This is a genomic window from Micromonospora rifamycinica (assembly GCF_900090265.1).
Classification (GTDB): Bacteria; Actinomycetota; Actinomycetes; order Mycobacteriales; family Micromonosporaceae; genus Micromonospora; species Micromonospora rifamycinica.
In genome coordinates, this window is the sequence record NZ_LT607752.1 from 4,029,186 (window position 1) to 4,085,329 (window position 56,144).

General features: G+C 72.7%; 53 protein-coding genes and 1 pseudogene (2 of these 54 cut by a window edge). 22 read left to right on the forward strand and 32 right to left on the reverse strand.

Annotated features, from left to right (window positions below; genetic code table 11):
- The 4 genes in view from paaD to paaA are tightly spaced (at most 55 nt apart) and all read right to left on the reverse strand, a layout consistent with a single transcriptional unit that may run on beyond the window.
- A protein-coding gene (gene paaD, locus GA0070623_RS16560; RefSeq protein ID WP_067300557.1) for a 1,2-phenylacetyl-CoA epoxidase subunit PaaD crosses the window boundary here: on the reverse strand, positions 1-343 show its 5' portion. It extends 134 nt beyond the left edge of the window; only the first 343 of its 477 coding nucleotides appear in the window; its start codon is at positions 341-343; its stop codon lies off the left edge, out of view.
- A gap of 13 nt (positions 344-356) precedes the next feature.
- Positions 357-1,082, reverse strand: a complete 726-nt coding sequence (paaC, locus tag GA0070623_RS16565; protein ID WP_084260972.1) for a 1,2-phenylacetyl-CoA epoxidase subunit PaaC — start codon at positions 1,080-1,082, stop codon at positions 357-359.
- A 55-nt stretch (positions 1,083-1,137) separates the two neighbouring features.
- Entirely contained in the window at positions 1,138-1,449 is a 312-nt protein-coding gene (paaB, locus tag GA0070623_RS16570) for a 1,2-phenylacetyl-CoA epoxidase subunit PaaB (RefSeq protein WP_067300561.1), read from the reverse strand.
- The gene (paaA, locus tag GA0070623_RS16575; RefSeq protein WP_067300563.1) at positions 1,446-2,519 is read right to left on the reverse strand and encodes a 1,2-phenylacetyl-CoA epoxidase subunit PaaA; all 1,074 of its coding nucleotides are present in this window, start codon (positions 2,517-2,519) and stop codon (positions 1,446-1,448) included. Before paaA ends, paaB begins: the two co-directional genes overlap by 4 nt.
- Before the next feature lie 386 nt (positions 2,520-2,905).
- Between paaA and GA0070623_RS16580 the strand changes: the two genes are divergently transcribed.
- The gene (locus tag GA0070623_RS16580) at positions 2,906-3,889 is read left to right on the forward strand and encodes a hypothetical protein (protein WP_067300565.1); all 984 of its coding nucleotides are present in this window, start codon (positions 2,906-2,908) and stop codon (positions 3,887-3,889) included.
- Positions 3,889-4,839, forward strand: a complete 951-nt coding sequence (locus tag GA0070623_RS16585; protein ID WP_067300567.1) for a serine hydrolase — start codon at positions 3,889-3,891, stop codon at positions 4,837-4,839. The genes GA0070623_RS16580 and GA0070623_RS16585 overlap by 1 nt, the downstream gene beginning before the upstream one ends.
- Positions 4,840-4,875: 36 nt before the next feature.
- Here GA0070623_RS16585 and GA0070623_RS16590 read toward each other — a convergent pair whose 3' ends face one another.
- On the reverse strand, positions 4,876-5,727 hold the full coding sequence (locus GA0070623_RS16590; RefSeq protein WP_067300569.1) for a menaquinone biosynthetic enzyme MqnA/MqnD family protein: 852 nt from the start codon (positions 5,725-5,727) through the stop codon (positions 4,876-4,878).
- A 246-nt stretch (positions 5,728-5,973) separates the two neighbouring features.
- Between GA0070623_RS16590 and GA0070623_RS16595 the strand changes: the two genes are divergently transcribed.
- From GA0070623_RS16595 to GA0070623_RS16620, 6 genes are all read left to right on the forward strand, one after another.
- Positions 5,974-8,049 (forward strand): HelD family protein, encoded by a 2,076-nt coding sequence (locus GA0070623_RS16595; RefSeq protein WP_067300571.1) that lies wholly within the window; start codon positions 5,974-5,976, stop codon positions 8,047-8,049.
- A 109-nt stretch (positions 8,050-8,158) separates the two neighbouring features.
- A complete protein-coding gene (locus GA0070623_RS16600; RefSeq protein ID WP_067300574.1) occupies positions 8,159-8,788 on the forward strand; it encodes a transporter in 630 nt (209 codons plus the stop codon).
- The gene (locus GA0070623_RS16605; protein WP_067300577.1) at positions 8,785-9,096 is read left to right on the forward strand and encodes a winged helix-turn-helix domain-containing protein; all 312 of its coding nucleotides are present in this window, start codon (positions 8,785-8,787) and stop codon (positions 9,094-9,096) included. Before GA0070623_RS16600 ends, GA0070623_RS16605 begins: the two co-directional genes overlap by 4 nt.
- Entirely contained in the window at positions 9,093-10,061 is a 969-nt protein-coding gene (locus GA0070623_RS31410) for an ABC transporter ATP-binding protein (protein ID WP_067300580.1), read from the forward strand. The genes GA0070623_RS16605 and GA0070623_RS31410 overlap by 4 nt, the downstream gene beginning before the upstream one ends.
- 12 nt (positions 10,062-10,073) lie before the next feature.
- Positions 10,074-10,811: an ABC transporter permease gene (locus tag GA0070623_RS16615; protein WP_067300583.1), complete on the forward strand. Its 738-nt coding sequence runs from the start codon at positions 10,074-10,076 to the stop codon at positions 10,809-10,811.
- A gap of 92 nt (positions 10,812-10,903) precedes the next feature.
- Positions 10,904-11,689 (forward strand): VOC family protein, encoded by a 786-nt coding sequence (locus GA0070623_RS16620; RefSeq protein WP_067300586.1) that lies wholly within the window; start codon positions 10,904-10,906, stop codon positions 11,687-11,689.
- Here the strand turns inward: GA0070623_RS16620 and GA0070623_RS16625 are convergent.
- The 4 genes and pseudogenes from GA0070623_RS16625 to GA0070623_RS16640 all read right to left on the reverse strand — a co-directional run.
- Positions 11,684-12,475, reverse strand: coding sequence for an ABC transporter ATP-binding protein (locus GA0070623_RS16625; protein WP_067300589.1), 792 nt, complete (start codon positions 12,473-12,475; stop codon positions 11,684-11,686). The genes GA0070623_RS16620 and GA0070623_RS16625 overlap by 6 nt on opposite strands.
- A complete protein-coding gene (locus GA0070623_RS16630; protein ID WP_407938002.1) occupies positions 12,472-13,506 on the reverse strand; it encodes a FecCD family ABC transporter permease in 1,035 nt (344 codons plus the stop codon). The genes GA0070623_RS16625 and GA0070623_RS16630 overlap by 4 nt, the downstream gene beginning before the upstream one ends.
- A 100-nt stretch (positions 13,507-13,606) precedes the next feature.
- On the reverse strand, positions 13,607-14,542 hold the full coding sequence (locus GA0070623_RS16635; RefSeq protein ID WP_067300592.1) for an ABC transporter substrate-binding protein: 936 nt from the start codon (positions 14,540-14,542) through the stop codon (positions 13,607-13,609).
- Positions 14,543-14,899: 357 nt separating this feature from the next.
- Positions 14,900-16,207: pseudogene (locus GA0070623_RS16640) on the reverse strand (M14 family zinc carboxypeptidase); the annotation flags it as partial.
- Positions 16,208-16,411: 204 nt separating this feature from the next.
- On the opposite strand from GA0070623_RS16640, the gene GA0070623_RS16645 reads away from it, so the two are divergent.
- A complete protein-coding gene (locus tag GA0070623_RS16645) occupies positions 16,412-17,785 on the forward strand; it encodes a peptidase C39 family protein (RefSeq protein WP_067300599.1) in 1,374 nt (457 codons plus the stop codon).
- A 44-nt stretch (positions 17,786-17,829) separates the two neighbouring features.
- Here the strand turns inward: GA0070623_RS16645 and GA0070623_RS16650 are convergent, their stop codons facing one another.
- From GA0070623_RS16650 to mqnE, 3 genes are all read right to left on the reverse strand, one after another.
- The gene (locus GA0070623_RS16650; protein ID WP_067300602.1) at positions 17,830-18,192 is read right to left on the reverse strand and encodes a DUF4229 domain-containing protein; all 363 of its coding nucleotides are present in this window, start codon (positions 18,190-18,192) and stop codon (positions 17,830-17,832) included.
- Positions 18,193-18,417: 225 nt separating this feature from the next.
- Positions 18,418-18,855: a hypothetical protein gene (locus tag GA0070623_RS16655; RefSeq protein ID WP_067315176.1), complete on the reverse strand. Its 438-nt coding sequence runs from the start codon at positions 18,853-18,855 to the stop codon at positions 18,418-18,420.
- Positions 18,856-18,878: 23 nt separating this feature from the next.
- A complete protein-coding gene (gene mqnE / locus GA0070623_RS16660) occupies positions 18,879-20,048 on the reverse strand; it encodes an aminofutalosine synthase MqnE (protein WP_067315178.1) in 1,170 nt (389 codons plus the stop codon).
- A 246-nt stretch (positions 20,049-20,294) separates the two neighbouring features.
- Between mqnE and GA0070623_RS16665 the strand changes: the two genes are divergently transcribed.
- Positions 20,295-21,857: a C40 family peptidase gene (locus GA0070623_RS16665; RefSeq protein WP_067315181.1), complete on the forward strand. Its 1,563-nt coding sequence runs from the start codon at positions 20,295-20,297 to the stop codon at positions 21,855-21,857.
- 315 nt (positions 21,858-22,172) lie between these two features.
- On the opposite strand, the gene GA0070623_RS30595 is transcribed toward GA0070623_RS16665, so the two are convergent.
- A complete protein-coding gene (locus GA0070623_RS30595; RefSeq protein WP_197699990.1) occupies positions 22,173-22,769 on the reverse strand; it encodes a hypothetical protein in 597 nt (198 codons plus the stop codon).
- A 415-nt stretch (positions 22,770-23,184) separates the two neighbouring features.
- On the opposite strand from GA0070623_RS30595, the gene GA0070623_RS31035 reads away from it, so the two are divergent.
- The 3 genes from GA0070623_RS31035 (at position 23,185) to GA0070623_RS16680 (ending at position 26,592) form a co-directional block, all read left to right on the forward strand.
- Positions 23,185-23,628 (forward strand): hypothetical protein, encoded by a 444-nt coding sequence (locus GA0070623_RS31035; protein WP_157517662.1) that lies wholly within the window; start codon positions 23,185-23,187, stop codon positions 23,626-23,628.
- A 252-nt stretch (positions 23,629-23,880) separates the two neighbouring features.
- On the forward strand, positions 23,881-25,878 hold the full coding sequence (locus GA0070623_RS16675; protein ID WP_407937936.1) for a DEAD/DEAH box helicase: 1,998 nt from the start codon (positions 23,881-23,883) through the stop codon (positions 25,876-25,878).
- A gap of 96 nt (positions 25,879-25,974) precedes the next feature.
- Positions 25,975-26,592 (forward strand): putative glycolipid-binding domain-containing protein, encoded by a 618-nt coding sequence (locus tag GA0070623_RS16680; RefSeq protein WP_067312293.1) that lies wholly within the window; start codon positions 25,975-25,977, stop codon positions 26,590-26,592.
- Positions 26,593-26,610: 18 nt separating this feature from the next.
- Here GA0070623_RS16680 and cds1 read toward each other — a convergent pair whose 3' ends face one another.
- On the reverse strand, positions 26,611-27,702 hold the full coding sequence (gene cds1 / locus GA0070623_RS16685; protein WP_067312290.1) for an L-cysteine desulfhydrase Cds1: 1,092 nt from the start codon (positions 27,700-27,702) through the stop codon (positions 26,611-26,613).
- Positions 27,703-27,872: 170 nt separating this feature from the next.
- Entirely contained in the window at positions 27,873-28,331 is a 459-nt protein-coding gene (locus GA0070623_RS16690; protein ID WP_067312287.1) for an Lrp/AsnC family transcriptional regulator, read from the reverse strand.
- A gap of 268 nt (positions 28,332-28,599) precedes the next feature.
- On the opposite strand from GA0070623_RS16690, the gene GA0070623_RS16695 reads away from it, so the two are divergent.
- The gene (locus GA0070623_RS16695) at positions 28,600-28,866 is read left to right on the forward strand and encodes a BldC family transcriptional regulator (RefSeq protein WP_084261470.1); all 267 of its coding nucleotides are present in this window, start codon (positions 28,600-28,602) and stop codon (positions 28,864-28,866) included.
- A gap of 148 nt (positions 28,867-29,014) precedes the next feature.
- Here GA0070623_RS16695 and GA0070623_RS16700 read toward each other — a convergent pair whose 3' ends face one another.
- Entirely contained in the window at positions 29,015-29,641 is a 627-nt protein-coding gene (locus tag GA0070623_RS16700; protein WP_067312284.1) for a UbiX family flavin prenyltransferase, read from the reverse strand.
- A gap of 302 nt (positions 29,642-29,943) precedes the next feature.
- On the opposite strand from GA0070623_RS16700, the gene GA0070623_RS16705 reads away from it, so the two are divergent.
- Positions 29,944-30,909, forward strand: coding sequence for a terpene synthase family protein (locus tag GA0070623_RS16705; protein ID WP_067312282.1), 966 nt, complete (start codon positions 29,944-29,946; stop codon positions 30,907-30,909).
- Positions 30,910-31,097: 188 nt separating this feature from the next.
- Here the strand turns inward: GA0070623_RS16705 and mqnP are convergent, their stop codons facing one another.
- Together mqnP and GA0070623_RS16715 are read right to left on the reverse strand one after the other, a co-directional pair.
- Positions 31,098-32,009, reverse strand: coding sequence for a menaquinone biosynthesis prenyltransferase MqnP (gene mqnP, locus GA0070623_RS16710; protein WP_067312279.1), 912 nt, complete (start codon positions 32,007-32,009; stop codon positions 31,098-31,100).
- Positions 32,009-33,469, reverse strand: a complete 1,461-nt coding sequence (locus tag GA0070623_RS16715) for a menaquinone biosynthesis decarboxylase (RefSeq protein ID WP_067312277.1) — start codon at positions 33,467-33,469, stop codon at positions 32,009-32,011. Before GA0070623_RS16715 ends, mqnP begins: the two co-directional genes overlap by 1 nt.
- Before the next feature lie 337 nt (positions 33,470-33,806).
- Here GA0070623_RS16715 and GA0070623_RS16720 point away from each other — a divergent pair, with 337 nt between their 5' ends.
- Complete coding sequence (locus GA0070623_RS16720; RefSeq protein WP_231932394.1) at positions 33,807-34,712, forward strand: alpha/beta fold hydrolase; 906 nt, start codon at positions 33,807-33,809, stop codon at positions 34,710-34,712.
- A gap of 132 nt (positions 34,713-34,844) precedes the next feature.
- Here GA0070623_RS16720 and GA0070623_RS16725 read toward each other — a convergent pair whose 3' ends face one another.
- The 3 genes from GA0070623_RS16725 to GA0070623_RS31045 all read right to left on the reverse strand — a co-directional run bounded on the left by GA0070623_RS16725 (position 34,845) and on the right by GA0070623_RS31045 (position 36,082).
- On the reverse strand, positions 34,845-35,201 hold the full coding sequence (locus GA0070623_RS16725; RefSeq protein ID WP_157517590.1) for a ribbon-helix-helix protein, CopG family: 357 nt from the start codon (positions 35,199-35,201) through the stop codon (positions 34,845-34,847).
- Positions 35,202-35,522: 321 nt separating this feature from the next.
- The gene (locus GA0070623_RS31040) at positions 35,523-35,873 is read right to left on the reverse strand and encodes a carboxymuconolactone decarboxylase family protein (RefSeq protein ID WP_231932406.1); all 351 of its coding nucleotides are present in this window, start codon (positions 35,871-35,873) and stop codon (positions 35,523-35,525) included.
- Entirely contained in the window at positions 35,870-36,082 is a 213-nt protein-coding gene (locus tag GA0070623_RS31045; protein ID WP_231932407.1) for a hypothetical protein, read from the reverse strand. The genes GA0070623_RS31040 and GA0070623_RS31045 overlap by 4 nt, the downstream gene beginning before the upstream one ends.
- A gap of 63 nt (positions 36,083-36,145) precedes the next feature.
- Between GA0070623_RS31045 and GA0070623_RS16735 the strand changes: the two genes are divergently transcribed.
- Both GA0070623_RS16735 and GA0070623_RS16740 read left to right on the forward strand, forming a co-directional pair.
- Complete coding sequence (locus GA0070623_RS16735) at positions 36,146-36,622, forward strand: MarR family winged helix-turn-helix transcriptional regulator (RefSeq protein WP_067312268.1); 477 nt, start codon at positions 36,146-36,148, stop codon at positions 36,620-36,622.
- Positions 36,623-36,816: 194 nt separating this feature from the next.
- Complete coding sequence (locus GA0070623_RS16740) at positions 36,817-37,644, forward strand: LLM class flavin-dependent oxidoreductase (RefSeq protein ID WP_089004088.1); 828 nt, start codon at positions 36,817-36,819, stop codon at positions 37,642-37,644.
- Between the two features lie 53 nt (positions 37,645-37,697).
- Here the strand turns inward: GA0070623_RS16740 and GA0070623_RS16745 are convergent, their stop codons facing one another.
- The gene (locus GA0070623_RS16745; RefSeq protein WP_067312261.1) at positions 37,698-39,185 is read right to left on the reverse strand and encodes an ATP-binding protein; all 1,488 of its coding nucleotides are present in this window, start codon (positions 39,183-39,185) and stop codon (positions 37,698-37,700) included.
- A 106-nt stretch (positions 39,186-39,291) separates the two neighbouring features.
- On the opposite strand from GA0070623_RS16745, the gene GA0070623_RS16750 reads away from it, so the two are divergent.
- Complete coding sequence (locus GA0070623_RS16750) at positions 39,292-39,513, forward strand: hypothetical protein (protein WP_067312258.1); 222 nt, start codon at positions 39,292-39,294, stop codon at positions 39,511-39,513.
- On the opposite strand, the gene ccsB is transcribed toward GA0070623_RS16750, so the two are convergent.
- From ccsB to hemL, 6 genes are all read right to left on the reverse strand, one after another.
- The gene (gene ccsB, locus GA0070623_RS16755; protein WP_067312255.1) at positions 39,479-40,474 is read right to left on the reverse strand and encodes a c-type cytochrome biogenesis protein CcsB; all 996 of its coding nucleotides are present in this window, start codon (positions 40,472-40,474) and stop codon (positions 39,479-39,481) included. The genes GA0070623_RS16750 and ccsB overlap by 35 nt on opposite strands.
- A complete protein-coding gene (resB, locus tag GA0070623_RS16760) occupies positions 40,474-42,093 on the reverse strand; it encodes a cytochrome c biogenesis protein ResB (protein WP_067312252.1) in 1,620 nt (539 codons plus the stop codon). The genes ccsB and resB overlap by 1 nt, the downstream gene beginning before the upstream one ends.
- Positions 42,093-42,968, reverse strand: coding sequence for a cytochrome c biogenesis CcdA family protein (locus GA0070623_RS16765; protein WP_067312249.1), 876 nt, complete (start codon positions 42,966-42,968; stop codon positions 42,093-42,095). Before GA0070623_RS16765 ends, resB begins: the two co-directional genes overlap by 1 nt.
- Entirely contained in the window at positions 42,968-43,543 is a 576-nt protein-coding gene (locus GA0070623_RS16770; RefSeq protein WP_067312246.1) for a TlpA family protein disulfide reductase, read from the reverse strand. The genes GA0070623_RS16765 and GA0070623_RS16770 overlap by 1 nt, the downstream gene beginning before the upstream one ends.
- Before the next feature lies 1 nt (position 43,544).
- A complete protein-coding gene (locus tag GA0070623_RS16775) occupies positions 43,545-44,192 on the reverse strand; it encodes a histidine phosphatase family protein (protein WP_067312243.1) in 648 nt (215 codons plus the stop codon).
- 365 nt (positions 44,193-44,557) lie between these two features.
- Positions 44,558-45,895: a glutamate-1-semialdehyde 2,1-aminomutase gene (gene hemL / locus GA0070623_RS16780; RefSeq protein WP_067314884.1), complete on the reverse strand. Its 1,338-nt coding sequence runs from the start codon at positions 45,893-45,895 to the stop codon at positions 44,558-44,560.
- 168 nt (positions 45,896-46,063) lie between these two features.
- Here hemL and GA0070623_RS16785 point away from each other — a divergent pair, with 168 nt between their 5' ends.
- On the forward strand, positions 46,064-46,396 hold the full coding sequence (locus tag GA0070623_RS16785) for an STAS domain-containing protein (protein WP_067314887.1): 333 nt from the start codon (positions 46,064-46,066) through the stop codon (positions 46,394-46,396).
- A gap of 74 nt (positions 46,397-46,470) precedes the next feature.
- On the opposite strand, the gene GA0070623_RS16790 is transcribed toward GA0070623_RS16785, so the two are convergent.
- Positions 46,471-48,063, reverse strand: a complete 1,593-nt coding sequence (locus GA0070623_RS16790; protein WP_067314889.1) for an ABC transporter permease — start codon at positions 48,061-48,063, stop codon at positions 46,471-46,473.
- Positions 48,060-49,013, reverse strand: a complete 954-nt coding sequence (locus GA0070623_RS16795; protein WP_067314892.1) for an ABC transporter ATP-binding protein — start codon at positions 49,011-49,013, stop codon at positions 48,060-48,062. The genes GA0070623_RS16790 and GA0070623_RS16795 overlap by 4 nt, the downstream gene beginning before the upstream one ends.
- Positions 49,014-49,108: 95 nt before the next feature.
- On the opposite strand from GA0070623_RS16795, the gene GA0070623_RS16800 reads away from it, so the two are divergent.
- Positions 49,109-49,615, forward strand: a complete 507-nt coding sequence (locus GA0070623_RS16800; protein ID WP_067314894.1) for a GbsR/MarR family transcriptional regulator — start codon at positions 49,109-49,111, stop codon at positions 49,613-49,615.
- A 138-nt stretch (positions 49,616-49,753) separates the two neighbouring features.
- Here GA0070623_RS16800 and GA0070623_RS16805 read toward each other — a convergent pair whose 3' ends face one another.
- Entirely contained in the window at positions 49,754-50,311 is a 558-nt protein-coding gene (locus tag GA0070623_RS16805; RefSeq protein ID WP_067314896.1) for a response regulator, read from the reverse strand.
- Complete coding sequence (locus tag GA0070623_RS16810) at positions 50,308-54,675, reverse strand: HAMP domain-containing protein (protein ID WP_089004089.1); 4,368 nt, start codon at positions 54,673-54,675, stop codon at positions 50,308-50,310. Before GA0070623_RS16810 ends, GA0070623_RS16805 begins: the two co-directional genes overlap by 4 nt.
- Before the next feature lie 372 nt (positions 54,676-55,047).
- Here GA0070623_RS16810 and GA0070623_RS16815 point away from each other — a divergent pair, with 372 nt between their 5' ends.
- A protein-coding gene (locus tag GA0070623_RS16815; protein ID WP_067310112.1) for a SpoIIE family protein phosphatase crosses the window boundary here: on the forward strand, positions 55,048-56,144 show its 5' portion. 967 nt of this gene lie beyond the right edge of the window; the window shows 1,097 of its 2,064 coding nt (coding positions 1-1,097); the start codon lies at positions 55,048-55,050; the stop codon falls past the right edge of the window.

A 56,144-nucleotide genomic window follows, 5' to 3' on the forward strand; every position in this document is an offset into this window, starting at 1 on the left:
TCAGCGGCACCGCACCCGCCGAGCGGATCGGGGCCGGTGGGGCGATACCTGCGGCGGCGAGCTTGGCCCGCCCGGTGTCGGAGATCCAGTCGGTGCTCCAGGCGGGGCTGAAGACCGTGCGGACCTCGGCGTCGGGGTGCCCGGCAGCCGCCAGCGCCCGCCGGATGTCGGCCCGGATCACGTCCATCGCCGGGCAGCCGGTGTAGGTGGGGGTGATCGTGACGACCACCCGGCCGGTGGCCGGATCCTCGTCGACCGCCCGCAGGATGCCCAGCTCGTCGATGGTGATCACCCGGATCTCCGGGTCCACCACCGCCGCCACGGCCGCCCCGGGGTCGGTCACCGGCCCGCCCGGCTCACCACTGCGCCCCGGGGTGCGCCCGGTGCAGCACCTGCATCTCGGCCAGCAGGAAGGACAGGTGCTCGGTGTGCACGCCGGCCCGGCCGCCACCCGGCTTCCAGCCGTCCGCCGGCCGGGTCAGGGTGGCCTCGGCCAGCACCGGGGAGACCACGGCGTCGAAGTCGGCGCGCAGGGCGGCCGGGTCGACCGGGGCCGCCGGGTCCGCCGTGAACAGCTCGTGGTGGTACGGCCAGAGCTGGTCCACCGCCGCCTGGGCGCGACGGTGCGACTCGTCGGTGCCGTCGCCGAGCCGCTTCACCCACAGCGCGGAGTGGTCCAGGTGGTAGGCGGACTCCTTGCGGGCCTTGGCCCCGATCGCGGCGAGCCGCTCGTCGGCGCAGCCGGCCAGCGCGGTGTAGAGCGGCACCTGGTACGCCGAGAGCAGCAGCAGCTTCACCATGGTCACCGCGAAGTCGCCGTTGGGCAGCTCGACCAGGAGACAGTTGCGGAACTCCCGGTCGTCACGCAGGAACGCCAACGCGTCCTCGTCCCGGCCGGCGCCCTCCAGCTCGCCCGCGTACGACAGCAGCAGGCGGGCCGCGCCGAGCTGGTCGAGGGCGATGTTGGCCAGCGCGATGTCCTCCTCCATCTCGGGCGCGCGGGTAGCCCACTCGCCGAGCCGCTGGGCGGCCACCAGCGCGTCGTCGCCGAGGGCGAGGGTGAAGTCGAAGGGGCCGTTCACCGGGCCGGTCTCCGTTCGCGACTGCGGGGCTCGCAAACCCGGCTCATCCTCGCGCTCACAGGTGGGCCACCCCGTCCGGCACCTCGTAGAAGGTGGGATGGCGGTAGACCTTGTCGGCGGCCGGGTCGAAGAAGGCGTCCTTCTCGTCGGGGCTGGACGCGGTGATCGCGCCGGCCGGGACCACCCAGATCGAGACGCCCTCCTGCCGGCGGGTGTAGAGGTCACGGGCGTTACGCAGGGCCAGTTCGGCGTCGGGGGCGTGCAGGCTGCCGACGTGGGTGTGCGACAACCCGCGGCGGGGGCGCACGAAGACCTCCCACAGCGGCGAGGTCACCGGCCCCTGGGGCGTTTCCCGCTGCTCGCTCACGCCGCCACCCGCTCCCGCTGCGCCCCGGCCCGCTGCTTCACGGCGTACGCCGTGGCGGCCTCGCGGACCCACGCGCCGTCGGCGTGCGCGCGGCGGCGGTGTTCCATCCGCTGCCGGTTGCACGGCCCCTCCCCCTTGATCACCCGCATCAGCTCGTCGTAGTCCGGCTGGGTGAAGTCGTACGCCTGCCGGGTCTCGTTCCAGCGCAGGTCGGGGTCGGGGATAGTGAGGCCGAGGATCTCGGCCTGCCGCACGCACATGTCGACGAAGCGCTGCCGCAGCTCGTCGTTGGAGAACCGCTTGATCTTCCAGGCCATCGACTGGGCGGAGTGGGTGGAGTCGCCGTCCGGCGGGCCGAACATCGCCAGTGACGGGTACCACCAGCGGTCGAGCGCGTCCTGGGCCATCGCCCGCTGGGCCGGGGTGCCGTGCGCCAGGGTGTGCAGGATCTCGTAGCCCTGCCGCTGGTGGAACGACTCCTCCTTGCAGACCCGGATCATCGCCCGCGCGTACGGCCCGTAGGAGCAGCGGCAGAGCGGGACCTGGTTGACGATCGCCGCGCCGTCCACCAGCCAGCCGATCGCACCCACGTCGGCCCAGGTGAGGGTGGGGTAGTTGAAGATCGAGCTGTACTTCTGCCGGCCGTCGAGCAGCAGCTCCACCAGCTCGTCCCGGCTGACACCCAGGGTCTCGGCGGCGGCGTAGAGGTAGAGGCCGTGACCGGCCTCGTCCTGCACCTTGGCCAGCAGGATGGCCTTGCGCTTGAGCGAGGGCGCCCGGCTGATCCAGTTCCCCTCCGGCTGCATGCCGATGATCTCGGAGTGGGCGTGCTGGGCGATCTGCCGGACCAGCGTCCGACGGTAGGCGTCGGGCATCCAGTCCCGCGGTTCGATCTTGTGGTCGGCGTCGATGACCTCGGCGAAGTACGCCGCCGGGTCGTCGCCGGGCAGCGTCGCGCCCGCCCGGGAGCGGGCCGCCGCCTCGCGCAGCGCCGTCTCGGCGGCCTCGACCTGACCGAGCAGGCCACCGCCGGGCGCGTCCTCCTGCGGGGCGAAGTCGTTGCCATACATGCGACAAGTGTTACAGCTCGCCTCTTCCAACACCAGAGGGTGTAACAGGATTTGAGCGACACTTTCCGTTACTGATCAACTACACTCCGCATAACTCATCATGAGTTTCCTGATGTGACTCGGATCACTAATAGAAGATGAGCGCCCGTAATCGGCTCACATGCTGCCTTTATCCAGACTTTTCGGCGGGTCGCCGGGCGTCGAATCCTGGCGAGTCGGCTGTCCGGACGTAGACTTCCCCGGTCACCACCGATCGCTGACGACGATCGCCACCCGAGACAGAGGCCACCGTCCCCCGGCCTCGGCGATCGAGCCGACACCCTCGGAAGCCGACACCGTCGGAAACAGCCGGCCCCCCGGCCCGGACATCTGGAGCTCGCCCACTCATGCGATCTCGCGTGATCCTGGTGCTCGCCGTCATGGCGGTGCTGCTCGGCACCGGCCTGCTGGTGCCGACCGCGTACGCCAAGCTCTCCGGCGACGACGCGAGCGGCGGTACCGGCGGCGGTACGACGGAGAAGGTGCCGGCCCCCGCGCCCACCGCGCCGCCGGCCCCCACCCTGGCCGCCGCGCCGGTCTCGGTCGACTTCAAGGGCCAGTTCTTCGGCTGGTCCCTGATCGACCGCACGACCGGCCAGCTCTCGGGCTCGAAGAACATGACCTCGACCAGCTCCACCGAATCGATGCTCAAGGTCTGGATCGTCTCCGACTACCTGCGCGAACTCGGCGACCAGAAACCGCCGGCAGCGATGTTGAAGAACGCGAGTCTGGCCATCCGGGACAGCAACGACGACGCCACCAACCGGATCTACGCGAAGTCGGGCGGCTCGTACCGGGCGCTGGACAACGGCCAGCCCGGCCCGGTGCTCAAGCGGGCGATCACCATCTGCGGCCTCAAGGACACCAAGCCCGGCAACGTCTCCGGCTACGAGGGCTGGTGGAGCTTCACCCGGATGTCCCCCCGCGACGCCGCCCGGCTCGGTGACTGCATCGCCGACGGCACGGCCGCCGGCCCCCACTGGACCAAGTGGGTGCTCAACGAGATGGCCCAGGTCCGGGGCAGCGTGAGCAAGCAGCTGGCCCGCTCCGGCGGCGGCCGGTGGGGCATCATCGACGGCCTGCCCGACGAGATCACGAAGCAGGGCCCGGTCGCCATGAAGAACGGCTGGACCCCCCTCAGCTACGACGGCAACTGGCACGTCAGCTGCCTCGCCGTCACCGACAAGTGGAGCCTCGCCGTGATGATGCGCTACCCGGTCCGCCAGCAGTTGACCTACGGTGCGAAGGTCTGCGCCAGCGTCGCCACCCAACTGGTCACCCCCCAGCCCGGTGCCGCGCTCAAGGTGCCGCAGCCGGTCGGGAAGCTCTGATGGCCGGCAGCCGACGGCCCCGCCGCTCCACCGGACGGGACCACCAACCGCTGAAGATCGTCGCCGTCGCGGCGGTCCTGACCGGCCTGGTGCTGGTCTCGCTACGGCTCCTGCCCGGCTCACCGATGGAGTCCACCGCCGCCTCGCAGTGGGGTGACGCGTCCACCTCGACCCGCTCCACCGACTCGCCGGCCGACCGCCGCAGCCGGCCCACCCCGGCACCGTCGCCCACCCCGTCGCTGACCCCGCTGCCCTTCACGGACCGGGACATCGACCTCGACATCAAGGGCTGGTACGCCTGGAGCGTGCTGGACCGCCGGACCGGCAAGATCATCGGCTCGGACAACATGGCCGAGACCAGCACCACCGCCTCGCTGATCAAGTCGTGGATCGTCGCCGACTACCTGCGCCGGGCGGACGACGCGGGGCAGACCCCGAGCGACGCCAAGCTCGCCGACGCCACCCGGATCATCAGGGACAGCGACAACACCCGGGCGGAGCAGTTCTACAACGGCGTCGGCCGGTCGGCGTCGATCAAGCGGCTGATCTCGATCTGCAAGCTCACCGACAGCAGCGTCGCCGCCGACGGCGGCTGGAGCCGGACCAACCTCTCCCCCCGCGACGCCGCCCGGCTCGGCAACTGCATCGCCGACGGCCGCGCCGCCGGCCCGCAGTGGACCACGTGGCTGCTCAACGAGATGAGGCTGGTGCGGGGCTCCGGGGACTTCGGCATCCGCAAGGCGTTCCCGGCCGCCGAGCGGAAGAAGATCGCCATCAAGAACGGCTGGATCGACCGGACCCGCGAGCAGGAGATGCACATCAACTGCCTGGCCATCGGCGGCACCTGGACGATGGGCGTGATGGTCCGCTACCCGATCGAGCTGGGCTACGACTACGGCATGAAGAACTGCCAGAAGATCACCGAAGCCCTGCTCGGCCCCAGCACCTGACCGGATGACCCGGGCCGGAAGACCGGGGCCGGCCGGTCAGCCGGCGAAGAACTCCGGGCCGCCCTCGGGCAGCGCGGGGGCCTCGCCGACGGCCGCCACCCGGCGGGCGAACTCGCGCAGCCCGGCGACCTGCCGCTCACCGAGCGAGAAGTCGAGCGCCCGGAAGTACGTGGCCAGCGTCGCCGCGTCGAACGGCTCCCACCGGGCCGCCGCCCCGGCCACCTGGTCCAGCTCGGCCAGGCACAGGTCACGGGAGCGCAGGAACGCCTGGTGCACCTCCTTGACCAGGCCCGGATGGGCGGTGGCGAAGTCGCGGCGGACCGCCCAGACGGCGAAGACCATCGGAAGGCCGGTCCACTCCCGCCACGCCTGCCCGAGATCGGTCACCTCCAGCCCCCGACGGGGTGCCTCGTAGAGGGCGCGCAGCGCCACGTCCCCGATCAGCACCCCGGCGTCGGCCTCCAGCAGCATCTGGGTCAGGTCCGGCGGGCAGCGGAAGTACTCCGGGTGGACGCCGTACCGGTCGGCGAGCAGGAGCTGGGCCAGCAGCACCCCGGTACGCGAGGTCGAGCCGAGCGCCACCCGCCCGCCGGCCAGCTCGGCCAGTGGCCGGGTGGAGACCACGTTGACCGAGAGCACCGGCCCGTCGCTGCCCACCGCCAGGTCCGGCAGGAGCAGCAGCTCGTCGGCGTGCCGCAGGTATTCCACCTGGGAGATCGGGCCGATGTCCAGGTCACCGGCGACCAGCGCGGCGCTGAGCCGGTCCGGCGAGTCCTTGTGCAGGTCGACGTCGAGCAGCGCGCCGGAGCGCATCAGCCCCCAGTAGATCGGCAGGCAGTTGAGGAACTGGATGTGCCCGACCCGGGGACGTGCCACGCGCTCAGCCATGACCCGACGGTATCCCCGCCGGTCCGGGTCGGCTCACCGGGAACCCCGGGGAGTGGTCAACCCCGCACCACCCGACTCACCGACCGGCCCGGAGGAAAACCGCTGGAGCGGGCGGCCGGACGGCGCGTAGGCTGGTCCACCGCTCGACGGCCGTGGTGAGGTAGCCACCGCAGCGGACGTCCCCACGCGCCAAGGACCCTTCCTGGATACGCGGGCGAGCCGATCGAGACGCCGAAGAGGATCACCGTGCCCGCAACCGACGAACGCGGCAGCGCACACTCCGTACCAGCACAGCTCGACACCGAACTCGCCGCCGAGCAGGCCCACCTGGAGACCTCCCGGCTCGCCCTGCGACGGATGCGGGACCGCGCCCAGTCGCTCTTCGCCACCGGTGACAAGGTCGCCGGGGACGCCTACACGGCCGAACAGCTCGGCCGGCACCTGGCCCGGCGGGTCGCCGAGCTGGCCGACGACCCGGCCACCGCGCTCTTCTTCGGCCGGCTGGACTTCGGCCCGGCCGACCCGGAGCACGCCGGGCGGGCCTACCACGTCGGCCGGCGGCACGTCACCGACGAGCGGGGCGAACCGCTGGTGCTGGACTGGCGGGCCCCGGTGTCCCGCTCGTTCTACCGGGCCAGCGCCCGCGACCCGCAGGGGGTCGCCGTACGACGACGGTTCGGGTTCGGCGCCGGGGCGCTGACCGGCTTCGAGGACGAGCACCTGGACCGGGGCGAGGAGCTGGGCACCAGCAGCCGGATCCTCACCGCCGAGATCGAGCGCCCCCGGGTCGGGCCGATGCGGGACATCGTCGCCACCATCCAGCCCGAGCAGGACGAGCTGGTCCGGGCCGACCTGGCCGACTCGATCTGCGTGCAGGGCGCACCGGGCACCGGTAAGACGGCGGTCGGCCTGCACCGGGCCGCGTACCTGCTCTATCTGCACCGGGAGCGGCTGCGCCGGGCCGGGGTGCTGATCGTCGGCCCGAACCGGGCGTTCCTGTCCTACATCGCGGCGGTGCTGCCCGCCCTCGGCGAGGTCGAGGTGGCCCAGGCCACCGTGGAGGAGCTGGTCGCGCGGGTGCCGGTCCGGGCGGTCGACGACCCGGCGGTGGCCGCCCTCAAGCACGACCCCCGGATGGCCGAGGTGCTCCGACGTGCGGCGGACGCCCGGATCACCGCGCCCACCGACCCGATCATGGTGTCGGACGGGTCGTTCCGCTGGCGGATCGGCCTGGACCCGCTGCACCGGGTGATCGAGGAGACCCGTCGGGAGGGGCTGCCGTACGGGACCGGACGGGAGCGGGTCCGGGCCCGGGTGGTCGGGTTGCTGCAACGCCAGGCCGAGGCCCGCCGCGCCGAGTCGCCGGGCGACGCCTGGCTGCGCCGGATGGGCAGGTCCCGCCCGGTGACCGCCTTCCTCGACGCCGCCTGGCCGGCGCTCACCCCGGAGGGGCTGGTGCACGCCGTGCTCGGCGACCCGGATCTGCTGGCCACCGTCGCCGACGGCCTGCTCACCCCCGACGAGCAGGCCCTGCTGGGCGGGACGAAGCCGGGCCGGACCCCGAAGGCGACCCGGTGGACCGCCGCCGACGCGGTGCTGATCGACGAGGCGGCCGGGCTGATCGAACGGGCCACCGGGTTCGGGCACGTGGTGGTCGACGAGGCGCAGGACCTCTCCCCGATGCAGTGCCGGGCCATCGCCCGACGCAGTGAGCACGGTTCGATCACCCTGCTCGGCGACCTGGCCCAGGGCACCGCCCCGTGGGCCGCCACCGACTGGCGAGAGTCCCTGGCCCACCTGGGCAAGCCGGACGCGGCGGTGGTGCCGCTGAGCGTCGGCTTCCGGGTGCCCGCCGTGGTGGTCGCGTTCGCCAACCGGTTGCTGCCCGCGCTGGCGGTCGACGTACCCCCGGCGGTGTCGTTGCGGCGCGACGGGGCACTCGACGTGCGTACCGTGACCGATCTGGCGGCGGCGACGGTGGCCGAGGTGCGCGCGGCGCTCGGGCAGGACGGCTCGGTCGGGGTGATCGCCGCCGACGACGCGGTGGACGGCCTGCGCGCGGCCCTCGCCGCCGCCGGGGTGCCGACCGCGACCGCCGACGACCCGGCGGCCCCGGCGCGGGTCACCGTGGTCCCCGCGACGCTGGTCAAGGGCCTGGAGTACGACCACGTGGTGGTCGTGGAGCCGGCCGCGATCGTGGCCGCCGAGGCGCGCGGCCTGCACCGTCTCTACGTGGCGCTGACCCGGGCCGTGTCCGGGTTGTCGGTGTTGCACACCGCGCCGCTGCCCGGCCCCCTGGCCGGACCACCACCAACGGCCTGACCACCGGCCGGCGACCGGAGCATCGCCGACAGCCGGACCACCCCCGCCGGCCTGACCGCCAGTGCCCTGACCATCCACCGGCTCCACTTTGTGTTTTAAAGTAGTTTGCATGACACCGGACGACGACACCGCACCGCTCGACGCCGCCGACGCGATGCGGCTGATCCGCGAACAGCAGGCCAGCACCGTCCGGCGGCTGGAACCCGACCCCCGGCTGCACTACTGGCCCTGGGGGTTCGCCTGGCTGATCGGCTTCGGGGTCTACTTCCTGCGCTTCTCCCCCGACGGCCGGACGCTGGTCGGCATGCCCGCCTGGCTGCCGCTGACCGTGCTCTTCGTGCTGCTCGCCGCCGCCGCGGTGGTCTTCGGGGTGGGCAGCGCCCGCGCCTACCGGCACGTCGCGGGCGAGTCGTCCCAGCGCGGCAGGTGGTACGGCACAGCCTGGGGCCTGGGGTTCTTCGGCCTGTCGGTGGTGATCGGCCGGGTCACCGACAGCCTGCCGGCCGACCTCGCCGGGCTGCTCTGGTCGGCGCTGTCGGTGGGGCTGACCGGTGCCCTGCACATGGCCGGCGGCGCGATCTGGCTCGACCGCACCCTGTTCCGCCTCGGCGTCTGGCTCACCGTGGTCAACATCGTCGGGGTGCTCGCCGGCCCCGGCTGGCACGCCCTGGTGGTCGCGGTGGCCGGCGGTGGCGGGCTGCTGGTGGCCGGCGCGCTCGCCCGGCGGCGGCACGGATGAGCGAACTCGACCCGGTCATCCACGCCCAGGCCCGGCTGCGGGTGGTGGTCACCCTGGCCACCCTCGCCGACGGCGACCGGATCACCTTCCCCCGCCTCCAGGAGCTGCTCGCGATGACCGCCGGCAACCTCTCCGTCCACCTGCGCAAGCTGGAGGACGCCGGATACATCGAGATCGACAAGACCCACCGCGGACGTACCCCGACCACCCTGGTCCGGCTCAGCCGACGCGGACGGCGGGCGTTCGAGGAGTACACCGAGAACATCCGTGCCCTGCTCGACACCCCCGACCCCCGGGAGAACCGATGATCCTCGCCCACGCCGACCAGGCCACCCGCCGGTACGGCGACGTCCTCGCCCTCGACCGGGTCGACCTGACCGTCTCCGCCGGAGAACTCGTCGGCCTGCTCGGGCCGAACGGCGCCGGCAAGAGCACCCTGATCAACATGCTGGTCGGGCTGCGTCGCCCGAGCGCCGGCCGGGTCGAGCTCTTCGGCGGCGACCCACGCCGACCGGCGTCCCGGCGGCAGCTCGGGGTCACCCCGCAGGAGACCGGCCTGCCCGGCACCCTGCGGGTCGGCGAGGTGGTCGACTTCGTCGCCGCGCACTTCCCCGACCCGGTGCCCCGGGCCGAGCTGCTCGACCGGTTCGGCCTCACCGACCAGGAGAAACGGCAGACCGGCGGGCTCTCCGGCGGGCAGCGGCGTCGGCTCGCCGTCGCGCTGGCCTTCGTCGGCCGGCCCCGGCTGGTCGTCCTGGACGAGCCGACCACCGGGCTGGACGTCGAGGCCCGGCACACCCTGTGGGAGGCGGTCCGGTCGTTCCACGCCGACGGCGGGACGGTCCTGCTGAGCAGCCACTACCTCGAAGAGGTGGAGGCGCTGGCGCAGCGGGTGGTGGTGCTGGGGCAGGGCCGGGTGCTCGCCGACGACACGGTGGGGGCGATCCGGGGCATCGTCGGCGTCCGCCGGGTCAGCCTGACCGCCGACGACCTGCCCGCGCTGCCCGGCGTGGTCGCCACCGAGCACGCCGACGGGCGTACCCACCTGCTCACCACCGACGCCGACCAGCTGGTCCGCGACCTGGTCACCGCCGGGGTGGCGTTCCGCGAGCTGGAGGTCCGCCCCACCTCGCTGGAGGAGGCCTTCCTCGCCATCACCGCGCAGGGCCCGGCCGCCACCGGCCCGACCGTCACCGACGCCACCGACCCGGCCCCCACCGACCCGACCGCCGCCCCCACCAGTGCCGCCGCCGGCGGCCGACCCACCGCCTGAGGAGTCGACGCCGTGCCACTCACCCTGGTCCACGCCCGCTACCAGCTCCTGGAGACCCTCCGCATCCCCGTCGCCGTGGTGGGCAGCGCTTTCTTCCCCGCCGCCGCGATGCTCTTCTTCGTCGTCCCGTTCGCCGGGGACAACCCGACCGGCGCCACCTACGCCACCGCCGCGATGGTCACCTTCGCGGTGATGAGCGCCAACATCTTCCAGTACGGCATCGGCGTCGCCGAGGACCGCGACCAGCCGTGGAACCCGTACACCCGGACCCTGCCGGCCGGTCCGGGGCCCCGGCTGGCCGGACGGATCCTGGCCGGGCTGGTGCTGACGTACCTGTCGATGCTGCCCGTCGTGATCATCGCGGCGGTCGCCACGGCCGCCCGGGTCACGCCGGCCGGACTGCTGCTCGGCGCGGTCACCGTAGCCGTGGTGTCGGTGCCGTTCACCCTGCTCGGCCTCGCCATCGGCTACTCGCTGCCGAGCAAGGCGGCGATCGTCGTCGCGCAGGTCATCTTCTTCCCGCTGGCCTTCGGCGGCGGCCTGCTCTCCGCCCCCGGCGACGCACCCGGCTTCATCAAGATGATCGCCCCGTTCCTGCCCACCCGGGGCGCGGTCGAGCTGATGTGGGCGGCGGTCGGCGACTGGCGGCCCGACCCGCTCGCCCTGGGCATGCTCGGCGTCTGGATCGTGCTGCTCGCCGCGGTCTCCGGTGCCGCGTACCGGCGGGACGAGGGTCGCCGGTTCAGTTGACCTTTCGCCGGTTCGGCCCGGTGGCCGTCGACCGGTGCCACGATGCCGGCAGGGCGGCGACCAGCCCGCCCCCGCAGCCGAGAGGGGTCGACGTGAGCACCGTCGCCGCGGGCACGCCCTGCTGGACCGACCTGGCGACCCCCGACCTGGAAGCCGCCCGGCGGTTCTACCCGGAGCTGTTCGGCTGGACCGGGCGGATCGCGCCGGAGCCCGAGGCGGCCGGCTACACCACCTTCCGCAAGGACGGCCGGGCGGTGGCGGGCGCCGGCCCACCGGCCGGGCCGGACCAGGTGCCGGTCTGGTCGACGTACGTGGCGACCGACGACGCCGACCTGGTCACCGTCCGGGTCGAGGCGGCCGGCGGACAGGTGCTGGTCACCCCGTTCGACGTCCTCGACGCCGGTCGGATGGCGGTCTTCGCCGACCCGGCCGGCGCGGTGTTCAGCGTCTGGCAGCCGATGCGGATGCCCGGTGCGGAGCTGCTCGACGCCCCCGGGGCGATGTGCTGGAACGAGCTGGTCAGCCCCGACCCGGAGGGCGCGAAGGCCTTCTACGAGCTGGTCTTCGGCTGGCACCCGGAGGATCGCCCCGTCACGGGGTACGACCACACGGGCTGGCGGTGCGGGGCGCGGATCGTGGCGGGGATGCTCACCCCACCCGGTGACGACCCGGCCGCCGGTCGGCCCGCGTACTGGTCGGTGTTCTTCGCGGTGGCCGACGTGGACGCCGCCGCCGCGCGGGCCACCACCCTCGGCGGCACCGTCGGCACCCCGCCCGGGGACACCCCGCTGGGCCGGCTCACCACCCTCCACGACCCCCAGGGTGCCCGGTTCTCCCTGCTCCAGGCCGGAACAGGACGCGCCGGTCGACCCTCATGACCGGGGCGGCGCGGGGCGGGTGGGCACCACGAGAGGGCCGTGCTCCCCGGGAACGACCCGGATCCGGGCCCGGTAGTGCCGGGACAGCAGCTCCTCGGTGAGCACCTGGTCGGGTGGCCCCACCGCGACGACGCGCCCCTCGGCGAGCAGCACCATCCGGTCGGCGTACTCACCGGCGACGGAGAGGTCGTGCATGGTGGCCAGCACGGTCAGCCCGTGCGCCCGGCGGAGCTGGTCGACCAGCTCCAGCACCTCCTGCTGGTGGCCGATGTCCAGCGCGCTGGTCGGCTCGTCCAGCAGCAGCAGGGTGGCGCCCTGGGCGAGCGCGCGGGCCAGGAAGACCCGCTGCCGCTCCCCGCCGGAGAGGGTGGCCAGCTCCCGCCGGTGGAACACGGTCAGATCCAACCGGTCGAGTACGTCGTGCACGGCGGCCAGGTCGGCCGCCGACTCCCGGCCCAGCGGTGCGATGTACGGGGTCCGCCCCAGCAGCACGTAGTCGAACACCGACATGCCCGCCGGCACCACCGGGGACTGCGCCACCGTCGCCACCACCCGGGCCCGGTCCCGGCGACGCAGCGCGCCGGACGGCGTACCGAACAGCGAGACCGCGCCCGGGGCGGGCAGCAGGCCGCCGACGGCCCGCAGCAGGGTCGACTTGCCGGCGCCGTTCGGCCCGATCACGGTGACCCACTCGCCCGGGGTGACCGTGAGGTCGACGCCGTCCAGGATCACCTCCCCACCGAGCCGCACGTGCAGCCCCCGCACCTCCACCGCCGGCACACTCACGGGAACACCCGGCGGGCGGTGCGCAGGACCAGGACGAAGAACGGGCCGCCGAGCAGGGCGGTCACCACGCCGATCGGGATCTCGGCGGGGGCGGCCGCGGTGCGGGCCACCACGTCGGTCAGCGCCAGGAACGCCCCGCCGAAGAGCATCGACAGCGGCAGGATCACCCGGTAGCTCGATCCGGCCAGCAGCCGCACGGTGTGCGGCACGATGATCCCGACGAAGCCGATCAGCCCCGAGGCGGAGACCGCCGCGGCGGTCCCCAGCGAGGCGGCGGCGATCAGCAGGTAGCGGGAGCGTTGCGGGTGCAGCCCGAGGCCGCTCGCCTCGTCGTCGCCGACCGAGAGCACGTCGAGTTCCCGCCGGTGCAGCAGCACCACCACGGTGGTCAGCACGAAGTACGGCAGGATCAGCCGGACGTCACCCCAGCCGGCGGTGCCCAGCCGCCCGAGCAGCCAGGAGTAGACCGGCTGGATGCCGTCGGAGTGCCGTTGCAGCAGGTACGTCTGCCCGGCGGCGAGGAACGCCGACACCGCCACCCCGGCCAGGATCAGGGTGGCCGGTGACCGGTCCCGCCCGCCGGCCGCCCCGAGCAGGTACGTCAGGGCGACCGCCCCGAGCGAGCCGACGAACGCGGCGAGCGGGATCGTGACCGGCATCCCGGTCAGCGCACCGCCCGTCCCGACGCCGCCCAGCGTGATCACGGCGGTCACCGCGAGCCCTGCGCCGGCCGCCACCCCCAGCAGGTACGGGTCGGCCAGCGGGTTGCGGAACACGCCCTGGTAGCAGCCGCCGGCCAGGGCGAGCAGGCCGCCGACGAGGAGGCCGAGTACCACCCGGGGCAGCCGCAGCTCGGTGACGATCGCGATCTCGCGTTCGGTCAACCCGCTGTCCAGGCGTACCCCGGGCAGCAGGTTGAGCAGCTCGGCGGCGACGCTGCCGGGCGGCAGGCCGACCGGGCCGAGGGAGACCCCGGCGACCAGGGCCACCAGCACGGCGAGCACCCCGGCGGCGAGCCAGCGCTTGCGCAGCCCGGCCGGTCGGGGCGTACCGCCGGCGGCAGTCGGCCGGAGTGCGGCGGCCCCGGCCGGCACCGGGTCGGTGGGCCGCACGGTCACCGGTGGTGGACCGTCACGCCGGCACCTTGGCGGTGGCGTCGACGATCGACCGGAGCAGGTCGACCACGCGCGGCCCCCAGCGCGAGGCGATGTCATCGTCGAGGGCGACGACCTGGTTGTTCTTGACGGCGGTGACGCCGGCCCAGCCGCTGCGCGCCTTGACCGTGTCGGCGCTCTGCTGGCAGCACTTCACGTCGGCCAGGAAGACGAAGTCGGGGTTCGCCTTGACGATGATCTCCTGGGAGAGCTGCGGGTAGCCGCCGTTCTTGCCGTCGGCGTCGGAGGCGTCGGCGATGTTCTCCAGCCCGGCCAGGGTGTAGAGCGAGCCGATGAAGGTCTTGCTGGTCGCGCTGTACAGCTCCGGCCCCAGCTCGTGGTAGTAGGTCAGCTTCGTCGACCGCTGCGGCAGGTCCTTGGTGAGCTTGCCGATCTCGTCCTTCATCCGGGCGGTGACGTCGGCCGCCTCGGTCGGGTGCCCGGTGAGCGTGCCCAGGTCGGTGAGCTGCCGGTAGGTGTCGTCGAGGGTGGTCGCGGCCGGGGTGAGCAGCACCGGGACCTTCAGCGCGGTGAGCTGGGCGACGATCTTGTTGGTGTCGTTGGCGAGCACCACCAGGTCGGGGTTCTTGCCGGCGATCGCCTCGGCGTTGGGCTGGAAGCCGGACAGCTCGCTCTTGGGCGCGTCGGCCGGGTAGTTCGACTGGTCGTCGGCGGCGGTGACCTGCTTGCCGGCGCCGATCGCGAAGAGCATCTCGGTCGCGGTGGGCGACAGCGAGACGATCTTCTCGGGCCGCTTGTCCAGGGTGAGGTTGCCGACGGTGGCCGGGAAGGCGGCGGCGCCGGAGCTGCTGCCGGCGGCGGGGGTGTCGGAGGTCTTCTCGGCGCACGCGCCGAGGGCGAGGGCGGCCACCGCGAGGGTCGCGGCGAACAGCCGGGGGGTACGTCGGGACATCGGTCCTCCTGTCGGTCGAGGAGCGTGGTGCTTCGCCGACAGGAACCGCGGTGCGTGCCCGTCCGCGAGGCGCCCTTCCTCGAGAGCGCGTGTCGCGACCGACCGCAGGCGACCTGGCTCGTCCCCACACACGACGACGCCGGCCACTCGGGCCGGGCGTCGGGGCGGCCCGGCGGGGCCGGGACCACGGTGGGGCATCTCAGTTGCGGGACAGCGCCGGTTTCCCACCGGCTTCGCTGCGGGTCGATCGGGTGCCACGGTAGCGCACGACCAGCGGAGATCGTCTGCTCGGTGGGGGTGGGTGGGGCCCCGTCGGGGGCTTACGGGACCCCACCCGGAATGACGTCCGGTAACTCAGCAGTAGGTGCTCTGCTTGTTGATCACGCGGTAGGGGCAGTCGGCGTACTCGGACAGGAGCAGCACCGCCTCCTTGTTGCGGGAGGTCTGGGCCGGGATGACCTCGTCGGGCGGGTAGAAGCCGCCGCCGGCCCCGGACGACCCGGGGTACATCTCGAAGGTGTACGCCCAGATCTTGTGGGTCGCCCACATCCAGTCGAGGCTGTCGCCGTCGGTGATGTAGAGGTCGCTGGACTGCTCGGGGGTGTAGCCGTTGGTGGCCGCCATCCGCTGCCCGAGGGTGGCGAAGGTGTTGTACTGGTCGGCGGTCATCCCACTGGGGGTGTTCGCCGTGGTGTAGCCGAACGGCCAGAGCACCAGCTGCGAGTAGGTGTGCCAGTCGATGTTGGCCTTGATCTGCTGCACCCCGCCGACGACCCGGCTGTTGACGAAGTCCCGCAGCGCCTTGGTCTCCGGCGCGGAGAAGGCGGACGGCCCCCGGTAGGTGGTCGACGACGGCGTGCCGGAGGAGCCGCCGCAGCAGCCCCAGTTGTAGCCCCAGTTGCGGTTCAGGTCGGTGCCGACCGCGGCGGCCCCGCTGTTGGGCTGCCGGTTCTTGCGCCACGACCGGTAGGAGCCGGTGGCGATGTCGTACTCGCTGCCGTCCGGGTTGACAGTGGGGACGATCCAGATCTCCCGCGAGTTGACGATGCTGGTGATCCGCGAGTCGGTGCCGTAGCTGTCGGTGAAGAGGTTGAGCAGGTAGATCGCCATCTCGACGGTCAGGTGCTCGCGGGCGTGCTGCTGGGAGTTGAACAGGATCTCCGGTTCGGCCTCGTCGGTGCCGACGTTGTCGGAGATCTTCACCGCCATCAGGTCGCGGCCCTCGTACGACCGGCCGATGCTGATCTTGCGGGCGATGGCCGGGTGGTCGGCGACCACCTGGTTGACCACGGTGGTCAGCTCGGCGTAGTCGTGGTAGTTCGAGTCGGCCGGCGGGAAGGCGTAGGTGCCCGCCCCCTCGGCGGGGGCCGGTGGGGCCTCCTTCTCCAGGCGGAAGCCGAGCCGGCTGATCGCGGCGGCCTCGGACCGGGTGGCCGAGACGTACAGCACCCCGTGTTCGGCCGAGTCGATGGCCGCGCCGGTGCGGGCGACGGCGTTGCGGTCGGCCAGGGTACGGGGGCCGAGCACCCGGTACTCGGTGGCGGCGGGCTCGGGTTCCGGGGCCGGGCGCGCGGAGACCGGCCCGGTGGCGACGGCGGTGAGGCCGAAGCCGGCGATGACGGCGAGCGCCAGGCGACGCCGGAAGGTGGAGGCGCGGAAGGCCATGGACATCCTCCTCGGGGTACGGGGTATCCCGCTGTGTGCACACTCCACCAGGAGTCACATGGTCATATCAATATCCTTGACTGTCTCAGGCCATCCCGACCGGATCGTCCTCTCGGCAACTATTTTCTTTCCCGCAAACCCTGGCGAAACTTCCTGCCAAACGGGACAGTGAAGGACAACGATTCCCCACCCCGCGGAGTTGCCATGTCCAGCAGAGCCCTGCGCACGGCCGCCCTCGTCGGCTTCGCCACCCTGACCCTGCTCGCCAGCACCGCTCCCGTCCGCGCCGTCGGTCGCCTCGCCGAGGCACACCCGCCCGCCGGAGGTCGCCCGCCCGCCGGCGACCACGACGAGCAGATCACCTTCCAGGAATGGTCCCGGTACCCGGACTGGCGGGCCGGCACCCACCAGGGCACGTTCGCGGTGCCCGGCCACCGCGCCGGGCTCGCCATCGGCCGGCCCGCCGGCACCACCGCGTTCACCGACGAGCACACCGGCACCACCCGCACCTGGGAGTACGCCACCTGGACCTCACCGCGCACCACGATCGGCTTCGACGCCACCGAGCTGGTCGCCTCCTGGAACGCCGACACCCCCGACGGTACCTGGCTCCAGGTCGAACTCCAGGGCACCTACACCACCGGCACGCACACCCCGTGGTACGTCATGGCCCGCTGGGCCGCCGGTGACCGGGACATCACCCGGGCCACCCTGGACGGTCAGGGCGACCCCTGGTCCAGCGTCTGGACCGACACCTTCGCCATCGACGCCGCCGCCGAGGGGATCCGGCTGCGGTCGTACCAGCTGCGGCTCACCCTCTACCGCGCGCCCGGCCAGACCGCCTCGCCCCGGGTCCGGATGCTCGGCGCGATGAGCTCGAACGTGCCGGACCGGTTCACCGTCACCCCGAGCCGGGGCGGCATCGCCTGGGGCACCGAGTTGCCGGTGCCGGCCCGCTCCCAGATGGTCCACCGGGGCAGCTATCCCGAGTGGGGCGGCGGCGGCCAGGTCTGGTGCAGCCCGACGTCCACCACGATGGTGCTGGAGTACTACGGCCGGCTGCCGTCGGCCGCGGACCTGTCCTGGATCGACCCCGGCCACCCCGACCCGCAGGTCGTCCACGCCGCCCGGATGACCTGGGACGACGAGTACGAGGGCACCGGCAACTGGCCGTTCAACACCGCGTACGCGGCCAGCTTCCCCGGCATCGAGGCCCGGGTGACCCGGCTGCACTCACTCGACGAGGTGGAACGCTTCATCCGGGCCGGCATGCCCGTGATCACCTCGCAGTCCTTCCTCGACACCGAGCTGGACGGATCGAACTACGGCACCTCCGGGCACCTGTTCGTGATCGTCGGCTTCACCGCCGACGGCGACGTGATCGTCAACGACCCGGCGTCGGCGTCCAACGCCGAGGTCCGCACCGTCTACCGACGCGACCAGTTCGAGCAGATCTGGCTGCGCACCAAGCGGCACCGGACCGACGGCACGGTGGCCGGCGGCTCGGGCGGCATCGTCTACCTGATCAAGCCGACCGGCCGCCCGTGGCCGGCGGTCCCGGGCTCGACCAACTGGTGACCCGGCGACCGGCCGGCATCCGCTCCGGGGGTCGACGTAGGTGGTCAGGGGCGTCGGTCGTCCCCGGCGGGGCGCGCGTCCCCGGACGGCAGGTCGGTCCCGGACGGCAGGTCGGTCCCGGACGGTCGGCCGGTCCCGGCGGGTCGGTCGTCGCCGGTCGGCTGGTCGTCGCCGGCCAGGGCGGAGCGCAGCCGCTCCTTCTCCGCGCGGCGTCGCTCGGCGGCGGCGGCCACCTCCTCGGCCATCTGGTCCCGCCAGCCCCGGAGCAGGAAGAACGACGCGGCGGCCGAGAAGATCAGCGCCACCATCAGCTTCAGGAACAGGTTCATCCCGACCGGCCACAGTGCCACCACGACCAGCAGGAACAGCCCGATCCGGGCCAACGTGTACTTGACCGCCGCGCTCACGGGTTCACCTCAGCTCGCGACTGCGGGGCTCGCAACCCCGGCTCACTCCTCGCGCTCACCAGGCCACCTCAGCTCGCGACTGCGGGGCTCGCAACCCCGGCTCACTCCTCGCGCTCACCAGGCCACCTCAGCTCGCGACTGCGGGGCTCGCAACCCCGGCTCACTCCTCGCGCTCACGTCGTTCCCCACTCCCTGATTCCGCGTCGGGGCTCCGACGCCGGTGGTTCAGCCCGTACGTCGGGCCAGCCAGTGCACGCCCTGGAACCAGAACACCGCGTACCCGACGGTGAACGCGAGCGCGGCCAGCCCGCCGGTGAACAGCGGCGCGAGCCCGGCGGCCAGGCCCGCCACCAGCAGCCCGGCGAGCACCGCGAGCACCGCGGCGGACAGCGCCGCGACCACCCGGGCCGCGCCGAAGTCCCAGGCCCGGAATTCGTCCCAGAACAGCCAGGCCGGCAGGATCACCGCGAGCCACCCGGTGGTACGGCCGAAGTCACCCGCGCCGGCCATCGCGAACACCCCGTCGAAGAGGACCAGTGCCAGCAGACCGATCACCCAGCCGGCCAGGCTCACCCCGAGCAGGTCACCCAGGGTGAGGATGCGCCCCTCGGCGTCCCGGCGGGGGAACCCGCCCCGCTGGGTGGTCGGCTGTCGTCCGGTCATGGTGTGCCGAGCATACGGGCGGGTCAGGCCCAGACCTGCTGCGGCTCGGACCGCCGCTGTGCCAGGGCGGGCGCCCGGTCGTACTCGCGGACCACGTTGTAGCGGGTGTCCCGCTCGACGGGCTGGAAGCCGGCGTCCCAGATCAGGTGCAGCAGGTCGTCCCGGTGCATGGTGTTCGGGGTGCCGTACGAGTCGGCGTCGTGGGTGATCTTGTATTCGACCACCGAGCCGTCCAGGTCGTCCACGCCGAAGTTGAGCGAGAGCTGGGCCACCGACAGGCCGTGCATCACCCAGAAGTTCTTCAGGTGCGGAACGTTGTCGAAGAGCAGCCGGGAGACCGCGAACGTCTTCAACGACTCGGCCGGCGACGCCATCGTGGTGCGCGCCTGGATCCGGTTACGGATCTTGCCGTCCGCCGAGTCGACGAAGTCGTGCTGGTAGCGCAGCGGGATGAAGACGGCGAAGCCACCGGTCTGGTCCTGCAACTCGCGCAACCGCAGCACGTGGTCGACCCGGTGCCGGGGCTCCTCGATGTGGCCGTACAGCATCGTCGCCGGGGTCTTCATGCCCTTGGCGTGGGCCAGCGCGTGGATCCGCGACCAGTCCTCCCAGTGGCAGGCGTGGTCGACGATGTGCTGGCGGACCTCCCAGTCGAAGATCTCCGCGCCGCCGCCGGTCAACGACTCCAGGCCGGCGTCCATCAGCTCGTCGAGGATCTCGTCGGCCGACAGGCCGCTGATCTTCTCGAACCACTGCACCTCGGTCGCGGTGAAGCACTTGAGCTTGACGTTCGGCAGCGCCGCCTTCAGCTCCCGCAGCACCTTCGGGTAGTAGCGCCAGGGCAGCGTGGGGTGCAGGCCGTTGACGATGTGCAACTCGGTGAGCTGCTCGTCCTCCATCTCCTTGGCCTTGCGGACCGCCTCCTCGATACGCATCGTGTACGCGTCCTTCTCGCCCGGCTTGCGCTGGAACGAGCAGTACGCACACGACGCGGAACAGACGTTCGTCAGGTTGAGGTGCCGGTTGACGTTGAACATCACCCGTTCGCCGTTCAACTCCGTCCGCCGGTGGTGGGCCAGCCGGCCCAGCCAGGTCAGGTCGTCGCTCCCATAAAGGGCGATCCCGTCCGAGCGGGTCAGTCGCTCCCCCGCGTACACCTTCGCTTCCAGCTCACGCTTGAGTCCGGCGTCCATCGAAAAGCCACGTCCCTTCCACCTGCGGTCCGATCGAGCGTACGTCGGGCCACCGACAGGTCGGCAGGACGGGCACCGCCAGCGACCTACCTCACCCGTACTCCCAGGCTTCTCCAAGCTGCCACCGCATCGACATCGTTGTCCCGGTGCGGTAAGACAGGATGGGACGCGGCGCACACCGGCGGCGTCCCGGGTCGCCGCGCCCCATCTCACGCGGTGACACCATCACGCGGCACAGGGAGCGGCATGGTCGACAGCGGGCACGGGCGACGGCAGCGACGACGCAGGAGCCCACTGGTCTCCCCGGTGCTGCGTCCGGCGCTCTGGTCGGCCCTGCTCGGCGCGGTCGCCGCGATGGTCCTGACCACCCCGGCGTACGCCGAGCCGCCGCTGCCCAACACCGTCCCGGACACCGGCTCCCGGCCGGTGGTTGCGGGCGGGTTGCAGCTGCCCGGCGCACCGACGTCCGGCTACCCGGGCGCCGGCCAGCCCGGCTACCCGACCCTGCCGGTCGGCGGGCTCCCGACCAGCCCGCTGCTGTCCCAGATCGATACGCTGACCGCGCAGAACGGCCAGCTCGCCGACCAGCTCCTGCAGTTGCAGAAGCAGCGTGATGACGCACGGGTCCAGCTCACCGGCGTCCAGGGTGAGCTGACCCGGGCCCGGAGCGCGCTGACCGTGGCCGAGCAGCAGGCCAACGCCGTCGCCGCGAACGCCTTCAAGGCCGCCGCCGCCCTGCCGCCCGGCGAACTCGCCCGCGACCTGCACGGGCTGAGCGTCCTCCAGCGGGTGACCCGGGGTGAGCAGGCCGACGACGAGACCACCGCGGCGTCCGGCGAGCTGTCCCGGGCCCGGACGGCCGAGCAGGTCGCCGCCCAGGCGGTCACCGCCGCCACGGACCGGGTCCGGCGGGCCGAGGAACAGTTCGCCGCGGTGCAGAAGGCGCTGCGCGACAACGACGCCCGGATCGCCAAGCTACGGGCGGACAACCAGGCCCAGCTCATCGCGCTGGAGAAGCAGCAGGAGGCCGCCGAGCAGAAGCTGGGCGCAGCGTACGTCGAGGGCCAGAGCAGCACCGGGATGAACGCCAGCCCGCAGGCGCTCGCCGCCGTGCGGTACGCGCTCGCGCAGCTCGGCGACCCCTACCTCTGGGCGGCCGAGGGACCGGACCGGTTCGACTGCTCGGGGCTGATGTGGGCCGCCTACCGGTCCGCCGGCTACTACGACCTGCCCCGGGTCGCCCGCGACCAGTACTACGCCACCCGGGGCCGGACGGTCGCCCAGAGCGCACTGCTCCCCGGCGACCTGCTCTTCTTCGCCTCGGGCAGCAGCTGGACGACCATCCACCACGTCGCGATGTACATCGGCAACGGACGGATGGTCCAGGCGCCGCGCAGCGGGGACGTCGTCAAGATCTCCCAGGTCCGGTGGTCCGGCCTCTACGCCGCCACCCGGGTCGTCGGCGCGGTGAGCGTCCCCGGCTCCCCGATCACCCAGGTCCCGACGCCGACCCCGAAGCCCACCACCCCGTCGCCCAAGCCCACCACGCCCAGCCCGAAGCCCACCACCCCGTCGCCCAAGCCCACCACCCCCACCCCCACCCCTCGGCCGACCGGTGGATCGACCAAGCCGCCGACGAAGCCGCCGGTCCCGACACCGACGCCCACGCCGACCAAGAGCGTGGCCCCGACGCCCAGCGTCTCCGGCTCCGGCACGCCGGAGACCAGCGCCACCCCGACCACGGCCGTCAGCACCGGTGTCGCGGAGAGCAGCCGGTCGGCGTCCGCCCCGGCGAGCACCGGAAGCTGACCTACCGGCGGCCACGCCCCGGTCCCGTCGGCACTCCGGCTGTGCCGACGGGACGAGATGTGGCACGGTGACACGAGGCACAGCCGGTCACCGTTCACGGGACGGGTGCGAGGGCACGCGGAGGGCGATCATGGGCGAGCAAGAGGTTCCGGGGGTACGCGTCGACCAGGGATCCGGCCCCGATCCGGCCATTGACACCCCGCGCCAGCCCACCGGCAGCGCTGACCGCCCGGCCCGCGCCACGGCCAGCGTGCACACGGCGACCGCGCCGCCCGGGGGCGGCGGACCGCCCACCGAGCCGGCCGTCGCTACCACCTACCGGGCGGGCGCTCCGGCCACCTCCACCGACGACGGATCCGCCCCGCCCCCCGCTCCCCCCACCAGGGCCGTGGGCCAGGCCGCCGGTGCCGTGTCCACAACCACCGGCACCGGCGACCAGGCCGGTACGAGCGTCGAGTCGGCGGGGCGCACACCGACCCCGCACTCCACAGCGGGTGACGGGTCCGGGTCCACCTCCTCCCGGCCCGGCCACCCCGTCGACGAACCGGCAGCCCCGGCGGTGGTTCCCGGGCAGCGCGGCGGATCGGACGGCGGCACGGCACGGGCCAGCGTCTCCGTCCCCGGGCTCAGCCGGGTCTCCGCCGCCGAGGCCGAGGACGCGGCGACGGGCACGGGAAGCCGATCCGGCGATGCGGCCGGTGGGGTGTACCGGTCGGTACCGGTCAGCCCGGAACCTCCCGAGCCGGCGCAGCCCCCGCAGCCGGTCCAGCCGCCCACGCCGCCGACCCCGGAGCCGGACCCGACGCCGAGCCCCACCCCCGAACCGGCCCCGAGCCCGTCGCCGTTCAGCCCGGAACCGGCCCCGAGCCCGTCGCCGTTCAGCCCCGAACCCGCCCCCAGCCCGGCACCCACCCCGGTACCGGTGCCGGGTCCTGTTCCGGTGCCGCCCGGCCCGGTCCCGCCGGTACCCGGGCCGCCGGTGCCGCCGCCGGGTCCAGCGGTGCCACCGCCTCCCCCGCCACCCGGCCCGATGCCCGCGCCTCCCTTCCCGCCGCCACCGGCGATGCCCGGACGCCCGGACGCTGCGCCCTCCTTCCGCGCCAGCGCCTCCGCCGCCGTCCCCACGACCAGCGGCACCATCACTCCCGGCCCGGCAACCGCCGGCAGGGCAGCCGCCGGCACCGCAACGCCCGGCACCACAACCGCCGGCAGTGCAACGTTCGGCACGGCAACCGCCGGCAGTGCAACGTTCGGCACGGCAACCGCCGGCAGTGCAACGCCCGGCACAGCAACGCCCAGCACGGCAACGGCCGGCACAGCCAGGCCGGTGTTCCGGTCACCGGCCGTCAGCGACCCGTCGGTCGACAGCGCCACCTCCGTGCTGCCGGTGGTGTCGGCCCCCGTGCTGCCCGGCGAGCCCTCGTCCGCGACCGGCCCACGCCAGCAGGCCGCCGGTGCCGCCCGCTCCACCACCGGTACGTCCTACCGGGGCGGCCCCGACCTGGCGAGCGTCGGCTTCGGCGGCGGCCTCGACGGACCGGGGCACGCCACGGTCGCCTTTCCGGCGAATCCGGTGGAGAATTCCGGCTCGCTGACCGGGCACATCCTGGCCCAGGGCTGGTCCGACACCACGCCCTCGCGGCCCCGGACCACCCGCGTGGTGGTCGTCCTCGCCGCCTCGCTGGGTCTGCTGGTGGCGATCAGCGTGCTGGTCGTCCTGCTCGCCAACGACGTGATGGACGGCCTGGTCGGCAACATGCTGTCCCAGTAAGATCGACCGATCGGGGTGGACAGGATGCGCTGGTGGGCGGCTCTGCCGGGTGGCTACGGCCGATCGGAGGGGGTGAGTCCGCCCACTCCGGGCCCGGAGTGCGCTGGCGGGCCCGCCGGATCGCCGTACACTTGTCGGGATCACTGACCTGGCGCGCGTGGCGTGCCCCTGGGCGATCTTGCGGGCGATTCGGCGGCGACCTCATGCCGCAGCGGGCCATCGCGAAGATGCGCCCCGCTCGAAAGGCATTTCTTGACCACCTCTGTTGACCCCGGCACCATTCCGTCCGCCCCCGACCTGCCGACCGGTGACCTCACCGGCAGCGCCCCGGCCCCGGCCACCCCCGTCGTCGGCTTCGCCGACCTGGGGCTGCCCCGGCAGCTGGTCGACGCCCTCGGCCGGCAGGGCATCACCACCCCGTTCGAGATCCAGCGGGCCACCCTGCCCGACGCCCTCGCCGGCCGGGACGTGCTCGGCCGGGGCCAGACCGGCTCCGGCAAGACCCTCGCCTTCGGCCTGCCGATCATCGCCCGGCTGGCCGAACGCAACCGGGCCCGGCCGCTGCACCCGCGCGCCCTGGTCCTGGTGCCCACCCGCGAGTTGGCGATGCAGGTCAACGACGCGCTGCTGCCGCTCGGCAAGGCCGTCGGCATCTTCCTCAAGACCGCCGTCGGCGGCGTCCCGTACGACCGGCAGGTCGACGCGCTCCGGCGGGGCGTCGAGATCGTCGTGGCCACCCCGGGCCGGCTCGGTGACCTGATCAACCGGGGCGTCTGCGTCCTGGACGACGTCGAGGTGACCGTCCTCGACGAGGCCGACCAGATGGCCGACATGGGCTTCCTGCCCGAGGTCACCGAGCTGCTCGCCAGGACCCCGGCGGACGCCCAGCGGCTGCTCTTCTCGGCCACCCTGGACGGTGACGTCGACACGCTGGTCAAGCGGTTCATGTCCGACCCGGTGACGCACTCCACCGCACCGTCGACCGCCTCGGTGTCCACGATGGACCACCACCTGCTGCTGATCCCGCCGCACGACAAGTTCGCCGTGGCGGCGTCGATCGCGGCCCGTCCCGGCCGGACCATGCTCTTCGCCCGTACCCAGCTCGGGGTGGACCGGCTGGTGGAACAGCTCGGCGCGGTGGGCGTACGCGCCGGCGGGCTGCACGGCGGCAAGACCCAGCGGATGCGTACCAAGACCCTCGCCGAGTTCCGCGAGGGCCGGATGGACGTGCTGGTCGCCACGGACGTGGCGGCCCGGGGCATCCACGTCGACGGGGTCTCCCTGGTGCTGCACATCGATCCGCCGAAGGACCCGAAGGACTACCTGCACCGTGCGGGTCGTACCGCGCGGGCCGGTGAGTCGGGTGCGGTGGCCACGCTGGTGCTGCCCAAGCAGCGGCGGACCACGCTGGCGATGCTGGAGAAGGCCGGCGTGGAGCCGGCCGAGACCCGGGTGCGGGTCGGCGACGCGGTGCTGGCCGAGCTGACCGGTGCCCGCGAGCCGAGCGGCGTCCCGGTCCCGGTCCGCGAGGAGCCCGAACCGCGTCGGCACGGCGACCGCCCGCGCCGCTTCGGCGACCGCGACTCCCGGGGCTACGGCGGCGACCGGGACAGCCGGGGCAGCGGCGACCGCGACTCCCGGGGCTACGGCGGCGACCGGGACAGCCGGGGCAGCGGCGACCGGGACTCCCGGGGTTACGGCGGCGGCCGGAGCTACGGCGCCGGCCGGGGCAGCTACGCCGGCAGCCGGGACGGCCGCAGCTACGGTGGGGAGCGTCCGGCGGGGGACCGTGGTCACGGCGCGCGGAGCGGCGAGCAGGGTGGCCGGTTCGGGGAGCGCCCCGGCACCGACCGGCCGGCCGGCGAGCGGCGCTTCGGCGACCGCGCCGGACAGCGACCCGACGCCCGGGGCGACCGCCCCACCGGCGAGCGCGGCTACGGTGACCGCACCGGCAGCGGGCGCGGTTACGGTGACCGGCCCTCCGGGGAGCGGGCCTACGGCGACTGCGCCCGGACCGACCGGGGGTACGGCGAGCACACCGACCGACGCTTCGGCGACCGGGCCGAGCAGCGCTTCGGCGACCGGGGCACCCGGGGCGAGCAGTCCGCCGGGGAGCGCCGGTTCCCCAGCGGTGAGCCGCGTGGCGCCGACCGTCGGGGCGGGTTCCGTACCGAGGGCTGGGTTCGTGACGACCGGCCGCGCGACGACCGGCAGGGCTTCGGCGGTCGGCCGCCGGCGCGTACCCACTGATCGCACGGATTCTCGACGCCGCCCCGGAGCCCACGCTCCGGGGCGGCGTTTCCGCATGCGCTGCCGTCGGCACCCGGCTGGCGTAACGTCCGGAGCATGCCGAGGTCACTCTTCTGGAGCCGGACGGACACCGCCGGGGCCGAGCACGCCGTCCTCGACGACGGGGCCGGTCCCGGGTTCGCCGCGTACGGCACCCAACTGGCCGTCGACCCGATCCCCTACACCTGCCGCTACCGGCTGGCGACCGAGGCGGACGGGACCACCACCTCGCTCGCCGTGGAGGTCGAGGGGGCGGGCTGGTCGCGGACCGTACGGCTGGAGCGCGGCGCCGACGGGTGGCGGGTGCGGACCGGCGAGCAGGGCGACCTGGACGCGGCGCTGCGTGCCGCCGGCAGGCCACCGACGGGGTTGCCCGGCATCGAGGACACCGATCGGCTGCACGAGGCCCTCGACGTCGACCTGGGCGGCTCGGCGCTGTTCAACACCCTGCCGATCCGCCGGCTGGGGCTGGCCGGGGCCGCCTCCAGCACCGAGCACCGGATCACCGTGGCCTGGGTGCTGGTGCCGAGCCTGGAGGTGGTCGCCGGCGAGCAGGTCTACACGGCGCTCGGGCCGGGGCGGGTGGGCTTCGCGAGCGACACCTTCCGCGCCGAGTTGACGGTCGACGACACCGGCGTGGTCCGGCACTACCCCGGCCTGGCCGAGCTGAGCTGACCGCTGCGGCCGGCCGGGTCAGGTCGGCCAGGTCCCGGTGGTCAGGAAGCGGTCGACGGTGGCCCGGTGCGGGGCGAGATCGAGACCCTGCCCCGCCACCCAGTCGTCGTCGTAGTAGGTGTCGGCGTACCGGTCCCCGGCGTCGCAGATCAGGGTGACCACCGAGCCCGTCCGGCCCTGCGCGAGCAGCTCCCCGATCAGCCCGAACGCCCCCCACAGGTTGGTGCCGGTGGAGCCGCCGACCCGCCGGCCGAGCACCGCCGAGCCGGCCCGCATGGCGGCCAGCGAGGCGGCGTCGGGCACCTGGGTCATCCGGTCCACCACGGAGGGGAGGAAGGACGCCTCGACGGTGGGTCGGCCGATCCCCTCGATCCGGGAGCCCCGGCCGGTGTCTACCGACCAGTCGGCGGCCTGCCAGGCCGGGTAGAACGCCGAGTTCTCCGGGTCCACCACGCAGAGCTTGGTGGGCAGGCGCTGGAAGCGGGCGTACCGGCCGATGGTGGCGCTGGTGCCGCCGGTGCCCGCGCCGACCACGATCCACGCCGGCACCGGGTGCCGCTCCAGCGCGAGCTGCGCGTAGATCGACTCGGCGATGTTGTTGTTGCCCCGCCAGTCGGTGGCCCGCTCGGCGTAGGTGAACTGGTCCATGAAGTGCCCGCCGCTGTCCTCGGCGAGCCAGCGCGCCTCGACCACCACCTTGGCCGGGTCGTCGACCAGGTGGCAGCGCCCACCGTGGAACTCGATCTGGGTGATCTTCTCCGGCGAGGTGGAGGCGGGCATCACCGCGACGAACGGCAGCCCGAGCATCCGGGCGAAGTACGCCTCGGAGACCGCCGTGGAGCCGGAGGACGCCTCGATCACCGTGGTCGACGGCCCGATCCAGCCGTTGCAGAGCCCGTAGAGGAAGAGCGACCGGGCCAGCCGGTGCTTGAGCGAGCCGGTGGGGTGCACCGACTCGTCCTTGAGATAGAGGTCGATCCCCCACTGCCGGGGCAGCGGGAACGGGAGCAGGTGGGTGTCGGCGGACCGGTTGGCGTCGGCCTCGACCGCGGCGATGGCCTCGGTCACCCACACCCGACTGGCCTGGTCGCACCGGTCCAAGTGAGTCACGCCGGCAACGTTACAAGCGAGGTCAGCTCGGGTTCCGGGCAACCCGGCGGCGCCGCCGGGGTGCGGGTCGGCCACGTCGCGCGTACGGCCGGCGGACTGGGCCGGCGGGCGGTGGAGTGGGACGGGCAGGTGGTGGGGTGGTGTGGGCCGGCGGGTGGCGTGCCGGGCGGTCAGGAGCCGGGTGACTCGATCGGCGGTGGCCGGTTCTCCCACTTGGTCGACAGCGCGATGCCGGTGCGGGTGGAGGCCACCCCGGGGGTACGGCTCAGCCGGACGATCAACTGCTCCAGCTCGGCGATGGTGCCGACCCGGGCCTTGAGCAGGAAGGATTCCACGCCGGCCATGAAGTAGCAGGACTCGATCTCGGGCATCTGCCGGAACGTCTCCAGCACGTCGTCGGTGTCCCCGCCGGAGTCCTCGACGATGCCGATCAGCGCGGTCACCCCGAGCCCGATCGCCTCCGGCTCGACCTCGGCCCGGTACCCCCGGATGATGCCGCTGGACTCCAGCTTGCCGACCCGTTCGTGCACCGCGGGCGCGGAGAGACCGACCTGCCGGGCCAGCTCGGCGTACGACAGACGGGCGTTACCGCGCAGCAGTTCGACGAGGCTCCGGTCGATCGTGTCCACGGAGGGTGAGCCTATCCGTTGCGGCGTAACGTCCTACGACCGGCATCCGTTGGACATGACAGCAGGTGACAGTTCGCAGACCGACGGTCAAGGGAGTGCCGCGCCGGTACCATTTACTAACTTCTCACTCCGTGCGTTTTTCGCGTTTGGCGGACAGGCCAGTTCGCTGGTGCTGTAATTGCCATACGTCCCTCATGACGGCTCTGGGCTCGCACCGGCCGGGGGCAGTGTGTTCAGCCGAGGGCTTCGTCGACGCGAGGAGGGGGCTGTGGACACTGGAGATCGCCTGCTGACACCGGGTGAGGTCGCTGCGTTGTTTCGGGTGGACCCGAAGACGGTGACGCGTTGGGCGGCGGCCGGCCGGATAGGCAGCATCCGGACTCCAGGCGGGCATCGCCGGTTTCGGGAATCCGAGGTGCGGGCCCTGCTGGAAGGGGAGGGCATGTTGGACGAGGCGGACGATATGGGCAAACCACGTAATGTGGGGCCTGCCGCCTCGACCGGGCCGGGTCCGGCCAATGCCGGGATGTACTGAATGGTGCGAGACGGGCGCGCGGGCCGGCCGAGAGGTCCGGCCCGCCTCCGCTGACCGGGCGACGACCCGGTGAGAGCCGACCGGGCGACCGGCGGGAGCGGTCGAGCGGCGGGAGCGGTCGAGCGGCGGGAGCGGTCGAGCGGCCCGGTCAGCGTTCCGCGGCCAACTCGCCCGACCAACGCCGGAACAGCGTGTGCGGTACGCCGAGGGCGTCCAGCACCTTGCCGGCCACGAAATCGACCAGCTGCGCCGCGGTGGCGGACGCCCCCGAGCCGTAGAAGCCGGGGCTGGCCGGCAGCACCACCGCACCGGCGTCGTGCAGTGCGATCAGGTGCTCCAGGTGGCTCCGGGTCACCGGGGTCTCCCGGGGCACCAGCACCACCGGACGCCGTTCCTTGAGGTTGACCTCGGCGGCGCGTTGCAGCAGGTCCTTTGACAGTCCGATGGCGATGCCCGCGCAGGCCGCCGTGCTGGCCGGCACCACCGCCATCCCCCGTACCCGGTAGGAGCCGCTGCTCGGGCCGGCGGCGATGTCACCGGCGGGCCAGTGCCGCACGTCGTCGGGGGCGAGATCCCGACCCAGCCAGCCCGCGAGGTCCTCGGCCCAGTGGGCGTCCCGGAACGGCCGGCCGGTCTCGTCGAGGACCGTCAGCCGGGCGGCCCGGGAGACGATCAGGTCCACCGGCTGTCCCGCGTCGAGCAGACCCCGGACGACGGCCGCCGCGTACGGGGTACCGGACGCCCCGGACACCCCCACCACCCATGGTTCACGCATCCGTCCAGCCTGCCTGGTGTACCCCGGCGGGCGACGCGCACCCCCGGAAACACCGCCCCCACCCCGCCCACCGGACCCGCCCCGCCGCCCGGAGCCCATCACCGCAACCCGCGCCGCCACCCGGAGCCCATCACCGCAACCCGCGCCGCCACCCGGACACCGCAGGTGGGCCGGGCTCCACCACCCAAACCCTACTCAAAACCCCAAACCCAGCCCCACCGTCCGGACCCGGGCGGCACGCCGGAGAACGACCTGCGATGCTGCGATCGGCTGATCGACACCGAACGGGGGAGGCACCGGTCATGGTCGGCGAGGTCCTCTGGTCGTTACGGTCGGCATGCCCGATCCCGTCCCGGCTCTCCCCGCACGCCGACGAGGTGCAGGAGTGGCTGCTGGACCGGCTGCCCCGGTGGGGTTTCCCGCTGGACGCCGAGGCGATGAGCCGGCTCGACCGGGCCGGCTTCGCCCGGTACGCCGGCCGGCTGTACCCGGACGCGAGCGAACCGGACCTGCGTACCGTGACCGCGCTGTTCACCTGGTTCTTCCTGGTGGACGACGCCTGCGACGGGCCGGACCGGCTGCCTGCGGAGCAGATCCGGGTGCTACGGGCGGGGGTGCTGACCCTGCTGCACGACGGTCCGCGACGACGGCACCCCGGCTTCGGCGGGCCGCTGCGGCGGCTCCTGGTGGAGGCGTGGCGGACGCCCCGACGACGGATGCCGGCCCGTTGGCGGCTGCGGTTCGCCGACGCGGTGGGCGACCACCTGGACGGCACCCGGCGGGAGGCCGTGGCGAAGGAGAGTGGGCGGGCACCCGGGGTGGGCGAGTACGTGAGCCTGCGCCGGGCCACCTCGGCGGCCTACGTGTCGTACCCGCTGATCGAGTTCGTCGGTGACCGGACGTTGCCGGACGCGGTCTACCACCATCCGCTGCTCCACCAGATCCGCGTCCTCGGCAACGACCTGCTCTCCTGGTACAACGACCTCGCCTCGATGGAGCGGGACCGGACCACCTCGGGCGGGCACAACCTGGTGCTGGCGCTGGCTACCGAGCGGAACGTGCCGGTGGACGCGGCGGTGGAGCTGGTCGGCGAGCGATGGCGGGACACCATGGTCCGGTTCCAGGCGCAGCGCGCGGCGGTCCCGTCGTTCGGTCCGGGGCTGGACGAGGCTGTCACCGCCCACCTCGACGGGGTGGCGAACGCCGTCCGCGGCACCATCGACTGGACCCTGGAAAGCGCCCGCTACCCCACCCACCCCCACCCCTGACAGTGCCCCCGCCCCGGCCCGCCCCGGCCCGCCCCGGCCCGCCCCGGCCCGCCCCGGTGATCAAGAGGTTTGCGTCAACTTGAAGATCAAAGTTGACGCAAACCTCTTGATCACCTGACGCAAACCTCTTGATCACCGCGAGGAACCGACGGCGCGAGGGAGCGAGGAAGGACGGGACGGAGGGAGGGTCAGGGGCGGAGGCCGAGGCGGAGCAGCAGGTCGAGCAGGGCGAAGACGAACAGGGCGATACCGACGAAACCGTTGGCGGTGAAGAAGGCCCGGTTGACCTTGCTGAGGTCGGTCGGGGTGACCACCACGTGCTGGTAGCCGAAGGCGACCGCGGTCAGCGCCAGCCCGATCCACCAGGGCCAGCCGAAGCCGACCAGCGCACCGAACCAGATGAACAACGCGAACGTCACCACGTGCGCCACGGTGGAGGCGTGCAGCGCGAAGCTCCGGCCGTAGCGGGCGGGGACGCTGCGTACCCCGATCTGCCGGTCGACCTCGTCGTCCTGGCAGGCGTAGATCAGGTCGAAGCCGCCGATCCACAGGCCGACGGCCGCGCCGAGCAGCCAGGCCGGCCACGAGCCGGCGAAGGTGCCGGTGACGGCGAGCCAGGCGCCGACCGGGCCGACCGCCTGAGCGACCGCCAGGATGGCGTGCGGCCAGTCGGTGAACCGCTTGCCGTAGGGGTAGACGACCAGCGGGATCACCGCGAGCGGGGCGAGCACCAGGCAGAGCGGGTTGAGCAGGGCGGCGGCGGCGAGGAAGACCACCAGGGCGACGGCCGCGCCGGTCCAGGCCGTCCGCACGCTCACCGCCCCGGTGACCAGTTCCCGGCCGGCGGTACGCGGGTTCCGCGCGTCGATCCTGCGGTCGAGGATCCGGTTGGCGGCCATGGCGAACGTCCGTGCGCCGACCATCGCCACGGTGATCAGCAGCAGGTCGAGCCAGCGGATCCGACCACCGTTGACCTGCATCGCGGTCAGCGCCGACAGGTAGGCGAACGGTAGCGCGAAGACGGAGTGCTCGATCGCGACGAGCTTGAGGAACGACGTGACCCGGCCGGGGCGGGGGGCCGGCGCGACGGCGGTGGCCATCAGATGCCGTACTCCTTCCAGCGCTTGTCGACCAGGGCGGCGACCTCCGGCGACATGGTCATCTCCTCCGGCCAGCCCCGGGTGTAGCCCTCGGTGGGCAGCTTGCGGGTCGCGTCGACACCGACCTTGCCGCCCCAGAACTGCTGGTAGGACGAGTGGTCGAGGTGGTCGACAGGCCCCTCGGTGAGCAGCAGGTCGCGGGCGTAGTCGACGTTGCCGAAGGCCCGGAAGGCGACCTCGTGGTAGTCGTGCACGTCGCAGTCCTCGTCGACGATCACGATCAGCTTGGTCAGCGACATCAGGTGCGCGCCCCAGATCGCGTTCATCACCTTCTGCGCGTGCTTCGGGTAGCGCTTGCGGATCGACACGATGGCGCAGTTGTGGAACACCCCGGCGGCCGGCAGGTCGTAGTCGACGATGTCCGGGATCATCAGCTTGAGCAGTGGTTGGAAGATCCGCTCGGTGGCCTTGCCGAGGCCGTGGTCCTCCTGCGGCGGCTTGGACGTGACGATCGAGTGGTAGACCGGCTTGCGCTGCATGGTCATCGTCTCGACGTGCAGCACCGGGAACGGCTCGACCGGGGTGTAGAAGCCGGTGTGGTCGCCGAACGGCCCCTCGGGCAGCCGTTCGCCGGGCTCCAGGTAGCCCTCCAGCACGATCTGCGCGTGCGCCGGCACCTGCAACGGCACGGTCAGGCAGTCGACCATCTCGACCCGTTCGCCGCGCAGGAACCCGGCGAACAGGTATTCGTCGATGTCACCGGGGAGCGGCGCGGAGGCGGCGTAGCTGACCACCGGGTCGCAGCCGATGGCGATGGCGACCGGGAGCCGCTGGCCGAGCCGTTCGGCGACCGCGTGGTGGGCGGTGGAGTCCTTGTGGATCTGCCAGTGCATGCCGAGCGTGTTGCGGGAGTGCTGCTGGAGCCGGTAGAGCCCGAGGTTGCGCTTGCCGGTCTCCGGGTGCTTGGTGTGGGTCAGCCCGTAGTTGTGGAAGATCCCGCCGTCGTCGGGCCAGACCTGGAGGCCGGGCAGCCGGCCCAGGTCGACGTCGTCGCCGGAGTAGACCACCTCCTGGCAGGGGGCGGTCTTCACCTTGCGCGGCGGCACCGACTTGAGCTGCATGACCTTGCCGAGGCCCTCGCGGATGCCGGACCAGCCGACCGGCAGCTCCGGCTTGATCAGTGCGCCGATCCGGTCACCGATCTCGTTCAGCGAGTCGACGCCGAGCGCCATCGCCATCCGCTTCTCGGTGCCGAACAGGTTGATCGCCACCGGCATCTCACCCCGGGTGGGCCGCTCGAACAGCAGCGCCGGCCCGCCGGCCCGGACCGTCCGGGTGACCACCTCGCTGATCTCCAGCGTGGGGTCCACCGGGACGGTCACCCGCCGCAGCTCGCCCGCCCGCTCCAGCGCCGCGAGAAAGTCCTTGAGATCGGTGTACGGGAAGCCACGAGCCGCCATACGGCCAGTCTCCCGCACCCCCACCGGCCCCGCCCACGCCGGGTACGCCCCAGCGGTGTGCGCCTCCCCACCCGAACCACCACGCCTCCCCCACCCGAGCCGTCGCCCACCCCTCGCGCAGACCCAGGCCCGCCCCCCGCACACCCACGCCCGCCCCCGCGCGAGCTGACGCCCGCCCCCGCGCAGAGATCTTGGAAAGAAACGGCCCCCATAGGGGCCACTTCCTGCCAAGAACATCTCGGCGAGCGCCTCCCCCATCCGAGCCGGCACGCCTTCCCGCGCGGGAGGCGCGTCTCTCCGGCCGACGGTTGCTCGTTGCACGGGTGACGGTGGGCGGGTGCCAGCCGTCGACGTCGGGACGGGGGCGGGGATGGGCGACGGGCGGGTTCCGGCGGGGTTCACCGAGCAGCGGGCGCAGGTCGGTGACGTGGCGATCAACTACGTCCGGGGCGGCCGGGGGCCGACCCTGGTGCTGCTGCACGGCTATCCGCAGTGCTGGCGGATGTGGCGGGGGCTGCTGCCGGAGCTGGCCGCGACGTACCACGTGGTCGCCCCCGACCTGCGCGGTTTCGGCGGCAGCGACGCCCCACCCGACGGGTACGACAAGTTGACCGTCGCCGCCGACCTGCACGGGCTGCTGACCGGGCTGGGCCTGGCCGACGACATCCGGCTGGTCGGCCACGACGTGGGCACCATGGTCGCGTACGCCTACGCCGCCGCGCACCCCGACACGGTGTCCCGGCTGGTGCTGACCGAGGCACCGATCCCGGACGAGAGCATCTACACGTTTCCCGCGTTGACCGAGGCCGGTCCGGCGGTGTGGAACTTCGGCTTCTTCAACCTCACCAACGGCCTGCCGGAGGAGTTGGTCACCGGCCGGGAGGCACGCTGGGTGGACCGCTTCACCGACTCGATCATGGTGCACAAGGGCAGCATCGGCGCGGACGACATCGAGGAGTACGCGAGGCACCTGAGCGACCCGGGGCACCTGCGGGCCAGCTTCGACTATTTCCGGGCCTTCGCGCAGGACGTCGCGGACAACACGGCGTACCGGAAGAATCCGCTGCCGATGCCGGTGCTGGCCGTCGGCGCGGCGGCCAGCCTCGGCGGGCAGGTCGCCGAACAGGTTCGCCGCTACGCCCGCACGGTCGACGGCCGGGTGGTCGCCGACTGCGGCCACTGGCTGTTCGAGGAGCGCCCCGCCGAACTCACCGCTCTGCTGCTCCCCTTCCTGCACGACTGACAGCCCCGGTCCGGCGAGATCAGGCCGACCCGGATGTCGGTCTTCGGGGCTTCGTCTTCCTCGACGACCCGACCAGGCGTTGGTGGCGCGTACCGGCCCGGCGTCGTGCGGCGAAGGTGCCTCGCCGAAGGGTTATGCCGCGTCTGCCCGGCCTTCGGTGGTTCGGGCGGTGACGATACGGCGCAGCACGTCAAGGGCGTGTTCGGCTTCGTCGTGGCTCACCGGCTCGGTGCGCATGGCCACGTACCTGGTCAGAGCGTCGCGGATGATGTCGGAGCGACGGATTGCGGTCTGCTCGGCGAGGCGGTCAAGGTGCTTCACCAGCACCACCGGCAGCCGGGTGCTGACCAGCGCCATCGGTGCCTCGGGTGCGGTGCCGGAGGCTGGAGTCGCCGTCATGGACCTGATGACCGGCGCCAGGCTGTCGGTCTGCTGGAACCATGCCACGACCTCGTCTTTGGTCATCCGCTCAAAGTCCGGCTCGGTCATAGGACTCGCCTCCTCCATTCGTCGAGGTCTGCGCCGCGCAGTGCCCGAGCTCCGATGATCTTGTATGTGCTCGTCGCACCGATGCGGTCACACAGTGCGGCGATCACTCGACCACTGTCGGCCATCCCCATGATGATGAGCAGCAGATCCCCGAGAACGCGCTCGTGGCGTAGGCCCGACGGGGCGTACAGCGCCTGGGTCGTCGTCTACGCCGACGCCGTTGCGGCTGGCGTTGTCCAGGCCCTCGTCGGTCCAGACGTACTCGCGATCCGACACCCCCAAAGCGTAACACGTTGTAATACGCCCGCTGTGGAGCTGCGATCAGAGGGCCGGCCCCCAGGCGTACGCGGTCAGGGGCGGGTCGAGCGGGGCGCGGGTGAGCCGGTTGGCGAGGGTCGAGATGGTGTACGTCCCGACCCCGAGCACCACGTCCAGGGCGTGCCGGGGCCGGTAGCCGGCGTCGAGGAAGGCGGTCAGCTCGTCGTCCGGCACGTCACCGGCGTGGTCGAGGACGGCGACGGTGAACCGGCGCAGCGCCGCCAGCCGGGGTTCGGGCAGCTCGGTGCCGTCGCGCAGCGCGGCGATCAGGTCAGCGGCGGTGCCCAGCCGGGTCAGGGTGGCGGTGTGCATCGCCACGCAGAGGTGGCACCGGTTGCGGGCGGCGACGGTCAACACCACCACCTCCCGCTCGACCGGTGCGAGGTCGGTGGCCTCGAAGGTCGCGGTGCGGTCAGGAACCCCCTGAGCAGTTCGGGGGACTCGGCCATCAGACCGACCGCGCCAGGCAGGTGGCCGAGCTTCCGCCGTACGCCGGCCATGGTCGGCCGGGCGGCGTCGGGCGCGGTGTCGAGGGTGTGGACGGTGAAGGTCGGTCGGGACATGGCGGTACCCCTCACGTACGATAGTCAACGTGGTTGTCGAAACAGTAAACCAGGTTGTCGAACATGTCGACGGGTGACCCCGAGCGGCCCGGTTTCGTGCTGCCCCTGCTGCTGCTCGCCGGCTTCCGCAGCCTGGTCGACGACCTGCACGCCGAGCTGGCCCGGCAGGGGCACCCCGAGCTGCGGCCGGCACACGGCTTCGTGCTCCAGGCCGTCGGCGCACAGGGCACCACCGCGTCCGACCTGGGCCACCGCCTCGGCGTCTCGAAGCAGGCCGCCGGCAAGACCGTCGACCGGCTGGTCGCCCTCGGCTACCTGGAACGCGCCGACGACCCGGCCGACGCCCGCCGCAAACTGATCCGGATGACCGAAAAGGGCGTCGACGGACTACGCCGCTCGGCGACGGTCTTCGACGCGCTCCGGGAACGCTGGGTGGCCCGGCTCGGCGCGGAGCGGGTGGCCGCCCTGGAGGACGACCTCCGCACGGTCACCCCGCCGGACACCTTCCGCCTCGACGTCCCCGGCTGGTTCGGCACCTGACCGCCCGACCCGCGCGAGCTGCGTGGGGGTGCCCGTCGGGTGACTGGCCCGGAACGGAGCGGTAGTCTCTTGAACCGGAACTCCGTATCCCGGCTCGGGGAGTACGTCGCAGGAAGAGCCGGGGATCCCGCTCCTACGCGGGCAGGAGAGGGCGACAGCCGTTGAATGCTGCCCATCTCCAAGGAGAACACCCCATGCAACTCGGCCTCGGTCTGCCGATCGGCACCCCACGCGTGCTCACCGACTGGGCACGACGTGCGGAGTCATCCGGATTCGACACCCTCGCCCTACTCGACCGGCTCGCCTACCACAACCCCGAACCGCTCGTGGCACTGTCCGTGCTGGCCGGCGCTACGTCCCGGATCCGGTTGCAGACCGAGGTGCTGCTCGGCCCGCTGCGCGCCACCGCCCTGCTGGCCAAACAGGTCGCCACCCTCGACGTCATGTCCGGCGGTCGATTCACGCTCGGCATCGGCATCGGCGGTCGCGAGGACGACCACGCCGCTGCCGGCACCCCCGTCACCGCCCGGGGCAGGCACCTGGAGACCCAGCTCACCGAACTGCGCCGGATCTGGCACGGCAAGCCCTACCAGAACACGACCATCGGCCCACGACCCGGCATCCCTGGCGGGCCACCCATCCTCATCGGTGCGTTCGCGCCCGTCGCACTACGGCGGGTTGCCCGTCATGGTGACGGTTTCCTGTGCGCGGCACCCCTCGCCTGGGCCGACCGGCTGGTCCGCACCGTTCAGGACGAATGGACCGCCGTCGGGCGCAGCGGTCGTCCTCGGCTCGTCTGTCAGGTGAACGTCGCCCTCGGCTCGGCCGCCGCACCGGCTCGCGCAGCCATCGCCGCCTACTACGGCCGCGACGACTGGGGCGTTCCGATCGCCGATCCGAAGGAACTCCTCGACACCGTCGCCGCCTACCGCGCCTTCGGCGCCGACGAACTCGTCCTGTACTGCTACGCCGACGATCCCGCCCAGGTGGACGCCCTCGCCCGGGCCCTCGATCTCACCTGAGCGAGGCACCGCGGCAGGTCGATCGTCAAGCGGCCGACGACCCGGGGTCCACGTCAGCGCTCGACGTCGTAGAGCACCCCGGGATCGACCAACACGACGTCCGGTCGGGCGGACGCGACCTGGACGAGTTCTTCGGTGAAGCCCTCGGCGCTCACCAGGAGCAGGCGCGTACCGTCGGCGTCGACTCCGGACCTGCCCCGGAGGAGGTCCCGCAGGCGCGTCAGCCGTCCGAGGTCCGAAAGAGCCAGCCGACGCCCCCACTTCACCTCACCGATCGCCAGCAACGGGCGCGGGCCGTCCCCCATCGGCGGCTCACCGAGCGCCACCAGGTCGATTTCGTGGCTGGTCCGGCTCGCCGAGTCGGTGAGGGTGGCCGCGCCGACCTCGGCCACCGCACCCCCCAGCAGATCCGGATCGGCGAAGCGCACCGCCCACTGCCGGACGATCTCCTCGAACCTCGGCCCCAGGATGGCGCTCGCATACCGGCGCTGCGATCGTCGCCAGACCTCCAGACCACGCCGTTGCTCCAACGCTGTCCAGGCAGGCCGCATCACCGCCTGGTAGAAGGAGATCAACGGCTCGGTGATCCGATAGTTGCTGCGGCCGGTACGCAGGAGGTCGGGCTCCCGGACCAACAATCCGGCGTCCTCCAGGACGGAGAGCGGGTGTTGCAGGTCGGTGGCCTTGCGCCCGATGTAGCCCGCGATCCCACCCCGGCTGGCGTTCCCCTCCGCCACGGCGGCGAGCACGGAGTGGTACAGCGCTGCGTCCCGCAGATCGGGGTCCTCCGCGAGCAGATACCGGGCCTCCCGGAACAATGGTCGCGCCGGATTCAGCACGGCGCGGACCACCCACGGGTCGAAGTCCGCCGGACCGGAGGGTGCGTCGTCCTGCACGTACTCGCGTCGGTAGGCGGGCGTCCCGCCGACGATGGCGAAGACCCGCACCGCCAACAGCGGATCGTCGAGCCCCCAGAAGGCGGCCGCCGCCCGGTAGTCCAGGGGCCGGACCGGCAACTCCAGCCCGGCCCGGCCGCGCAGCGGTGCCGAGCCGGCGAGCAGGCCGCCCATGAAGGACAGGGCAGAGCCACACAGCAACAGGCGGGCGCGGGATCCGGTGCGCTCCGGCCGTCCCGGAGTCAGTGCGTGTTGGATGATCGACGGCAGATCCCGTGCCGCCCGTACCAGGTAGGGAAACTCGTCGATCACCACCGGCACCGGCCGGTCGCTGCCGAGGGCGAGCAGCGCGTCCACAGCCGCCGCCCAGTCCGGAAGCCGCACCGGGCCGGGAGCACCCACGAACGCGCCGAGCGCCTCCCCGAGCCGCCGGAGCGACTCGGTCGACGTCGCCTCCGTGGCACCGAAGTAGAAGCCGCCGCTGCTCCGGGCGAGTTCGTAGAGCAGCAACGTCTTGCCCTGCCGACGACGTCCGCTCACTACGCCGAGCGTCGCACCGGGGCGCTCGTCCGCCGCGAAGCGGGCAAGCTCCGCCCACTCGATCTCCCGGTCGAAGATCCCCGCAGGCTTCGCAAGCTCATGCATCACGGCCTCCGCAGCTCGTATAACTACACTTCTTAGAAGTGTAGTTATACGTTTTGCAGACGGTGCGGGGTCGACACACCGGGTTCCTCCGGCCGAGGATGGACGCATGGACGACGCGTACACGGTGGGCGATCCGGACGGTCTCTCCCCGCTCCAGCGGGAGATCCGCGACGCGGTGGCCCGGGAGCTGCACGCCCAGTTCGCCCTGCGCGCCGATCACCTCGACCTGGCCGACCTGCCGGAGGTCGCCTACCAGGTGACCCTGGGCGTCGACCGGGTGCTCACCGGCCGACTCACTCCACCCCGGCGTACGAGTGCAGGCCGGTGAAGAAGAAGTTCACCCCGAACAGGTTCATCAGCACGGTCAGGAAGCCGAGCACCGCGATCCAGGTCGCCACGTTGCGCCGGACGCTGGGCGTGGCGCGGGCGTGCAGGTAACCGGCGTAGACCACCCAGGAGATGAACGCCCAGGTCTCCTTCGGATCCCAGCCCCAGGCCCGACCCCAGGCCGCTTCGGCCCAGATCGCGCCCGCGATCACCGCGAACGTGAAGATCGGGAACGAGAAGGCGTGCAGCGCGAAGGTCAGCCGCTCCAGGTCGGCCGCCCCGGGCAGTCGCCGGGCCAGCGTGTACGGGAAGCTGCGCCGCCCCTGCTCGTAGCCGTTGCGCAGCAGGAACGACACCGCCGGCACCACGCCCAGCAGGAAGATGCCGGAGGAGAAGACGATCGTCGACACGTGGATGATGAACCAGTACGACTGGAGCGCCGGCATCAGCGGCACCACCGGGACGTACAGCTTCAGCTCGGCGAAGGCCAGCAGCAGCACCATGACCAGGGTGAGGAACAGCCCGAGCCGGCGCAGCGACGGCCGCTTCCCGAGCACCACGAGCCAGGCGGCGGTCCCGATCCAGGTGACCGTCAGCACGAACTCGTACATGTTGCCCCAGGGCATCCGGTCGGCCGCGATCCCCCGGGTGACCAGTGCGCCGAGGTGCAGCGCGGCGGCGAGGACGGTCAGCCCGGCGGCGATCCGGCCGGCCAGCCGGGCCCGCCCCGCCGAACGGCTCGGCCGGCTCGACGGCGGCGCGGTGGTGTCACCGGGTGCCGGGCCGTCGACCTTGTCGACAGCCGGCCCACCGACGCCCGCGCCGACCAGCTCCCGGGCCGGGGCGACCCGGGCCGCCACCGCACGGACGTTGCCCAGGGCGTACTCGACGGCGTGGCTGATCATCGCGACCAGGTACACCAGGATCGCGAACGTCACCAACTGGTCGGAGACTGCGGACATCACTCGACTCCCTCTCGCGCCGGCCGGTCGGGCCGCCCGTCGTCGCGTACCGCCGCGACGAGGGACGCGAACTCGTCGGCGAACCCTGGATGCTCGGTGCGCGGCAGCCCACCGGCCGCCACCAAACTACTACCGCTCGTCGGAGATCCACTGTCGGGGGGCGTCACCCGGAACCAGACCCGCCGCCGCCGGCCGAACAGCGACCCCATCAGCCCGACCAGCAGCACCACGCAGGCCCCCAGCATCAACTTCTCGCCCGGGTCGTGCCGGACGGAGAGGGTGACGTACCGCTTGGTGCCGAGGAACTCCAGCCTGCTGCCGTCGTCCAGGGTCCACGTCTCGCCCGGGGCCAGCTTCCTGTTGCCCACCTGCTTGAGCTTGCCGTTGGTCACCTGGCGCTGGTCGAGCTGGTAGACCGAGCCGGGGATGCCGGCGTCCAGCCCCAGGTTGCCCCGGTAGGCGGCCAGCACCACGGCCGGGTTGCGCTCCTCGGGGAACCGCGACGACGCGAACGGCGCGGTGTCCGGTGCGGTCGGCAGGTAGAGCCCCTCGAAGGCGACCTGCTGGTTGGCGTCCCGCCGGCCGGTCGCCGGGTCGACGTTGGCGTCCGGGAAGGCGGCCACCCCCTCGCTGGTGAGGTTGGCGTCGCCGCTGGTCAGGAACGGCACCGTGCTGGTCTGGCTGCGGCCGTACCGGTCGGTGTACCGCAGGATCGGGGCGTAGCCGTGGCCCAGCAGGTAGACGTTGGCCGGGCCGAGCCGCAGCGGCGAGTTGACCGAGAAGTCGGCGGTCCGCCGGTCCGAGCCGTCCGGGCGGTCGACGGTCACCGTGGCACGGTAACTCTCCGGCTGCCCGGACGGCAGGAACCGGGCGTCGAACCTGTCCAGGGTGAGGCAGAACGACGGCAGGTCGGCGCTGTCCACGCGGGGGCCGAGCTTCGCCTCGGCGTACTGCTGGCGGGTGTTGCAGAAGGCGTTGTCCGCGCCCGTGACGAGCAGGCGGTTGCCGTGCCAGCCGTACCACGAGCCGAGCGCGACCCCGAGCAGCATGGCCACCAGCGAGGTGTGGAACAGCAGGTTGCCGGTCTCCTTGAGGTAGCCCTTCTCGGCGGAGACCTCGTTGCCGCGCACCTCGACCCGCCACCGGCGGCGACGCAGCACGGCGGCGATGGCCTGCGGGTCGGCGGCGCCCGGCGCCTCCAGCACGGTGTGCTGCGGCAGCCGGTCCATCCGCTTCGGCGCGGCCGGCGGCCGGGACCGCAGCGCCCGCAGGTGATCGCGCATCCGGGGCAGGATGCAGCCCACCAGCGAGGTGAACAGCAACAGGTAGATGGCGGAGAACCAGACCGAGCCGAACACCTCGAACGCGCCGATCCGGTCGAGCTGCGGGGCCAGCTCCGGGTGCTCGACGAAGTACCGGTTGACGTTCTCCAGGTTGACCCCGCGCTGCGGCAGCACCGAGCCGGGGATGGCCGCGACCGCGAGCAGGAACAGCAGGATCAACGCGGTACGCATGCTGGTCAGCTGCCGCCACGAGTTGCGCAGCAGGGCGAGCAGCGGGTTCGGCCGGCGGGGGGCCTCGGCGGGTGGGCTGGCCGGCCGGTCGTCCACGGTCGTCATCAGATGCTCACCTCGCCGGGGCCGACGGTCGTCTGCAACCAGATCACGAAGTTCTGCCAGCCGCCGGTGACCAGCGCCAGGCCGATCAGGATCAGCAGCACCCCGCCGATCCGGGTCACCCAGCGGCTGTTGCGGCGGACCGCGCGGAACACCCCGAGCAGCCGGTGGAAACCCAGCCCGAAGACCACGAACGGCAACCCCAACCCGAGGCAGTACGCCACCGCCAGCACCACGGCCCGGTCGGTCTGCCCGCCGGTGGCGGCCATCCCGAGCACCGCGCCCAGCGTCGGGCCGGTGCACGGCATCCAGCTCAGCGCGAAGACCGCGCCGAGCACCGGCGCACCGAGCAGGCCGGCGGCGGGCAGCCGCCGGATGCGCAGCTCCCGCTGCATCCCCGGGAGCACGCCCAGGTAGCTCAGCCCGAGCAGCACGATCAGCGCGCCGATGACGACCTGGAAGGTGCGCTCGTAGTCGAAGAAGATCCGGCCGAACCCGGCGAAGAGGATCGCGGTGGCGGTGAAGACGACGGTGAAGCCGGCGATGAACAGCAGCGTCCCGGCCAACACCCGGCCCTTGACCGCCGCGACCGGCCGGGCCGCCGCCCGGGTCGCCACCGCCACCCCGCCGCCGGATGCCGACCCGCCGGTCGGGGCCGGATCACCGCCGGTCGGGGCGGGGTCCGCGCCGGCCGGGGCGGTCGCCCGGGCGCGGCCCTCCAGGTCGGTGCCGGCCAGGCCGGTCACGTACGACAGGTAGCCGGGCATCAGCGGCAGCACGCACGGGGAGAGGAAGCTGACCAGCCCGGCGAGCGCCGCCGCGCCGATGGCCAGCAGCAGCGGGCCGGACTGGGCGAGTTCGCGGAACGTCTCGCCCATCAGCGGGAACCGGTCGACGCCGGCTCTTCGGCGGCGATCCGCTCGACGATCGGTCGCAGCCCGTCGGTGGTGACGGCGGCCCGGATCACGGTGGCGACCCGGCCCTGCCGGTCCAGCACGACGGTGGCCGGGATGGTGTTCGGCGGGATGTCCAGCGCCAGCGCCAGCCGGCTCGCCGGGTCGAACAGGCTCGGGTAGGTGACCCGGCCCTCCTCGAAGGCGACCGCCTTGTCCCGGCTGTCCTGCACGTTGATGCCGAGGAAGGTCACCCCGGAGCCCTTGGTGGCCTGGTAGGTGGCCTCCAGGTCGTCGGCCTCGGCCCGGCAGGGCGCGCACCAGGAACCCCAGAAGTTGAGCACCACCACCTGGCCCCGGGCCTGGGTGGTGTCGTACCGGCCGCCGGTGAGCAGGTCACCGGCGATCGTCGGGGCGGCGGAGCGTTGGTCGGGGGCGCAGTGGACGATGCCGCCGTCGTTGGCGCACCGGCTCTCGTCGGTGCCGGAGGAGCAGCCGACCAGCGCCGCCCCGGCGGTGACGGCGGCGAGCAGGACGGCCAGCGGCCTCCGGAAACGCATCTCAGGCCCCCTTGGCCGTCCGGGCTGTCGACGACATGGCGATCAGGTGGGCGGCCGGCTCGGAGTAGCCGATCCCGACCACCTTGGCCCCGTCGAAGTGGAACGAGGTGAGGCTGGCCAGCCCGCACTCCCGGCGACGCGGATCGTGCCAGAGCCGCTTGCGCTCGACATAGCGGCGCAGCGTCCAGATCGGGAGCTGGTGGGAGACGATGACCGCCTCGCGCCCCTCGGCCGCGACCCGGGCGGCGTGCAGCCCGGCGAACATCCGCTCGGCGATGGCCCGGTAGGCCTCGCCCCAGCTCGGGGTCACCGGGTCGCGCAGCACCCACCAGTTACGCGGGTCGCGGAACGAGCCGTCGCCCGGCGACACCTTCTTGCCCTCGAACCAGTTGGCGCTCTCGATCAGCCGCTCGTCCACCCCGACCGGGAGCCCGAACTGGGCGGCGATCGGCTCGGCGGTCTGCTGGGCGCGCTCCAGCGGGCTGGCCACCACGTGCACGACCTCCCGCTCGGCGACCGCCTGGGCGGCGGCCTTGGCCATCTGCACGCCCAGCTCGGAGAGCCGGAAGCCGGGCAGCCGGCCGTAGAGGATCCGGTCCGGGTTGTACACCTCGCCGTGCCGCAGCACGTGGACGACGGTCTTGCTCACTGCATCCCCCTCGTTCGCGACTGCGGGGCTCGCAAACCCGGCTCACTCCTCGCGCTCACCGGCATCCCCCCCGTTCGCGACTGCGGGGCTCGCAAACCCGGCTCACTCCTCGCGCTCACCGGCATCCCCCCCGTTCGCGACTGCGGGGCTCGCAAACCCGGCTCACTCCTCGCGCTCACCGGCATCCCCCCCGTTCGCGACTGCGGGGCTCGCAAACCCGGCTCACTCCTCGCGCTCACCGGCATCCCCCCCGTTCGCGACTGCGGGGCTCGCAAACCCGGCTCACTCCTCGCGCTCACCGGCATCCCCCCCGTTCGCGACTGCGGGGCTCGCAAACCCGGCTCACTCCTCGCGCTCACTGGTGTCTACCCCCCGTGGCCTGCCGCTGCCGCTGCCGTCGCCGCGTCCGGCAGGGCGGCGGCGATGTGCTCCAGGGCGGCGTCGTCGAGCGCCGCCGACACGAACCACGCCTCGAACGCGCTCGGCGGCAGGTAGACACCGGCGGCGAGCATCGCGTGGAAGAACGCCTTGAACGCGGGCACCTGCTGGGTGCGGGCGCTGTCGTAGTCGACCACGTCGGCGTCGGTGAAGAAGATCGAGAACATGCTGCCCGCGTACGACAGGCGGTGCGGAACCCCGGCGGCGGCCAGTGCGTCGGCGGCCAGCCGGCCCACGACGGCGGCCGTGTCGTCGAGCCGGCGGTAGAGCGCGTCGTCGGCGAGCCGCAGGGTGGCCAGGCCGGCGGCACAGGCCAGCGGGTTACCCGAGAGGGTGCCGGCCTGGTAGACCGGGCCGGCCGGGGCGAGCCGGGACATGATCTCCGCGCGCCCGCCGAACGCCGCCGCGGGCAGCCCGCCCCCCATCACCTTGCCGTACGTCCACAGGTCGGCGTCGGACGGGTCGATGCCGTGCCAGCCGGAGCGGGAGACCCGGAACCCGGTCATCACCTCGTCGACGATGAGCAGCGCGCCGTGGGTGTGGGCGAGCGCGGCGAGCCGGGAGTTGAAGCCGTCGCGCGGGGCGACCACGCCCATGTTGCCGGCGGCGGCCTCGGTGATGACCGCCGCGATGTCCGGTCCCTGCGCGGCGAACGCCGCCTCGACCGCGGTGAGGTCGTTGTACGGCAGCACGATGGTGTCGCCGGCCGCCGCGCCGGTGACCCCTGGCGAGTCGGGCAGGCCGAGGGTGGCGACGCCGGAGCCGGCGGCGGCGAGCAGCCCGTCGGAGTGGCCGTGGTAGCAGCCGGCGAACTTGATGATCTTGGACCGGCCGGTGAACCCCCGGGCCAGCCGGATCGCCGACATGGTCGCCTCGGTGCCCGAGTTGACCAACCGGACCTGCTCCACCGGGGTCCGGTCGACGATCTCGGCGGCCAGCTCCACCTCACCCGGGGTGGGGGTGCCGAAGCTGGTGCCCAGGGTGGCCGCCTCCCGCACCGCCTCGACCACCTCGGGGTGGGCGTGGCCCAGGATCAGCGGCCCCCAGGAGCAGACCAGGTCGACGTAGCGCCGCCCGTCGGCGTCGTACAGCCAGGGCCCCTCCCCCCGGACCATGAAGCGCGGGGTGCCGCCGACGGCACGGAACGCGCGCACGGGTGAGTTCACCCCGCCGGGCACGATGGCCAGGGCGCGGTCGAACAGGGCCTCGGAGGCCGGTGCGTCGGCCGGGTAGCGACCGGTGCCGGCGGAAAAGGTATTGGTCACGATGCGGCCATTGTGTCAGCGCCGGACGGGGAATCGGCAGGCACCCCGGGGCGGGGTTACCCGGCTCACCCGCCGGGCGGGCGCGGGCCGCCGGTGGCCGGGTGCCGTCACCCGCACGGTGGACCGCCTCGCCGGGCCGGGACGCCGAGATCGCGATAGGCTGGCCGGGTGGATCGTGCCGAACTGTCCATCACGGTACACCGGACGGGCGACGAAGTGGTGCTGCGCCTGGCCGGTGAGATCGACATGCTCACCGCAGCCCAGCTGTCGACCGTCGTGAACGAGGTGCTCGCCGATCCTCCACCGCGCATCGTGCTCGACCTGGCCGGGGTGACCTTCTGCGACTCGCAGGGCCTGGGCACCCTGGTGGTGCTCAGTCGCAAGGCCAGTCACTCCCAGTGTCTGCTGATCCTGAGCAACGTGGGCGACTTCCTGCTCCGCGTCCTCGACATCACCGGCCTCCGTTCCGCCCTGATGATCCGCGACGTGCCCACCACCTGAGCTGATCCACGCCCAACCACCTGACGCGGGCCGCCGCGGACGGCGGCCCGCGTCAGGTGGTTGGGCGCGTCCCGTCAGGTGGTGGGCACGTCGCGGCGGCGGAAGGCGGCGAGCCCGGTCGCCGCGAACAGCCCGGCGAGCCCGGTCATCGTCAGCAACGGGGTGGCGCTCCAACCGGCCCGCAGCACCTGTGGGGTGTGCGTGAACGGCGAGAGGTCCAGCAGCCACTGGCTCAGCTCCAGCACCGCACCGAGCTGACCGAGCAGCACACAGACCGCGAGCACCGCCCAGGCCGTCGGGGAGAGGCGGGGCAGCAGCCCGTACAGCAGCACCGCCAGCCCGGCCAGCAGCCAGGCCGCCGGCACCTGCGCCAGGCCGGCACCGAGCAGCCGGGGCAGTTGGCCCGGCACGTCGTCGATGCTCGACCCGTAGGCCAGCCCGGCCGCCAGCCCGGTCACCGCCAGCACCACCACCGGCCCCAGCAGGGCGAACACCAGATGCGAGGCGAGCCAGGCCGACCGGCGCACCCCGGTGGCCAGCACCGGCTCGACCCGCCCGGCGGCCTCCTCCGACCGCGTCCGCAACGCCGCCTGGATGCCGTAGCCGGCGGCGGCCAGCCCGGCTATCCCCAACGACGCCCCCAGGTAGGCCTCGGCCAGCCCCGACGCCCCGCCCAGCCGGGCCATCATCTGCTCCAGCGCGGCGTTGCCGGCGACCGACCGACCGGCCGCCTCGGCCGCCCCACCGACGGTCGCCCCGAGCAGGCCGAAGCCCACCGACCAGCCCAGCAACAGGCCCCGGTGCAGCCGCCAGGCCAGGCCGAACGGCCCGGACAGCGCCCGCCCCGCCCGGCCCGGACCACGCCGGGACGGCAGCACGCCGGCACCGATGTCCCGCCGCACCGCGACCGGGTACGTCACCACGGCGAGCAGCACCGTCAAGGCGACCGGCAGGGCCAGCACCCACCAGCGTTCCCCCTCGTAGGCGCGGATACGCGGCGCCCAGCCCAGCGGGGACAGCCAGCTCGGCCACTCGTCGCGGGCGGTGTCGCCGACCAGCCGGAGCGCGAACGTCACCCCGAGCACCCCGACGGCGGTCCCCCGGGCCCCACCGGCGGTCTCGGTGAGCTGGGCGGCCAACCCGCCCACCGTGGCGAAGACCACCCCCACCAGCGCCGCCGACAGCCCGTACGCCAGGGAGCCGGCCGCCGGCAGCCCGGTAGCGGCCAACCCGCCGGCGGTGAGCAGGCCGAGCAGCAGGCTGGCCGCGTACGTCGTCAGCAGCGCGGCGGTGAGGCCGGCGTACCGCCCGAGGACGGTCGCGCCGAGCAGTTCCCGCCGGCCGGCCTCCTCCTCGGTGCGGGTGTGCCGGATGACGGTGAGCAGGGCGGCCAGCCCGACGATCACCTGGAGGAAGCCGCCGCGCTGGGCGGTCAGCGCGCCGGTGCTGTCGCCGTAGACCGGGCCGAGCAGGGCCACCACCGACGGGCTGCGGGCGGTGCCGGTGGCGTACGCGGCCCGCTCGGCGGCGGTCGGGAAGAGGGTGGCGAAGCTGGCCGCGTACGACGCCGGCAGCACGGCCAGCAGCAGCACCCAGAGCGGGAGGACGACCCGGTCCCGGCGCAGGATCAGCCGGACCAGGTGCCCGGTGCCGGTGAGGGCGCTCACCGCCGTACCCCGGTCGGCCGGTCCCCACCCGACGCGGCGCTGGCGGGGGCGGCGGACGGGTCGGCGGCGGGTGTCTCGTAGTGGCGCAGGAACAGCTCCTCCAGCGTCGGCGGCTGGCTGACCAGGCTGCGGACGCCGATCTCGGTGAGCCGGCGCAGCGCGGCGTCCAGCGCGACGGTGTCGACGGCGAAGCGGACCCGCTCCCCGTCGACCCGCAGGTCGTGCACGCCGGGCAGGGTGGCCAGACCGTCGATCGGGCCGGCCAGCTCGGCGTCGATCGCGGTGCGGTGCAGGTGGCGCAGCTCGGTCAGGGTGCCGGTCTCGACGTGACGGCCGTTGCGGATGATCGTCACCCGGTCGCAGAGCGCCTCCACCTCGGCGAGGATGTGGCTGGACAGCAGCACCGTGCGGCCGTCGCGGCGGGCGCGGTCGATCCAGTGCTGGAACACCTCCTCCATCAGCGGGTCCAGCCCGGAGGTGGGCTCGTCGAGGAGGAGCAGTTCGACGTCGGAGGCGAGCGCGGCGACCAGGCCGACCTTCTGCCGGTTGCCCTTGGAGTAGGTGCGCCCCTTCTTGCGGGGGTCCAGCTCGAACGATTCCAGCAGCTCGGCGCGGCGTCTCGGGTCGAGCCCGCCGCGCATCCGCCCGAGCAGGTCGATCACCTCACCACCGGAGAGCTGCGGCCAGAGGGTGACGTCGCCCGGCACGTACGCCAGGCGGCGGTGCAGCGCGACGGCGTCACGCCACGGGTCGCCGTCGAGCAGTCGGACGGCCCCCGTGTCCGCCCGCAGCAGCCCGAGCAGCACCCGGATGGCGGTCGACTTGCCGGCGCCGTTCGGGCCGAGGAAGCCGTGCACCTCACCGGCCCGGACGTTCAGGTCGAGCCCGTCGAGGGCCCGGGTGCGGCCGAAGGTCTTCACCAGGCCGGTCACCGCTATCGGGGTTTCCATAATTCAGAAGCTACGCTTGTTTCACAATGTTGTGAAGCATGTGTCCGGTACGGCACCATCGCCTGCACCACCGACACCCGAGGAGCACCGAGCCGATGCCTGACGACCGCCACCCCGGCCGGCACGATGAGGTCCACCTCTTCGTGGAACGGATGGCGATGGCCTGGGCCGACGTCGGCTTCCCCCGGATGGCGGGGCGGGTCCTGTTCACCGTGATGAGCGCCGACGGCCCACTGACCGCCGCGCAGATCGGCGAGCGGCTGGGCGTCAGCGCGGCGGCCGTCTCCGGCGCGGTCCGCCACCTGACCCAGTTCGGCATGCTGGTGCGCGAACCGGTCCCCCGCTCCCGGCGGGACCACTACCGGATGCCGGACGACCCCTGGTACGAGGGGACCATCACCAAGACCGGCCTCTACAAGAACTTCATCGACATCGCCGACGCGGGCGCCGACGCGCTGGGCGGCACGGCCACCCCGGGCGGCGCACGGGTGGGCGAGATGCGGGACTTCTTCGTCTTCGTCCAGGAGGAGCTTGACTCGCTCGGCGAGCGCTGGCGGGCCCGCCGCGCCGCCAACGGCCACGCCGAGCCGCCCGCCGCCTGAACCTGCCACGCGCCGAGCCGCCCGCCGCCTGAACGGCCACCGGGCGGACGCTCGCCCCGACGACCCGGTCCGGACGGACAGCTCGCCCCGATGCCCGCCCGGTGAGGCGGTCACCGCGACACGGCCGCCCGGCCGGGGTCAGGCGGTGTGGCCCCAGCGGGCCTGTTCCAGCACGTCCAGGGCGCGCTGCCGGGCCTGCGGGTCGTCCTCGGCGCGCAGCAGGGTGGTGGCCTCGTCCACCGCGTCGGTGAGCACCCGCCACTGGGCGTCGCGCTCCCGCACCACGTCCGACTGCGCCGCCAGCTGCCGGGTCTTCACCCACAGCTCCACGAACACCGACACCTTGGCCCGCAGCACCCACGGGTCGAACGGCTTGGTCAGGTAGTCGACCGCCCCCACCGCGTACCCGCGCAGGGCCAGCTGGGCGTCCTTGTCGGCGGCGGTGAGGAAGATGATCGGCACGTGCCGGGTCCGCTCCCGGCGCTTGATGTGACTGGCCGTCTCGAACCCGTCCATGTCCGGCATCTGGGCGTCGAGCAGGATGACCGCGAAGTCGTCCACCAGCAGTTGCTTCAGCGCCGCCTCACCGCTCTCCACGGCCACCGACTGCACCGGGAGCCCCTGGAGGATCGCCTCCAGCGCCATCAGGTTCTCCCGACGGTCGTCGACCAGCAGCGCCTTGGCCGTCTGCGTCACGAATTCTCCCTGTCTCGGCGGCCGCTGATCCAGGACGCCATCCGCTCGATCAGCCCGTCCAGGTCCACCGGCTTGGTGATGTAGTCGCTACCCCCGGCCGCCAGCGCCGACTCCCGGTCACCCGGCATCGCCTTGGCGGTGAGGAAGACGATCGGCAGGTCGGCGAAGCGGTGGTTACGGCGGATCTGCCGGGTCGTCTCGTACCCGTCCTGGTCGGGCATCATGGCGTCCATCAGCACGATGTCCACCTCCGGATGCTCCGCCAGCACACGGACGCCGTCCGCGCCGTTGTCCGAGTACAGCACGGTCATCCCGTGCAGCTCCAACGCGCTGGTCAACGCGAACACGTTGCGTACGTCGTCGTCGACGATCAGTACGGTGGCGCCGTCCAGCTGCCGGGTGGCCGGGGCCTCCGGCGTGGCCAGCAGCTCCATCGGCGGCATCAGCAGCGACGACGGCAGCCCCGCCCGCTCCGGCGACGGCGACTGCGGGGCCACCACCGCGTCCGGCGCCAGCACGTCCGGTACGAACAGGGTGAACGTCGAACCCTGCCCCGGCGCGGAGGTCACGGTGATCGTGCCGCCGATCAGCCGCGCCAGGTCCCGGCTGATCGACAGGCCCAGCCCGGTGCCGCCGTACCGCCGGCTGGTGGTGCCGTCGGCCTGCTGGAACGCCTCGAAGATGATGCTGAGCTTGTCGTCCGAGATGCCGATGCCGGTGTCGATCACGGTGAAGGCGATCACCTGCCGGGCGTTGGTCAGCGCCGGCACGTCGAAGACCGCGTTCTCCGCCGCCGGGGCGATCCGCAGGGTGACCGCGCCGTTGTCGGTGAACTTCACCGCGTTGGAGAGCATGTTGCGCAGGATCTGCTGCAACCGCTGGGCGTCGGTCACCAGCGCCGGGGGCAGCTCCTTGGCCACCCGTACCTGGAAGTCGAGGTTCTTGTCCTCCGCCTGCGGGGCGAACGCCTGCTCCACGTAGTTCCGGATCTCGGCGAACCGGATCTCCGTCGGTTCGACGTCCATCCGACCGGCCTCGATCTTGGACAGGTCCAGGATGTCGTCGATCAAGCGCAGCAGGTCCGAGCCGGAGCCGTGGATCGTCCGGGCGAACTCGATCTGCTTCGGGGTGAGGTTGCGCTCCGAGTTCTCCACCAGCAGCCGGGCCAGCAGCAACAACGAGTTCAACGGGGTACGCAGCTCGTGGCTCATGTTGGCCAGGAACTCCGACTTGTACGCCGACGCCCGGGTGAGCTGCTGGGCCTTCTCCTCCAGGCCGAGCCGGGCCAGCTCGATCTCCCGGTTCTTGGTCTCGATGTTGCCCTTCTGCTCGCTCAGCAGCTTGGCCTTGTCCTCCAGCTCGGCGTTGGTGCGCTGCAACTCCGCCGACTGGTCCTGCAACTCCAGCGCCAACCGCTGCGACTGGGCCAGCAGCTCCTCCGTACGCCGGTTGGCCTGGATGGTGTTGACCGCGACGCCGATGGTGAGCACCAGCCGCTCCAGGAACGCCAGGTGCAGCTCCGAGAAGCGGGCCACGCTGGCGAACTCGATCACCCCGAGCAGCTCCCCCTCGAACAGGATCGGCAGCACCACCAGGTCGGACGGCAGCGTCTCGGCCAGCCCCGACCGCAGGGTGATCCGCCCGTCGGGCAGCGCGTTGAGCCGGATCGTCCGGCGGGAGAGGGCGGCCTGGCCGACCAGCCCCTCACCCGGCCCGAAGGTGACCTCGTGCCCCCGGGCGACGTAGCCGTACGAGGCGGTCAGCCGCAGCCGCATCACCCCGTCGGAGGTGTCCGCCAGGAAGAACGCGCCGAGCTGCGCGTCGACCAGCGGGGTCACCTCCATCATGATCATGCGGCAGACCTCGCCCAGGTCCCGCTGGCCCTGGAGCAGGCCGCCGATCCGGGCCAGGTTGGAGTCCAGCCAGCCCTGCTCGGCGTTCTTCTTGGTCGTCTCCCGCAGGGTGACGATCATCTGGTTGATGTTGTCCTTCAGCTCGGCGACCTCGCCCTGCGCCTTGACCGCGATCCGCTGGGTCAGGTCGCCCCGGGTCACCGAGGTGGAGACCTGGGAGATCGCCCGGAGCTGGGTGGTCAGCGTCGAGGCGAGCTGGTTGACGTTCTCGGTGAGATCCCGCCAGGTGCCGGAGACCCCCTTCACCTGCGCCTGACCGCCGAGCTTGCCCTCGATGCCGACCTCGCGCGCCACCCGGGTCACCTCGTCGGCGAACGAGCTGAGCTGGTCGACCATCGTGTTCACGGTGTTCTTCAGCTCCAGGATCTCGCCCTGCGCGTCGACCGTGATCTTCTGCCCGAGGTCGCCCTTGGCCACCGCCGTGGTCACCGAGGCGATGTTGCGGACCTGACTGGTCAGGTTGGACGCCATCGAGTTCACGTTGTCGGTCAGGTCCCGCCAGGTGCCACTGACGCCCTTGACCTGTGCCTGACCGCCGAGCTTGCCCTCGGTGCCCACCTCACGGGCCACCCGGGTCACCTCGTCGGCGAACGACGAGAGCTGGTCCACCATCGTGTTCACGGTGTTCTTCAGCTCCAGGATCTCGCCCTGCGCGTCCACCGTGATCTTCTGCGACAGGTCACCGCGCGCGACCGCCGTGGAGACCTGGGCGATGTTGCGGACCTGGCTGGTCAGGTTGGACGCCATCGAGTTCACGTTGTCGGTCAGGTCCCGCCAGGTGCCGGCGACGCCACGGACCTGGGCCTGCCCGCCGAGCTTGCCCTCGGTGCCCACCTCACGGGCCACCCGGGTCACCTCGTCGGCGAACGACGAGAGCTGGTCCACCATCGTGTTGACCGTGGACTTCAGCTCCAGGATCTCACCCCGGGCGTCGACCGTGATCTTCTGCCCGAGGTCGCCCTTGGCCACCGCCGTGGTCACCGAGGCGATGTTGCGGACCTGACTGGTCAGGTTCGACGCCATCGAGTTCACGTTGTCGGTGAGATCGCGCCAGGTGCCGGAGACACCCTTCACCTGGGCCTGTCCGCCTAGCTTGCCCTCGGTGCCCACCTCCCGGGCCACCCGGGTCACCTCGTCGGCGAACGACGAGAGCTGGTCCACCATCGTGTTCACGGTGTTCTTCAGCTCCAGGATCTCGCCCTGCGCGTCCACCGTGATCTTCTGCGACAGGTCACCCTTCGCCACCGCCGTGGAGACCTGCGAGATGTTACGGACCTGACTGGTCAGGTTGCCGGCGAGCTGGTTGACGTTCTCGGTCAGGTCCCGCCAGGTGCCGGAGACCCCGCGCACCTGCGCCTGCCCACCCAGCTTGCCCTCGATGCCGACCTCACGGGCCACCCGGGTCACCTCGTCGGCGAACGACGAGAGCTGGTCCACCATCGTGTTCACGGTGTCCTTCAGCTCCAGGATCTCGCCCTGGGCCGCCACGGTGATCTTCTGGCTCAGGTCGCCCCGGGCCACCGCCGTGGAGACCTGAGCGATGTTACGCACCTGGCTGGTCAGGTTCGACGCCATCGAGTTGACGCTGTCGGTGAGGTCCTTCCAGGTGCCCGCCACGTTCGGCACCTGGGCCTGACCGCCGAGCTTGCCCTCGGTGCCCACCTCCCGGGCCACCCGGGTCACCTGCTCAGCGAAGAGCCGCAGCGTGTCGGTGAGCGAGTTCATCGTGTCGGTCAGCTCGGCGACCTCGCCACGCGCCCCCACCGTGATCTTCTGCGACAGGTCGCCCCGGGCCACCGCCGTCGCCACCTGGGAGATCGACCGCACCTGGCCGGTCAGGTTCGACGCCATGGTGTTCACCGAGTCGGTGAGGTCCTTCCAGGTGCCGGCGACACCCCGGACGTCCGCCTGACCGCCCAGCTTGCCCTCGGTGCCCACCTCCCGGGCCACCCGGGTCACCTCGTTGGAGAACGACGAGAGCTGGTCGACCATCGTGTTGACCGTCCGGCCGATCCGCAGGTACTCACCGCGCAGCGGGCGGTCGTCGATCTCCAGCGCCATGTGCTGGGAGAGGTCGCCGTCGGCCACCGCCATGATCACCCGGGCGATCTCGGTGGTCGGGCGGCCCAGGTCGTCGATGAGCGAGTTGACCGCCCGCTGCCCCTCCGCCCAGGAGCCGTCCAGGCCCTCCTCGTCGAGGCGCTCGGTCAGCCGACCGTCCCGACCCACCACCCGGCTGATCCGGCGCAGGTCCAGGTGCTGCCGCTCCTGGAGCGACACCACCTCGTTGAAGGCGTCCGCCACCTCACCGGCCGCGCCCGCGCGCCGGGGCAGCCGCACCTTGAAGTCGCCCCGGCCGACCCGCCGTAGCGCCTCCGACAGCTCGCCGAGGAGCGCGTCATGCTCGGAAGCGGACACGTCCGCTGTCACCGACTGTTTCGCGGTCATCATTCCTCGCTCAGCTCGGAGGTCCCCCGGCGTGCCGACACGCCAGCCTCCCCTCATTGTGCCCGCGCCGCCACCGGGGCCGTGGCTGCGACGTGCCCGACGAGGACCCGGCGGATCCCCCGCCCCACCGGCAGACCCACCGGCACCGGCGGCACCCCACCCCGCTGTCACCCCCGCCCCGGCGGCACCCCACCTCGCCGGCACTGCCGCCCCGGCGGCGTCGGCGGCATCCCCGGCCCACCGGGCCGGGCCACCTCGCCGGCACACCGTCTCCCGCGTGACCAGGGTGTGTCGTCGGCCCGCCGACGGGTACGGCAGGTGTGACGGTGCGTGGTGCGGCTTGGCACCCGGCCGACGGCGGTAGAGGATACGGGGATGTCAGCGGAGCCGGGGGCCGGGACAGACGCGGGACGGGACGAGCACGTCCGGCGGGTCCGGCTGCCCGCCGACCGGCGTACCCCGGCCGCCGCCCGCGCGGTCGTCCGCTCGGTGCTCGCCGAGGCCGACCTCGACGAGCTGCTCAACGAGGCGCTGCTGCTCACCACCGAGCTGTCCACCAACGCCGTCGAACACGCCCGCACCGAGTTGGACATCGAGGTCGTCGCCGACCGGATCGGCCTGACCGTCACGGTCTCCGACTTCGCCGCCGGGCCGGTGGACGAACTGGTGGTCGGCATCCGCAACGACACCGACGAGATCGGCGAGGTCTCCGCACGGGGGCGCGGGTTGCTGCTGGTCGACCACTTCGCCAGCCGCTGGGGCACCACCTACCTGCCCACCGGCAAGGGGGTGTGGTTCCGGCTGGACCGCCACGGCGACCACGGCGACGGGCCGCCCGCCCCGCACCCGCCGTCCGGCCGGGCCGACAACGACCCGGTGACCACCGCGCCGAGCGCCGCCGCGATGAGCGAGCTGACCCAGACCCGACCCGACCCGTACGCCGACGAGCCGCTGACCGACTTCGCCACCGACCTGCTCACCCGGGTCGCCGAGATGGTGGGCGCGGCCGGCGGGGTGATCCGGCTGGACCGGGGCGAGGGGGAGGGGCCGCAGGTGCTGGCCCGGTACGGCCGTCAGCCGCGCCCCGGCAACGAGCTGCTCCGGGTGCCGTTGGCGGTGCACCGGCCGTACGCCGGGGAGCTGGAGCTGGACGCGGCACCGTCGGCGTACGCCCGGCCGCTGGCCGTGCTCGCCGCCGAACGACTCTCGCTGCACCTGGAGAACGACCGGCTGCGCCGGGCGGACGTCCGCCGCTCGGCCTGGCTGACCTTCCTCGCCGAGGCGAGCGAACTGCTCGCCCAGTCACTCGACGTCGACCTGACGATGGCGCTGATCCCGCAGCTCGTGGTGCCCCGGCTGGGCCAGTGGTGCGCGGTGCACACCACCGACGAGTGGGGCCGGCTCCGGCTGGCCGCGTCCAGTCACGCCGACGAGTCGGTCCTGCCCCAGCTGCACAAGGTCCTCCAGGAGTC

Bases quoted from the DNA above. Each gene is read 5' to 3' on its own strand.
- GA0070623_RS16735 (WP_067312268.1), top strand. From the start codon at position 36,146: ATGTCGACGGGTGACCCCGAGCGGCCCGGTTTCGTGCTGCCCCTGCTG.
- GA0070623_RS31045 (WP_231932407.1), bottom strand. From the start codon at position 36,082: ATGTCCCGACCGACCTTCACCGTCCACACCCTCGACACCGCGCCCGAC.
- GA0070623_RS16795 (WP_067314892.1), bottom strand. From the start codon at position 49,013: ATGGAAACCCCGATAGCGGTGACCGGCCTGGTGAAGACCTTCGGCCGC.
- resB (WP_067312252.1), bottom strand. From the start codon at position 42,093: ATGACGACCGTGGACGACCGGCCGGCCAGCCCACCCGCCGAGGCCCCC.
- GA0070623_RS16745 (WP_067312261.1), bottom strand. From the start codon at position 39,185: ATGCATGAGCTTGCGAAGCCTGCGGGGATCTTCGACCGGGAGATCGAG.
- GA0070623_RS16680 (WP_067312293.1), top strand. From the start codon at position 25,975: ATGCCGAGGTCACTCTTCTGGAGCCGGACGGACACCGCCGGGGCCGAG.
- GA0070623_RS16705 (WP_067312282.1), top strand. From the start codon at position 29,944: ATGGTCGGCGAGGTCCTCTGGTCGTTACGGTCGGCATGCCCGATCCCG.
- GA0070623_RS16725 (WP_157517590.1), bottom strand. From the start codon at position 35,201: ATGACCGAGCCGGACTTTGAGCGGATGACCAAAGACGAGGTCGTGGCA.
- GA0070623_RS16665 (WP_067315181.1), top strand. From the start codon at position 20,295: ATGGTCGACAGCGGGCACGGGCGACGGCAGCGACGACGCAGGAGCCCA.
- GA0070623_RS16810 (WP_089004089.1), bottom strand. From the start codon at position 54,675: ATGATGACCGCGAAACAGTCGGTGACAGCGGACGTGTCCGCTTCCGAG.
- GA0070623_RS16635 (WP_067300592.1), bottom strand. From the start codon at position 14,542: ATGTCCCGACGTACCCCCCGGCTGTTCGCCGCGACCCTCGCGGTGGCC.
- GA0070623_RS16605 (WP_067300577.1), top strand. From the start codon at position 8,785: ATGAGCGAACTCGACCCGGTCATCCACGCCCAGGCCCGGCTGCGGGTG.
- ccsB (WP_067312255.1), bottom strand. From the start codon at position 40,474: ATGTCCGCAGTCTCCGACCAGTTGGTGACGTTCGCGATCCTGGTGTAC.
- GA0070623_RS16800 (WP_067314894.1), top strand. From the start codon at position 49,109: ATGCCTGACGACCGCCACCCCGGCCGGCACGATGAGGTCCACCTCTTC.
- GA0070623_RS16580 (WP_067300565.1), top strand. From the start codon at position 2,906: ATGCGATCTCGCGTGATCCTGGTGCTCGCCGTCATGGCGGTGCTGCTC.
- GA0070623_RS16700 (WP_067312284.1), bottom strand. From the start codon at position 29,641: ATGCGTGAACCATGGGTGGTGGGGGTGTCCGGGGCGTCCGGTACCCCG.
- GA0070623_RS16600 (WP_067300574.1), top strand. From the start codon at position 8,159: ATGACACCGGACGACGACACCGCACCGCTCGACGCCGCCGACGCGATG.
- GA0070623_RS16655 (WP_067315176.1), bottom strand. From the start codon at position 18,855: ATGACCGGACGACAGCCGACCACCCAGCGGGGCGGGTTCCCCCGCCGG.
- GA0070623_RS16715 (WP_067312277.1), bottom strand. From the start codon at position 33,469: ATGGCGGCTCGTGGCTTCCCGTACACCGATCTCAAGGACTTTCTCGCG.
- GA0070623_RS16750 (WP_067312258.1), top strand. From the start codon at position 39,292: ATGGACGACGCGTACACGGTGGGCGATCCGGACGGTCTCTCCCCGCTC.
- paaA (WP_067300563.1), bottom strand. From the start codon at position 2,519: ATGTATGGCAACGACTTCGCCCCGCAGGAGGACGCGCCCGGCGGTGGC.
- mqnE (WP_067315178.1), bottom strand. From the start codon at position 20,048: ATGGACGCCGGACTCAAGCGTGAGCTGGAAGCGAAGGTGTACGCGGGG.
- GA0070623_RS16585 (WP_067300567.1), top strand. From the start codon at position 3,889: ATGGCCGGCAGCCGACGGCCCCGCCGCTCCACCGGACGGGACCACCAA.
- GA0070623_RS16740 (WP_089004088.1), top strand. From the start codon at position 36,817: ATGCAACTCGGCCTCGGTCTGCCGATCGGCACCCCACGCGTGCTCACC.
- GA0070623_RS31410 (WP_067300580.1), top strand. From the start codon at position 9,093: ATGATCCTCGCCCACGCCGACCAGGCCACCCGCCGGTACGGCGACGTC.
- GA0070623_RS16645 (WP_067300599.1), top strand. From the start codon at position 16,412: ATGTCCAGCAGAGCCCTGCGCACGGCCGCCCTCGTCGGCTTCGCCACC.
- GA0070623_RS16590 (WP_067300569.1), bottom strand. From the start codon at position 5,727: ATGGCTGAGCGCGTGGCACGTCCCCGGGTCGGGCACATCCAGTTCCTC.
- GA0070623_RS16770 (WP_067312246.1), bottom strand. From the start codon at position 43,543: ATGCGTTTCCGGAGGCCGCTGGCCGTCCTGCTCGCCGCCGTCACCGCC.
- GA0070623_RS16765 (WP_067312249.1), bottom strand. From the start codon at position 42,968: ATGGGCGAGACGTTCCGCGAACTCGCCCAGTCCGGCCCGCTGCTGCTG.
- mqnP (WP_067312279.1), bottom strand. From the start codon at position 32,009: ATGGCCACCGCCGTCGCGCCGGCCCCCCGCCCCGGCCGGGTCACGTCG.